Source organism: Clostridium yunnanense (assembly GCF_016595795.1).
Lineage (GTDB): Bacteria > Bacillota > Clostridia > Clostridiales > Clostridiaceae > Clostridium_AR > Clostridium_AR yunnanense.
On record NZ_JAENHN010000051.1, the window covers coordinates 1 to 57,671 of the forward strand.

The following is a 57,671-nucleotide window of genomic DNA, read 5'->3' on the forward strand; positions in this document are numbered from 1 at the left end:
TCTTAACTCCAGGTCATTTCCTATTCTTCTTGCTACCACTTCATTTTCGTTGATATCTCCCATCATAAGTACGTCTATATCTGAACTATAATCATTGGCTGTGGAGTTATTTATTGTATCAACTCCATAGCCTTTCTTAAAGATATAGGTATCTGCTCCATATCCTCCATTTAGGCTATCATTTCCAGCTCCTCCATCCAATACATCATTATTACTTGATCCACCAATGGAGTCTTCATTGTCAGTACCTTTCAAAAATTGACTTGCATTAACGATATTATAAAACGCTGCAGATGTATCCTTAGTTTTTTCTAAAAAGATGTTTAATGCAGTACTTGCCTTACTATCATTCTGGTAGTATTGCTTAAGCTTTCTAAATATAATTGCATAATTAGTACTATTAATATTATCTGAGAACATCTTCTCAAGCATAGCAGTATCACAAGTAAATGTACCACTAGCAACATCATATTTGTATTGTATTAAATCTAGGTATTCACCTAAATAAGTCTGAGAAAGGATGGTTTTAGTAAAGTTACTAATCAAATCTTCAAATATGTTGTTTAGTATGGGCGCTGATGCTGTATTGGGATTGGATCCGTCAACTCCTAGGAACTTTTGTCCTGTAAACATTTCTATGGTTACTAATTTTCTAGCATCTATGTTGGAACCTCTACTGCTTGGGTCAACAGTATAAGAGCCTGTCCATCTATAAAGAATTTCAGTTATCAAGGTTTTATCTTCAGTGTACTGTATGTTATTTATATATTTTATAACTGAGGCTTTAAGATTTTCATCCAAAGTCATCGCCTTTCTAAGTGAATATACGTTTCCTGTAGCATTTATTTCTGGCAATAGTTGTACATCAGCATTTATATCAATTAATTCATTATCTTTTGAATTCATATAATCAGCATTAAATAACAATTGGCTTAACTCAATTGTTTTATTTTCGCTATTAGTAAAACTACCAATAACTTGTTTGGTAGCATTAGATACGCTCTGAGTACTTAGTACTCCACTAGCAAGATTTATTGATGTTATACCTGCTTCCTCTAAAGTTTTTAATTCTCCTTGTTCAACTTGTCCATCTGAATTTGAATCTTGCCATATTCGTAGTTCTTTATAAACTGAATCATTTATATCAATTTTATTATCCTTATTGGCGTCTATGTCCTTTATGGCTTCTAATCCATCTTTAGCTGTGATTCCACTTGATAATAAGGTTCTGTCTCCGAATAATTCCCTCCCACTATCTATAAGACCGTTGCCATTAAGGTCTCTTGCTAAAAATCCATCATTAGGTCCAATCCATTGAGTTTTTTCTGCTAAGCCTGTGTCATCCAGATTGAAGTTAACTCCTTTTTCAACTGTACTTACACTTATCCCATCTCCATTTAGGTCTAAAACAACCGGGTCATATCTTCTTGCCACAGAAGCATTTTTTAATTGGTCAGTTATTTTCTTTCTAAAGTCTTCTAAAGCACTATCTGATAAAGGAGAATTTTTCTCTCCTGCTATTGCATCATAAGAATTTGAAAAAACTCTAGAAATATAGTCGCTATCTTGACTTATGGAAGCATCATCTTTATAAAATTCTTTAAGATATTTATCAAAGTACTCTTTATAAACAGTATCTCCTGTCTTCCTGTTAAGGTATAAGAAAAATGCTACAGTAACAGTGGCTAATCTCCTTTTTTCGACATCTCCTAGATCATCATTTTTAATACTGTTTAAAACACTTGATAATGAAGATTCAGATTTATCCTTATATATAGATACCAATGGCTGAAATATTTCTAATTCCTTTGGATCAATAAATTCACTTGCCGCACTCATATTACTGCCTATATAATCAATTACATTGATCCCTGCTGGTGAACATAAAATATCTGTAAAGGATTCTACATCTTCTACCTGCCACAGAACATCCATAAGTTGTCCATTATGCCTTCCAAAAATAGCTTTTGCAGCTTCTAATATTTTATCTGCTGCATAAAACTCTCCTTGTATATATAATTTAAGTGGCAGTGGAATTGGCATATCACCTGCAATATCAGCAAGATCACTAAATTTAAATTGTTGTATTCCATCAACATCCGCATAATTATCAATTTTTTCGATTAAATCAAAAACCTTATCAACTTTATCTAATCCTCCAGATAGTTTTTCTATCCATTCTTTTACTGGGGCAACTACTGCTATGGTATTCTTTAGCTTATTATACTGAGCTGAATCAACATTTTCGAAGTACTCATTTACTTTGGTAACTACATTGCCTAGTCCAAACTTCTTTGTCTCAACCCCAAAATCTATTTCTACTAAATCAAACAGTATTGTAGAAATCTTATCCTTTACTTCTATTGCATCTGATACACCTGCTAAAGCATAACCTAATGTATTTCCATACCCGTCAGATATTTTTACAACTCCATTGAAGAATTCAATATTAAATTCTCCATTTTTAAGCTTGGTTTGAAATTCAGTATCTTCTTTAATTTCTTCCCAGCTTTCTAATTTAAGTTCATCAAAATTAGTTTTTACAAAGTCGCTTACTGATATTTTTCCATCCTGCACAGCCTGCAGTTTACCCATTATAGAATCAATATTTTCCCATCCCATAGTTATCCTCCCTTAAAAAATAAAACTAATAGACTGTTATCTATTAGTTTTATTTTATCCTTATTTTTACTTTTGTGTCAAACATGTATTTTAATGTAATATTATGTTTGAATTTATAATTAAACCAACGGTTTTTACCCACTAAATGTTTCATCTATGGCCTTTTTAAATGGATCAAGGAAATACTCAATAATTCTTCTTTTTCCAACATTTATATCTACTTGTGCATTCATTCCTGGGAAAAGTTTAAACTCTTTACCTTCACTTTTTATACTTTGCTCCTTTAAAGTTATATTAATTTTATATACATTTCCAAGTGACTTATCTTCGTATGAGTTACTGCTTATCTGCGAAATTTCACCATTTACAACCCCAAAGCTTTGATAAGGATATGGTTCCATTTTTAATATTACTTGCTGCCCTACTCTTACCTTTCCTATATCCTTATTTTGCACAAAAGCTTCTATTATCATTTTTGTGTTTTCCGGAACAACGGTAGCTATAGGTTTGTCCGGCATTATTGATGACCCAACAGTATTATAATTTAGAGTACTAATATACCCATCAACTGGAGCTAGAATTTGGCTGTTTGTTTTTTGATTTTCAAGCACCTTCAATTGATACTCTAGTTCTTTAATTTGTTTTTCCTTACTTATTACCTCACTTAAAGTTTGATCTTTTCTTTGCTTATTTGCAGTATCTACACTTTCCTTGGCATCTTTTAAGCTATCTTTCAAGCCTTCAATTTTTTTAAACTGATTATTATATTCATTTTGTGCATATATTAAGTCAAGTTTTGCATCAGGGTTGTTTTGCACAGAATCAACCTTAGCTTTTAATTCTGCTAATTTACTTTGCTCATCGCTTATCTGTTTATTAATTTTTTCTATTTGTTTATTTCCATTCTGAATATCTCTTTCAGATAGACTTTTCTTGTTATTTTTATAATCATCATAATATTTCTTTATTTCATCACTTGCCTTGCTTAAATCAATACCATCATCAAGCCACTTTCCATCTAAATCATTTTTTATTATAGACAACTCAATTCTGTCGTTAACTAAATCATTTTCAAGTTTAGATATTTGTATTGAATTATCGGTAGAATCTAAATTAACAATTATATCTCCCTGTTTAACCTTTTGGCCCTCATTTACATTTATTTTAGAGATTTTACCTATAGCTGTAGATTGTACTATTTTAACATTGCCTTCTGGTATAACTTTACCACCAGCTTCAACAATCTTGTCTACTTTTACATAATATGTCCACAAAAAAATTATAGTAAAAATAATCCCAACAATAATTATAAAAAAGGAGCCTAAAGGTGACGGAGGAGTTTCAATGATTTCAATTACATCTGGCATAAATTCATAATCAAGATTTTTTCTATTTTTAAATATTTTCTTCATAGAAAATCACCTCCTATTTTGTTGGTTATATAAATGACTGTAAATGCCTTGTTTACTTATTAATTCATCATGGGTCCCAAATTCAGTTAGTATACCTTTATCTATACACATGATTCTGTCTGCATCCTGTAGGGTTGATAATCTATGAGCTATTATTATAACTGTTCTATTTTTACAGATTTCTTTAAGGTTGTCTTGGATAATCCTCTCTGATTCATAATCAAGTGCTGAAGTAGCTTCATCAAAAATCAAAATTTTAGGGTTAGTCAAAAGAGCTCTAGCTATTGCTACTCTTTGTCTTTGTCCGCCTGATAACCCTATACCATTTTCTCCAATACTTGTGTCATACCCATGTGGCAGCTTACATATAAACTCATGAGCACCAGCTATTTTGGATACAGAGACTACTTGCTCCATTGTAGCATTGGTCATATTTATACATATGTTTTCCCTTATTGTTCCACTAAACAGAAAATTTTCTTGTAAGACTGTTCCAATTTGTTGCCTTAACCAAGTTTGATCAATCATGTTTATATCTATATCATCAATAAGTATCCTTCCAGATTCAGCTATATATAATCTTTGAATCAATTTGGATACTGTACTTTTTCCAGATCCACTTCTACCTACAATACCTACAATCTCTCCAGCATTGATCGTAAAATCTATATTTTTTAAAACTGGTGCTTGTTCCATATTATATCTAAAAATAACATCCTCAAATCTTATATTACCATTCAATGTTTTTAGTCTTATCTTTTTACTCTTTATCGAGTCTTCAGTTGGAGTATTAAAAATATCTCCAATCTTTTTTAAGGATATTCCAGTTTGTTGAAAGTCCTGCCACATCTGAACTAGCCTAAGCACTGGATCGCTTACCCTTGATGATAACATTCTAAATGCAACTAATTGCCCTACGCTTATGTGATTTTCCATAGCCAGTCCAGCTCCCACCCACAAAACAACAATGTCAGAAACTTTTTGTATAAACTGTGCTATATTACTTGCATAACTTCCAAGCAATATAGTTTTAAAGCTGGCCTTAGTGTATCTAGATAAATACTCTTCCCACCTCTTTTGAAACTCATTTTCTAAGGCAAAAGCCTTAAGTGTTTGAGATGCATTTATCGATTCAACCAAAAATGATTGTTCCTCAGCTCCTCTATGAAATCTTTCATCTATCCTTTTTTTCAACACAGGCGTAACTACTATTGATAACACAATAAAGAAAGGTAGAGTAATTAGTACTATTAAACTCAATTTCTTACTATAAAAGAACATCAATATGAAGTATACAAATATAAACATAATATCTAATACTGATGTCAAAGGGGCACCTGTTAAAAATCTTCTAATATTATCTACTTCTCTTACTCTTGCAACTGTATCTCCTACTCTTCTTGTTTCAAAATACTTTAACGGCAGCCTAAACAAGTGGTTTACTAGCCTAGCGCCTAAAATCACATCAATTCTACTGGTTGTATGTGTAAAAACATAGGTTCTAGACATATTAAGTACTATATCTAATACGGTTACAATGACTAGTGCACCACACAATACATTTAGAGTAGATAATGTTCTATGCACCAATACCTTATCAATTATAACCTGCATAATCATTGGAAATGCAATTGAGAGTAATTGAATTAATAAAGATGCGAAAATAACCTCAAGTAGAGCCTTCTTGAATTTTAATATACTGGGTAAAAACCACTTTATATTAAACACTTCTTCCTTCAACACGTTATTGTTCTTTTTTAATAATATAATTTCTCCATTCCAAATTGATTTTACAGTCTCTAATGTCAGTTTCTCTATTGTTAGAGATTTAGTATTTAATATCATAATTGTATCATCAACAATTTTTAGCAGGACGTGATAAGAATTCTCCAACTTTAGAATAGCTGGTGTAACAGCTTTCTGCAGTTTATCTATTGAATACTTCTTTTTCTTTGCTTTTATATCATTATCTTTAAAAGCCTTCAATATTTTTACATCATCAAATTGTTCCAGTGGTTTTATATACCTTTGAATAAGATCATTTTTTGACTTTTCAATCCCTAAAAACGAAAAAATTATCATAACACTCTCTAAGCCTGTATCAACAAACCTATTGATCTCTATTTCCTTTTCCTCTATCCCCATCTCGTTCTCTCTTTCGTCTATTTTTTCTAGAATTAATTAAAATTCGTTATATATATAGTCATTACAACTTTTTATAAATCATAATACCAAATAACTGCCTATATATCGACATATTATCATAATATTTACAGAACAGTCAAACCTTTAATTATAAAGTTAGACCTTATTGTAACCCTCACTTATTTGTATAATTTTGATATTTAGCAATAATCGGCTTTTTAGATGTTTCATTTGTAACATATTCATAGCTAGAGTATACTATATGTAAAATATACTTTGAAATCATAGTGACTAGACATTACAAAAGAGAGGATAATGTTCATGGCGAATAAATATAATGATGCACAAAATCAACTTACGAAAGAAAGTATTTTTACTGCACTTATGGTTTTAATGGAACAAAAGAATTTTAAAGATATTTCAATCACTGAGATAACCACAAAAGCTGGTGTGTCAAGGATGGCATTTTATAGAAATTATAATTTTAAAGAAGATATAATTGCTACTTACATTGATGAACTTCTGATGAATTACTCTAATGAAATATTGAATAGAGGAAAAGAAGATCTTTATGAAAATATGCGAATGTATTTTTCTTACTTCAGAGAACATGAAAAATTAATCTCTAATCTTATCCGATCTGATTTGATTAACATGCTTCTAGAAAAGTGTATTGAGTTCCTTCATGCATTATCCAATTCTGTTGATTGCAATAAGGACTATCCAGAAGAGAAGCAGAAGTTTTGGATTGAATATATGGCAGGTGGTTTATTTAATGTGTTAATTAGATGGACCAAAGATGGAATGAAGCAAAGTGATGAAACCATGGCTAAGATCGTGACTGAATTTATAAATGATTAATTAAAAAAACATCAAAATAGTCTGTATGGAACTTAACAGCTCTCTACAGACTATTTATCATACTACTTCAAAAATATTTTATTGTTCACTATATAATTTCAATGTTCTTTTATAACCGAATTGGTATAATAAGGCTATTCCAAGTATTACTAGTACGAAATCATAAACTATAACACTATACCCTCTTGCACTATTGTCAATTATTAAATTGAATAAATATGTTATATTAAAATTAACTACAACATTTAGAGATAATGCTTGAAAAATCACTCCAGTTAATACCACATAAAATGCAGGGAATAAATAAGCCATTACTCTGCTGTCGGTGGCAGTAGTAATCCCTAACATAAAAATCGAAAATGCCACCGCAGATATAGTTAGTACTAATAGAATTATTAATATATACAGTAGTTTTGAGGAGTCATAGATACCTTCAAAAGCTCCATTATACATTCCTTTTTCAGAAGTTTGCTTTAGCCCATAGACAATTATAAAATACAACATCACAATTCCATGACTAAATGCAAAAACTAAAAAAGTCATCAGGCTGTTTATAGCCACTTTTGCTTTAAAATAAGTTTTTATATCTATTATTTTTAATAACTTCTCAAGAAATCCACTTCTTTTGTCCTTAATTATAGAAGTAGAATAAATTAATGCTGTTACTACAGGTGCAATATATCCTACATATGAAACCATTGATGCATTTATATAGAACTGTACTCCATCTAAATTTGGATTTAAATAAGGAAAGCGAATTCCTTTATATGGTATAACAAATTCTTTTAAATAAGGTATTACTAAAAGTGCCATGATTATTAGTGCAGAAATAATAGTTCTCCATGAAAATAATGTTCTTTTTAGCTCAAGCTTAAAATAAGTATTCAACACAGTTCCTCCTTTAATATTTATCAGCAGTAGCCCCAAGGGTAGCTGCCTTTATATAATTCTGATTTTTTAACTTCTTTAAGGAATCTGTGTCTCCACTTACAACTACTCCTATTATCTTTAGATTTTCTTTTTTGATCTCACCTTTACCCTCACTCAACTTATTAAATAATTCTTTATATATTGAGCTTGAATTTTTATCCTTACTGACTATAGTGATTGTATTAATAAAATCTCCTTCAGGGTTATCGATCTTATTTCCTTGTCCATCCAAGGCCTTTATACCGTACACATTATTTTCTTCAAATACTGAATTAATTTCAACACTTTTACCTTTTTCAATAGGAACGTCTTTAGTCAAATCCTTCTCATTATAAGTATCTACCCAATACCAATTTAAAGTAACCTCATTAGGAAACATTTCTTTTACTTTATCTAACGTATACGCTTTATCAAAAGATATTGCCAGCTCAACTAACTTATTACTGCCAACTTTATCAATAGCCACTAAATCATTTGGATATTTATCGTACTTTACTGAAGGATGATAAAACCTCATAACACGCTTTCCATCCTTATTGTAATTTATAGTTTCATCTAAATCTTGTTGTGTTTTATAGTTACTAGCATACAAGTGATTGCTTATATCACCATAAACTCCATTAATTAACGGAACATATTTATAATCTTTTTTATAATTTCCATCAACTACAGGCTTATTGCCTAAAAATCTATATCTTACATAATCTATTTCACCTGTCATAATTTTATCGTCAAACTGTACGTTTCCCATAAAAGCATTTGGTAAACCTATTGTATACCAATTTCTTAAATTCCTCTCTTTTTGGTTCGCTATTTTATTTAACATACTTGCGTTAGTAACTAAAAGTGTAAAGCTTAAAATAATTACTATCATTAGACTCAATATCACTGTTCTTAATATAGAAAAAACTTTAGCCTTCTTTATTGTTTTACCAAAATCAGTTGTTTCTTTAGTATTAAACAACTCATTTAACTTTTCATCATCACTTTTCAAATCTATCCCTCCAAACCTTCTTGAACTGTTCTCTAGCTCTAGACAAATAAGTTTTAACAGTATTCTCATTTATGTCCAAGAGCTCTGCTATCTCTTTATAAGATAAACCCATTTCGTACTTAAACACCAATAGATTCTTATGAATATCACTAATAGAATTCAAAACTTTAAGAATCTCTTCCTTTTGTTCTAAATCTAATATAAAATCCTCAACAAGTTTGCTGTCATGTAAAGTTTCTTTAAAAATATCTTCATCTATGCTCATGTGAATATGCCTATTGTTCTTTCTGCACAAATCATAATATTTATTAATTGCAACCTTGAAAAGCCACGAGGACATCTTATCAGCTTGTATTCCATCAATGTACTTTAGTGCTTTATAGAAGGTATCTTGCACTATATCTTCAGCATTATCTTGGCTGCAGCCAAGCTTTATCAGATACTTATGAATGAGCCTCATTTTTTGCTCAAACATTTCGTTAATTAATCCATAGCTCATTCTGTCCTCCCTCTATAAAGTAAATAGGTTTTACTAGACAACAGGATTACTACAGATATAGTTCTCATCCATATAGTCTTCGTTAAACATATCAATAATTTTATCTCTTTTGTATTGAAGCGCTTCGTAAAATAATGTCCGAATTTAAGCTCTATTAAATAATATCATAAGTTTAATATTTTAAAGCTTAGTATTCATAAGAGTGCTAAATTCGTTCATCTATTATTAAGACGTTTTAAGAATCCATATGTATACAATAATTTTACATAAAAAAATGGGACAATGAAAAAATAAAAATTTATTTTTCATTATCCCTACAATAACTAGTATAGCTTTTCCTATTTCCTGGAAAATATTTCAATTCACTTTGTAATATAGAGTTTTGTTAGAAGTAGTACATCTTTAGATATACCAGTTCGATTCTTTAAAAACTATATCAATAATCTATTTAACTATTATAATCAACTAATTTAATATAGATAAACTACTTCATATTAGAACTTATCCAAATAAAGCTTCGTAGAACCATCGAAAGCTTTATTTGGAGTTTAAGGACTGAAGTAGTTTATCTATAGATACATTTCACTCGGAACTGCTACGTTTTTATATCAATTCCTTCAATTCTTTCGCAGCTAAAGCTATATCATCCTTACCTAAAATATCCGATATTATAGCCACTCCTTCAATGTTTGCAGGTTTTAGAAGAGCTACATTTTTTGATGAAATACCTCCAATAGCTACTACTGGAATAGAAATACTTTCTTTAATTGCTTTAAGTAGTTCTATAGACACTGACTTTGCATCATCCTTTGAAATTGTTGGAAATATAGCTCCAACACCTATGTAATCTGCGCCGTCTTTTTCTGCTTTTTTAGCTTCTTCAATTGTTGAAGTAGATACACCGACGATCTTATCCTGTCCAACTATTTTTCTCACTATTTCACAAGGCATATCACTTTGTCCTACATGAATTCCTTCAGCATCAACCGCTAGTGCAATATCTATTCTATCATTTATTATAAGAGGCACCCCGTAGCTACTAGTAACTTCTTTTACCTTCAAGGCAACCTTATAGAAATCAGAAGTAGTTATATCTTTTTCTCTAAGCTGGACTACAGTCGCTCCACCCTTTATTGCGTCTTCCACGGCAACAGCTATATCTCTTCCTTTTAATATTCCTCTATCTGTAACAAGATAAAGTTTGTAATCTATATTACTCTTCATTTATTCTGCCTCTTTCAATTATTACATTCTCATTTAGATTGTAAATTCCATCTATTATTCTTGATTTTAATGTACCTGTACCTTCATTGTTTTTATCAAGGTTTTCATACGCAACTTCTCCAGCAATACTCATGGAAGTAATACCTGCAAGTGCTGCTATAAGTGCACTGTCTGCTGCTCCTAAGTATGAACCAATTAATGATGTACACATACAACCTGTACCTGTAATTTTAGCCATAATCTTATGTCCATTATGAGCCGTATATAATGTTTCTCCATCTGTTATAATATCCACTGCACCAGTTATAGCAACTACTGTGTTTAACTTCTTTGCAAAGTTTTTTGCTACTTCTTTTGCCATAGTGAACTCATCAGCATTTTCATCTATAGTTTCACCTGAGTCTACCCCTTTAGTTTGAGTTTCTATTCCATATAAAGTCTTTATCTCTGAAAGGTTACCTCTTACAACTGATAACTTAACTTCATCTAATATTCTCTTTGCTATCTCTGTCCTATATGCTGTTGCACCTGCACCAACTGGATCTAAAACTACAGGAATATTTAACTCGTTAGCTCTTTTTCCACCTTCAAGCATTGCTTCAACAGTTCTGCTATTTAAAGTTCCTATATTTATAACAAAAGCGGAAGCTAGTGATACCATGTCACGTACTTCATTTATATCATCAGCCATTACTGGTGATCCACCTATTGCTAACGTTATATTTGCGCAATCATTTACAGTTACATAGTTTGTTATATGATGTACTAAAGGAGTTTTCTCCCTTACACTGTTTAATGCTTCTGAAACCTTCTTATTTATTTCCATTTGTTAATCTACCTCCAGATTTATCTTAGTTTAATAAAATACAAATAGTTCACATTTAAAATATAAATTTTCAAAGAATCAAAGATTCGCTAAAGCGATCTTCTTTAGTGGATTTTTTGCGCATCTGCCTTTTCTGAACATATGTGAAGAAATTCTGGCAGGCGACATATTCTTGTTTTTTTATTCTTTAACTTACACTATGTCTTAAATCTGTTCGCATAATTATACTCAGATATAATTGATGCATAAAATCCTAAAGAATAAAAAAGCACAAATCCATAGGATTTGTGCTTAAATTAACATTTCAAATAAACAACTTCCTACGCTGGCATTACCCAGTTCAGGTTTTAGGGTCAAAGAATTGTGGTTCTTAATCTCAGTTGGCCTATATCCAACACCCCTGTGTTAAAACATACTACCTCAGCAAAAAAATATATTCTTAAAAACTTTCTATATAATATCATCAAAAAGTAAAATATTTATTCTATGTAGCAGTATATTCAAATATTCTTTTTTACAATTTCATGATATCATTATCTTCTCTTATAGTAAATAGTAAAATAGCCTAGCTCCATAAAATTATAATTACTAGAGTTAGGCTTTTAGATTTATTTAGTTGTTTTCTTTTCAGCTGCTTCTGCACTTGCTTTAGTCAAATGTACTGTTCCTTTCGGATGTTGAGGAGGTGCATAAATGGAATATAATTTAAGAGGTACGTTTCCTGTATTAATTACATTGTGCCATGTGCCAGCAGGTATCATTATTGCAAATTCATCTGCCACATTTGCTTGAAAATCCATCTTCTCTTTAGTTTTTCCCATTCTAACAATCCCTTGTCCTTGTTCAATTCTTAAAAACTGATCGACACTAGGGTGAATTTCAAGCCCTATACTATCGCCAACATTAATGCTCATTAAAGTAACTTGAAGATGTCTTCCTGTCCATAGAGCAGTACGGAAAGTATTATTTTGCTTTGTAGCTTCATTGATATTTACAGTATAAGGTTGTGGGCCATAGTCTTTTAGTACAACCTGGCTTCCACCTCCAATTGTTGTTGGTTGTGGTGTGTCAGCTCTAAAACCATATACTTCTTCATCAGCGAAAGGAGCATAATATGACTCAAACTCTCTATTTTGCTGATTGTGATATGGATTATGGTATTGATTTTGATATTGGTTATAATGTTGATGGTGATACATTGGTGTATTATATAGATAATTATTAGGATAGTTGTAATAACCATAGTACATATTGTATGGATTATACATTGGTATGTTATTATAGTAAGGATTTGGATAGGTCCAATAGTTATTATACATGTTATTCCTTCTTTTTATAATTTCACACAATTATATTATGTTATAATTCTGCAGATGTGCTTGTATACGTCATAAACATCACATGTCTTATCAATCTAGCTTATTCTAGACTTTTTCTGTAATTAAACTTTTATCCTATATAATAAAAATAAGAAGAACCCAAAAGCTATTGGACTCTTCTTATTTTATAAGTTATTTCTATAATCAATCTATTTTATTGCTTAAAATTCCTATTCTCTTTTTAAAAACCATAGTTGTCTTCAAGTAAATCCTTAAGACCATCAATTTCTTCTTTACTTTCTTCACCATCTGTATCTAAATCAATAATAACACTTCTTTTCTTATTTCTAGATAATTTTCTTTTGTTCTTGTCTTCTAAAGCCATCTTGATTAATTTTATAGATTCTGTAGGAGTTTCACAACCTCCAAGTACTACTATATTATTTTTGTTATTGTATGTTATATAGGTACTTCTATAAACTTCAAATAACTTAGAAACTTCATATGGATCATATCCATCAATTTTTAGGTTGATTCCTAGGTAATCACAGTCATATGTATCTGGTTGAACAAACACGCTATTTTGTATAGCTAAATCAACAGCAGTTTTAGCATCCTTCAAACCATCATATAGTTTTAATACTAAACCTGATCCCTCTGCAGTATTTATTCTAAAGGAATCTTTGTTATCTATGCTTCCATCAGCATGAATTCCTATTATGTTGTATGCTAGGTCTAAACTTTCAATAACTTCATTATTAATTTCTTTGTAGGTATTTCTCTTATTATTATCTACAAATTTAACATCATTAATTGAGTCCATTATACTATTTATATCATTCCAACATTCTAAAGTATTCTTAAATGCTAGCTCATCTTCCTTTAAACTAGGTAAAATAGCAACTACATTCACCTTAGCATTTGGTAGCACTTTCTTTACTATTTGAATAAAGGTTTTTATTGCCCCAGAACCTGTTCCACCAGCCATTGTTGTAAATACAACAACTACTTCCGTTAAAGGATATTTGCTTAGTAATGTTCCTATTGGATTAATATTATCCTTTATCATTTCTTTAGATTTATTTCTATCTCTTCCTGAGCCATCTGTTCCTGGATATACATATACATTCTTAGACATATCCGCATTTTTTAATGGTTTGACATCAAACAAGCTGCTATTTAAAAACAATCCATTATATCTAGAATTTCTACTTAACAATCCATCTACTATATTTCCAGCCCCTTGTCCTAATGACACTAATAACATTTTTCCTTTTTCCATAATAACTCTCCTTACCATGTTCTATACATATATTATCGGAGAAAATTGTTCCAACATTAGATATTTAATGTTTTTTTAAAAATAATTAAACATTTTGCTTAAGCTTACCTATTATTTGCTCGAAAAATAAATAGGGGGATTGATTACTATGGATAATAAAGCTAAATATATAGATGCGCAAAAATTTGATTATAAAATTCAAAACAAGAAAAGAGGCGAAATATTATACTATTCTATTGACCAGGTTGCTGATTTATTGAACGAAGATATTGGTAACATTAAATATTATACAAATATATTTGATGATATTTTAAAAATAGAAATAGTTCACAAAGAATTACGCTATACAAATAATGATGTTGACAAATTAGAGCTTCTTATAAAATTAAAAAACAGAGGTATGACGCTTAAAGAAATCGAAGATTATTATAGTAAATTACCTTTAGATGATACCGAAGTTAGATATTCAGAAAGCAATCTAATATCAGTTGAGGATCTCGTTGATTCAATTAAACGAGAACAGCAAATTCAACTTGATAATTTTAAGACTGAATTCATTAAAGATATACAAAATACCAACTCACTAATTCTTCAAAATATTACTTCATCAATCATTGATGCTCAAACTAAAAGTCTTAATGAATTTAAACAAAACCTCCAAACGGAGATTGAAGAATATCTTGATTCAAAGTTCGAGAAATTTAGTGAGGTTAACAGAGAGTTACAAAACAATCTTCTTACAAATATTTCAGATGTTATTTCTGAAAAGATTCACCTTAAAAATAATGAGTTAAAACTTCATTTGCAAAGCAACTTTGATAAATTTTCTAAATCCTCTTTGGATGGTAATGAGAGTTTAATAAAAGAAGTTAAGGATTTTAAAAGAGTAATGCAAGACGCATATTATACTCAATATGAAATAGAAATGACTGAAAATAACGAAACAGGTTTTTTAGGAAAATTACTTCAGTCAATTAAGGCTAAATGAAATTTCAAGAAGTAAATTAATGTTCACCCTATAGAATTAGCTCTTACTAATAGCTTTAGTAAGAGCTAATTTAATATATGTATTAAAAATATTATATTGCTATTCAATGTTTTCTATTTTTGTACTATAGAATTTATTAATTTATATAGTTCTTGCTTATTTTTAGGTATGCTCTCAGAAGAATTCATTTTCCCCGACTTACATAAGTTTTGATAAATTTCAAAAATCATAGGCTTTTCCAAATAACATTCATCTATTAATTTATCATCTGAAAAAATTTCAGCTGGTTTTCCTTCTTTAACTATTTGTCCATCCTTCATTACAAAAATATAATCCGACCAAGAATATGCAAGTTCCACATCATGAGTTGATAAAATAACTGTTATTCCTTTTTCATTTAATTCATCAAATATTTTTACAATCTGCTTTGAATGCTTAGGGTCAAGGCTTGAAGTAGGTTCATCAAAAACTATTATTTGTGGTTCCATTACAAGTATATCTGCAATGGATACTCTTTTCTTCTGTCCATAGCTTAAAAAATGTACAGCCTTATCCTTATAATCATACATTCCAACATTTTTTAGAGCCTTATCTACTCTATTCTTTACTTCTGCTTTATCCAATTTTAAATTCATAGCGCCAAAAGAAACCTCTTGATATACACTGGCTGAAAACAGTTGATTCTCAGGATCTTGAAATACAATTCCTACATTTTTTCTTAGTTCCATCAAGGAATTTCTATTATATTTAATCTCTTTTTTGTCGTATATTAGGTTTCCTTCCGTAGGCTTTAATACACCATTAAAATTCAAAAATAAAGTTGATTTACCTGATCCATTAACGCCAAGAAAGGATATTTTCTTGCCCTTCTCTATTTTTAAATTTATATTATTCAAAGCCTTAGTCCCATCAGGATATTTAAAACTTAAGTTTTTAGTTTCAAGTATGTATTCACTCACTCTACATTTCCTCCTATAATCTTAGTTGCACAACATATTCGCCATAAGCTATCAGTACCAGTGTTATTTCAGTAATAATTATTAATAGAATTCTTTTAGAGGAGCTTGGGTAACTTTCTTCAAGCAAATTAATATCACCATCATAACATCTTGATTCCATAGCTGTATAAATATCCTGCGAACGTTTATATGAGCTTATAAATAAGGAAGAGATTAATTTAGCTAATGAGTTATAACTAAGTTTAAGTGTTGAATATCCAAGTCTTGAATTTTGAGAAATATAGATCATATTTACTGTGTCTAACAATACAAAAATAAATCTATATATAAGCCCCATTAATTCGATAAATAATTTCGGTACTCTTAACTTTTTTAATACAGATAAAACCTCAAAAACTGGCGTACTTAATGTTAAAAAATATAAACACGAAACTGATGCCAATGATTTAAAGAATAGTCTAGTGGCTGTTTCAAGACTCTCTGTGGTACAACCTAATCTAATGTTTAATATGCTAAATCCAAATATTAAATTATCAGAGCTATGAACCATATTTATTGCTATAGTAATAATTCCAACTATCAAAAAAGCTAAAGGTAATGACATTAACTTAATATAAGTTCCAAATGGAATTTCCCCTTTAAAAACTGTTATTGCTGACATGAGCAGTAATACTGTTATTGAAACAATTGTATTGTTTAGCGCTATACATATAAACATTGTAAATATAGCAAAAATAAATTTTTCCGTAGGATTTACCTTTCTTAACTGAGATATATATGCTAATTTATCAATAGAAAACATATTTATTTTTCTACCTTTCTAGACTTTCCTTTTTGGTATCCAAAATAGTAGCATACCACCCCTGTACCTATTGCTGCTTGCAATGCAAAAAGTAAGCTTTCCACTTCCCCGCTTGGTGGTTCCCATATAGGTGAAAACCAAGGTTTATAATCTTTGTTTATATCAATTATGGCTTTTTCAGCTTGATCGTCAGAACCCGAAAATTCACCATTTTTAATAAATATAAGTGGTGCAACAGCTATTACTATAACTAATAAAGCTAATATTGAGTTTTTTATTAAAAGGCTCTTATTGTTTAACTTCATAACTATTGTTCCTCCCCTGATATTACTTTAAGATCTATTAATTCCTGTTTATTGTAGTTCTTTAATAAATTAAATATAATTACAGTTAATATTCCTTCACTTATGGCAAGAGGTATTTGAGTTACAGCAAAGATTCCTAAAAACTTAGCTGCTGAAACAAAAAAGCCACCCTCTTGATCCGGAAAAGCCAAAGAAAGTTGCATTGCTGTTATAACATATGTCATTAAATCTCCAAGCATAGCAGATAAAAATACAGATATGCTTTGTGTTACTTTAAATTTCTTTAATAACTTGTACAGAAAATATGAAACAAAAGGACCTGCGATAGCCATAGAGAAAGTATTAGCACCTAAGGTTGTAATTCCTCCATGAGCTAAAAGCAAAGCTTGAAATATTAGAACTATCACTCCTAAGGCACTCATCACAGTAGGTCCAAAGAGTATCGCTCCAAGTCCCACACCAGTAGGATGAGAACAACTACCTGTAACCGAAGGTATTTTTAAGGCTGATAATACAAAAGCAAACGCCCCCACCATAGCTATAAGCATTTTAGTTCTAGGATTTTCATTTACTTTTTCTTTTATTGTAAAAAACCCCACTACTACAAATGGAATTGCTAAAACTCCCCAAGCAATACACCACTTTGCTGGCAAGAAGCCCTCCATTATATGCATCGCATATACAGTTCTTGGGATACATAGTAACGCAATAAAAATTCCTAATGCAATTTGATATTTCTTTTTCATATAGACACTCCTATTTTTAGTTTTTTTACACATATACCTTCATAAACAAATTAGAGCAAAATCTGGCAGTACAACAAGTTTTTTTGACTTCCTACTTCATAGCCATAAAAAACTTCTAAATCCATTAAAAGGTTTAGCTAGTTTGAAAACCTTATAGATTCCTATAAAATAAAAAAGTCCTCTTAACAAAAATGTTAAAAGGACACAGAAACAAAACATACTTAATCATATAAAATAAGTAAGCAACTTTTCATTCTACCGCCCCTCTCTATCACTCGTAGAGTTATTGATGTATCACTTCATAATAAAACGTATATTTTTAAATTCTCTCAGCAGAACCCATGAAAGTTTTAAAAATTTGATTTCGGTTCGAAGTGGTACCTCTATAATTGGTGCAAAATATAGGCAGGTCTTCTGACTTAAGAATCATCATTTAAATACGCCTTCCCTGTTTCCAAGTGACATCTTGTATTTAAACTCCTCTAATACAGCTACGGGATAGTTCAGGATTCTTACCTGATTCCCTTTTAATTAATCCATTGGATTAAACCTATATTTTATTATTCGATTCAGACTTAAGTATACTCTCATATGCAATTAATGTAAACTTTAAATATCTATATACTTAAAAATTATACATATTTATTTCCAAGACATTTTCCATAAGTCCATGCTTACTCTTTTTAATAAAATCAAATCCCTCATGCTAATATAATATTTTTTGATGGTTACTATTATTCATAATAAAAGCTACTTCGAGGGATTTATTTACTATAAAATAGTTTGTCCAATTGAGACAAAGATTCTTGAGCACCTGAATTATATCCAACATGTATACACTCAAAATCCAATAAAATCCTATTGTCTACAGGATAGCTGTTTCTAAAGTCAGTATCATCCCACCAAGAGTTATTGGAGTCTTCAGGATATTTTTCAAAGTTTGAAGAATGGAACATTTGGTAATAACCAGTAAAATGAGGTTCCCCGCCTTCAAATATATAAGGAAGATCGTTCCAATTTCCAGTCTTGTAACTTTCCCATTGTTCTTCAATAGTATCAAGCTCTGATTCAAACAACCCCGTATCAACAAAGTGTCTTAAGGCACTCATATGTATTTTCTCTATGTCCGGGGAGTTTTCATTACCTTTTCTAGCTGCAATGAATTCTTCATGAATCTTATTAAGATTTTGTATATTTTTAGTGCAACGATAATCTATATACTTACTTTCTTCTTTGCCAAGTCCCAATCCCCTTCTAGCAATGGGTGAAAAAAGTGACTTTAAGTTTTTTTCTGTTTTCGAAATTTCACTTATAACATCCCTTACGTTTGGTGGTAAAATTATGTCGCAATCCATAAGTAATATCCAATCCTCTTTATTTAAAGCGTTAATTCCTTCATTTATTGCTTTACCTTTTGCGAATTCAGCACCATTTTCATGGATTCTCTCAGAAAAAATATAGTTGATTGAATTTTCATTACAAAGATTTATAGTATCAATATCATTTTTCTCTGTAACTATAATCCAATTGTCAAGATATTTCTTATTATCAAGACAATACTTAAGCACATGTGAATAATTAATACATACGGTAACTGCTTCTATCTTCATCATATATTCTCCTCTTCATTTTATAAACTCCAATATAAGAGTCCATTATTTTCAGCTTCACTTTTGTGATAATTCCCTTTAATATCAATAAGAATGCCATTTCCATCCTTAAACACTTTCTTCAATTTTTCTAAAGGTGTGTCTCTGTATTGCTGATGTGGAACTGCATATATTACAGCATCAATATTATTTGCTTTTTCAAAATCACTTATCTTGAGTCCATACTCTTCAAATACTTCATCTTGGTCTACTATATAGTCTGCAACCTGAATTTCCGCTCCGTACTCCCTTAACTCATTAATGATATCAACTACCTTCGTGTTTCTGATATCAGGAACATCTTCCTTATAAGAAAATCCAACCACTAAGATTTTGCAACCTCTGATTTGCTTCTGTGCTTTTATTAGTTGTTTAATAGTATTTTCTGCAATAAATTTGCTAGTACCATCATTAATCCTTCTACCTGCAAGTATTAGCTGTGGATGATATCCTATTTCCTCTGCCTTATATGCTAAATAATAAGGATCTACACCAATACAATGTCCTCCGACAATCCCAGGATTCATAGATATAAAGTTCCACTTGGTAGCAGCTGCTCTTAACACTGCTTTTGTGTCTATTTCCATCTTATTAAATATTATCGACAATTCATTCATTAACGCAATTATCAAATCTCTTTGTGTGTTTTCTGTCACTTTTGCAGCTTCTGCCACTTTTATACTTTCAGCTCTATAAATATTTTCATCCGCGATAATTATGTTGTAAACCTTAGCGATTAAATCAAGTGCTTCCTCATCAATTCCAGATATAATCTTCACCACGTTAATTATTGAATGGGATTTGTCTCCAGGGGTTATTCTTTCAGGTGAATATCCCACTTTAAAATCTACTCCACACTTAAGACCAGATTCTCTTTCAAGAATCGGTATACATACTTCCTCTACCAAACCTGGATATACAGTTGACTCATAAACTATCACTGAACCCTCATTAAGATTTCTTGCTACTGCCTCAGTTGCAGATTTCATTGGTACTAAATCCGGTGTTTTATCTCTGTTAACCGGTGTCGGTACAGCAACTATATGAAACTTAGCCTTTTGTAAGAGAGTCTCATCATTAGTAAATAATATATTTGCTTTACCTAGATCTTCTTTATGTACTTCATTTGTTGGGTCTATACCTTTTTTGTAATCTTGTATCTTTTTATTGTTTATATCAAAACCAATTACACTAACCTTTTTACCAAATTCAACAGCAAGTTGAATACCAACATAGCCTAATCCAACAACTGATATCTTCTCCTTGCCTGCAATTATATCTTTATATAAATTCATGATTTCCTCCTTTTTAAGTTATTTATATAATTTAAAATCAAGTTTACTAAGCTTAGGTTTAATATTTTTTCATTGCAATAAATATCTCTTATTTTACTTCTTACATCTTTATGGATTGATACAATTTATAATTAAATTATCTACTCAGAAACCAGTGAAGCTTCAAAGATAGATTTAGCTTCTAGGTTATATGTTTTTATAAAATACTGGACTACATTATTTATTATTTCATCAATATCTAAAAAACTATATTCACCTATAATACTTAAGATCTTATCAGCACTAGGAATTCTAACTTTAGGATCCTCAAAATCACTTCCAAAAACCTCTCTTGAAGGAATAAAAGTAATTTCAGATAAACTGTTTGTTATAGCTTTAATTCTGTTTGCTAAATCAATTATTGAAATACTATTACTAGATCCAACATTAAAGATTTCCTTGTTTGTTTCAGTATTCTCAATAATCAAACATAATATATTGACTAAGTCGCTCACATGTGTAAAGGTACGTATCTGGGTTCCATCATCATATACGGTCATCGGTTCATTTCGAAGCGCTTGTCCTACTAACCTAGGCAAAACCATTCCATAATTTCCAACTTGTCTTGGGCCAACAATATTAAAACATCTAATAACAACATAATCTAGGTCCATTTCTTTACCATAAGCGTAACAATAATATTCAGCAACTGCTTTACCAATTGAATAACTCCACCTAAAGGAATTCCCTATTATTCGGTCATCATTTTCTCGTAATTCTGGAGATTTATTTTTTCCATAGATTTCGGATGTAGAGAACACCACTATCCTCTTTTTCAGATCTGCGGCAATTTTAATGATAGAAATGGAACTTAAGATATTTGAATTCAAGCTTTTGACTGGATTGTCCATAATATATTTAACACCGACTGAGGAAGCCAAATGAAAAATAAGATTGCACTTTGAGCATAGGTCATATAATACATCATAATTACAAATATCTTCCTGTACGAAATGGAAATGATTATTTTCTAAATTATGTCTAATATTCTCTAGAGAACCAGTAGATAAGTTATCAATAACATACACTTCATGATCCTCATCCAGCAATTTATCAACTAGATGGGACCCAATAAAACCTGCACCACCTGTAATAAGTATTTTCATAATACCCTCCTAAAAATTCATTTTTTAAAAATAGTTAATCAATAATCAACCTTTTTATCTCATAAGCTTCAGCAGCTTCAACAGATACTTCCTTACCACGATACTTTGCCATACTAATCACTCCGTTCTTACTTACTGCATAATCCTCATCTCCCATTTGAGATTCATACATCCCAAGCATTTCAACTTTTTTATGAAGCTGTTTGGATATATCCACATAAAGATTCGGTTTAAACATTTGTACGTTTGTAATCCAATTTACCTGTGGATACTCATAAACTATGACAATTTCAGGCATAAAAAATTTCTTTTTTCTACTACGAAGTGCCGTCATACAACAGTTATAAACTATAGCATGATCTTGATTGAAGGATGGAAAAGGTATGGCAACGACCTGTGGTCTTACTCTTTCAATAACACTCTCTACTTTATTAACAAGCTCAAACATAGGAATAAGATCAAGCTTTAAGTGATACTGGTCATCATATAGTATTTCAAAGTTTTCTATCTGGCAAAGCTCCATTATTTTTTCAAATTCTTTTTTCCTTACATCACTGCCAATAGTAAATTCTACTATGTGCACATTGGTGCTTTTCAGCTTACTTATTAACCCACCACAGCCCAAAGTCTCATCATCAGCATGTGGTGAAAGAACTAATAATTTTTCATTCTCATCAAATATTTTATACATAATAACACCTCATCAATTCTTTATTTAGAGCTAAGGTTCCCATCTAACTTTCTCCTTTAAAATCCTTGCTGGATTCCCACCAATTATGATATTATCACCTTTGATTTCATTATTTATAAAAGAGTTTGCTCCCACTATACAGGAGTTTCCAACCTTAGCACCTTTAATAAAAGTGCTTCTACAACCAATCCAGACTTTATCTCCAAAAATTATTTCTTTTGGCTCATTTATGATTTCATCAGTTTCCAAACTATAAATTTTATGATAATCAGTATCTAGAAACAAATTTTCCCATGATACTATACACCCATCGCCAAATTTTATTTTTTTACAGCATATAATGGTCGAACCTCCACCACAGCTAAAATTGCTTCCTATATGAAGTTCTCCTTCACCATTTACGTCCACAACTGAGCCTGCTCCTATGTACACATTTTCTCCAAACACAACCTTACCAGTTACATTCCATCGAGAGATATCTTGAGGCAGTGCACTTATATATGGAAATCCTATTGCTACTGAACGAAATTTAGGTTTTGACGTTAGAACTATGCTTCCCTCGGTATCACATAATTTAACTTTATAATGTATATGAACCGGAAACTTTATTGCATCACGAAATTTGAAATAATTGAAATTAAAGTACACAGTTTTGGGAATACTCAAGGAAATATTTTTCAGCATAAAAATGAACCATCTTATATTATCTATATGCTTTTTTAACATTCTCTCCCTCCTCGATATAGCCTGTACAGCTTTAATAGTTAAGATTTAGGTTTTTGAATGATATGAATTTGTTTTACTACCACTCACAAATTTTACCATGTACTCCTTTACACCGCAACAATATACTTCAAATTTTGATCATAAATACAATTTTTACTCTTGTTTTTGTGACTAAAAACAAAATAAAACGTCGATTTATTCCTTTTATTATAAATAAAGTATTTCTATATTGATCTATTAGTTTATACTATAAAATTGCGGATTGCTTGTCTAAACTTACATAATACTGGGAAACACTAATAAAGTAGTGCTATAATTAAAGCTGAAACTACTTTTAAACGTTGGGGTGGAGGCTTCAGACTGGGAATGTCTAAGTACTTTGTATGCGAAGCAGATGAATTCAATAATAATTTCTTACATTACAGCCCTTCAATTGCTTTAATAAATAATATAGAAATGGATCATCCTGAATTTTTTAAGGATATATCTGATGTTAAGAATTCTTCTAAAAATTTTATAAAAAAACTTACTGGTCCTAAAATTCTAATTATTAATGAAGATAGTACTGCTATTAGAGAAATATTAAGTGATTTAAAAGACTGGTTAAAGGAAGAAAATGTGAAAGTTATTGGTTATTATATAGATAATAAGCTTGATTTTCCTTTTGACATGGAGTATAAAGCAGAATTAATCTCAAATACCCCAGATTATTCATCCTTTAAACTAATAAATGGAGCTAAAGAAAACATCTTCAAGCTTGGACTTATAGGTAAACATAATGTTATGAATTCTTTAGGAGTATTACTTACTGCCTTGGAGTTAGGTGTCGATGTGAATTCAATAAAGAATTCCTTTGAAAATTTTAAGGTTATAGGAAGAAGACTAGAATTGATAGCAGACATTGAAGATATTAAGATTTTTGATGATTTTGCTCACCATCCTACAGCAGTGGCAACTACTTTAGACTCAATTAACCTCAGTTATCCGGGTAAAAAGGTTTTTGCTATTTTCGAACCTCATCAACTTTCTAGAGCAAAACTATTTTTTAATGAGTTCGCTATAGCATTAAAGAAAGCAGATAGAGTTATTATTACCAAACCTTTTTTGGGACGAGAAGCAAAGAGTGGAGATTTAATAATAGTTTTTGGAGCTGGTGACTCATACAAGTTATCTAGAAAAATTCTCAACGCCTTAAGTGACAAGTCTATTTCTACATAATGTAATTCATCACTGCCTAAAAAATCTTCACCACACTAGATATTATTTTTACTTTGGATTTAAAAAGTTAATAAATCTACCGAAACATCTATAGTAGCTCTAGAAAAACTTCCAGAGCTACTATATTTAAAATTTATATAATGAATATCTTTATTTTTTTTATTGTAAAACACCTTAAACTCTTCTAACATTCCATCTTATAAATCCTACTACTGCAATACTAAATATAAAAGTCAGTATCAGTATATTGAACATACTTAAATTAAAATCAATTAATTGTCCATATATTATTTGCCCCGGGGCAATACTTACGGTAGCAACAGCTGTAGAAAATGCACTAACTTTTCCCAGCATATCTCCTCTAACTTCTTGTTGTATATATGTTAAAGAAATAATATTTGACAATGCTAGTGATAGCATTATGCCAAGCCCCCCTATCGAATAAAGCCCTAGAATTACAAACTTGTTTTCTGTACTTATAGCAGCAGAAACTGCCATAATTAACATAGCTATTATCATAGGATACATTGTTTTATGTAATATGTTCATTTTAAACAAGTTAGGTCTTAATGTTATTAACATCCCACCTATTATCATTCCTAAAACAAATACTGCTTCTATGTATCCATAAATACTTGAAGGCATGCTCAGTTTTACGTTTATAAAATATGGAGATACAACACTTAACACTGGAACTACAAAAATATTAGTGAGTGCATATGAAAATATAATTCCTAATACAATATTCTTTTTTTCTTTTAAGTATAGAAAACTCTTTTTCATTTCTCTAATAGATTGTAACAGTGGATTTTTAAACTTTTCTTTTACTTCTAAGTCAGGAATATCTAAAAACAATTCTAATATCGCTGCAGCTAAAAAACTAACGGCGTTTAATACCACTACCGTCTTCATTCCCATAAACCCATACATTAATCCTGCAACAATTGGCCCAGCTAAATTAACCACATAACCAATCTGCTGAATTATACTATTGGCTGAAGCAAGTTTTTCTTTTTCAACAATTTGTGGAATACAAGCTGTGACAGCTGGACTATATAAGGTATAAATGGTAGAAAGCATAAACATTACAATTGCTATTATTATGGTGTTATCTTTACCACTAAATACTATAATTGAGTACACTCCCATTAAAACTGCACTTATAAAATCAAGATAAATCATTATCTTTTTCCTGTTTACCGTATCTGCTAAAAAGCCTGCAATTGGTGCAAACAATATATACGGAATAGTTGAAATTGCTAGAATTACTGAAAAAGTCCCTGCGCTTCCTGTTAAATTCAAGATATATAGTGACATACAAAATCTCTGAATAGCATTGCCAAACAAAGAAATTATTTGTCCAATGACTACAATAATAAAGTTTTTATTTTTCATTTTCATTTCTACCTTTGCAATAATCTTTTGTTTTATATGATATTAATTCTCAACAAAGGTAAGTGTACATAAGATTAGCTTTTATTTCAACTGATACACCTTATTTAATTATTTTTACACCTAGTATGATTATTTTCATGTATAATTTGTTATAATCTAACTTATATACTTTTTAACAAACTAAGATTTCAAACTTTATTTCAAGTTAACACACTAATGAAGGAGATTGTTTTATGAAAGTGACTTCAAGTGAAGAATTTAAAGCAGCTGTTCTAAAAAAATTAGATTTTAGTAAATTCGAAAATAAAAACTATATCTTGTATACAAACAAGAACAAACCTTCCCTCGGCTATCTGATTAGCTATTCAAGGGAAGGTTATTATGATTTAGATATGGCAGACTATACTATACCTAATGATTTTTCCTTATATTTTGACAACACTGAACTCTTAATGCGTTTTGGAATAGTTTATAAGGGAGTTACAGAATTTAAAATTGCAGATAATCCTGTAGATTCTTTTTCTCCTTCCTCCTTCTTTGTTATTGAAAAAGATCTAAAGGGACATCAAAATTGGAAGAAAGGTCAGCATTATCACGGAACTGAAATAACTATATATGAAAAATACTTCACAGAGATAATTAAGCCTAACTTCCCAAATATAATAGATTTACAAACTTTTATTACAAACTACACTTATATTTATCTACCTATAGAAATTGTAAGAATTATAAACCAGCTACAAAGCTTAGCAAATGAAGATTCTTTAAATAGCATTTACTTGGAAGCTAAAGTGTTAGAGTGCATTGGTATTTTAATTAACGAGGTTACTAAATCTCCTGAAAATGCCTTTACTAATCAAATTGACTACGGAAATATTAATATTGGAAGTGATAGACTGATAAAACTTACCTCTTCAGATATTCGAGCTATTCAAAAAGCCCATGATATTTTATCAGAAGGATATAATAATCCTCCTAGTATAGAAGCTTTAAGTAAGATGGTATTTTTAAATGAACAAAAGCTAAAGGCAGGATTTTCAAAACAATATCATATGTCCATTGGGGAGTATACAAATCATCTTAGAATGAATACAGCTGCAAATCTATTATCTACAACTGATTTAACTATCAAAGATATAGCAAAGAAAGTTGGCTACAATTATTCCGCAAATTTCTCTAAGATGTTTAAAAAGACTTATGGAAAAACTCCTCTGCAATTTAGAAAAACAAAATAGAGGCTTTTTAAAAGCCTCTATCATTCCTATAGCTTATAAGGATTTTCATTCATCAGATAAGCTAATAACATAGATTTATTTTCACTTTCATCTATCCATTTTTTTGTCTGCTTTAGCCTTTCATAATCCTCAGCACCAAACTTATTTGTATAATGCTTTTCTAAGAATTCTCTTCTTTCATCTTCTCTAATCTTTTTTTGCCATTCTTCAGTAAAAAAGTTTTGAATTTTATGATGTAAATCAATGCTCTTAATTGACTCCCATTCGTTCTTATCAAACCATATTCCATTGCATAACCCACAATGCTCTAGCATAAAATCAAATTTACTCGATACTTTATATGGAGTAAGTATAGTTTCACAATCAGGACAAAACTTAGGATTTGTGGAGTCTTTAACAGATATGTATTTATCCTCTAGTACAGGTTCGCTCTGATTTTTATTGCTATTGTGCCAAGTAAAATAGTCTCCAAAACGCATCCATTTTCCTTCACACTCCTTACAAGTATAAACCCTTAACCCATTTTCTAAATACTGCTCTTCTAATTCGTTTGTTTTACATACTAAGCATCTCATATTTTTCTCCCCTTACAAGCTATATTAATTCATAACTAAAGATGAAATACTTCAATCATAAACCTATTTTCAAAACTCCTCTGAATTCTGAGAGGAGAGTTTGAAAATATAAATTTAAGTATGAAGTGGTTCATCTATAGATAAACTAGTTCCAAATAGAATCTATCTTTTATAAACCTATTACTATTAATAGTTAACATAAGTATCAATTAGTTTTATTAAATGGAACTGGATTATCTATTCCGCTGAACTGATAAACTACTTCAGTCATTAAACACCAAATAAAGATTTCGATGGTTATGCGAATCTTTATTTGGATAAGTTCTAATATGAAGTAGTTTATCTATAAAACCTAACATAATTATAACGTTTTCACCATATTTTGTATATAAACATTAATACTTGAAAAACCTTTTATCTCTTATTATGCTTTGTTCATCTTATATTTTTATACATAACTATTGATTATACTAATTCACTTTAAAATTTTCGTATTTTATTTTTTAGGTATATATTAAAATAATTCTTTGTAAACTCATACATTTTTCTTAAATCCATTCTTAAATTTCAATAATACTCTTAAACAAAGACCAAAATAAAAACAGACAAGTATACACCTGTCTGCCTCACTTTTACCCTTTTAGTCCATTGGCCTGTCTCTCCATATTTTCTATAACAACATCATGAATATCACCTAAAGAAGCACAATATTCAAGAACCTTCCATGGAGTATTAGTGTGGAAATGTATTTTTATAAGTTCATCATCTCCAACTGCAAGTAAGCAATCGCCTTCAATGTTCTTTGTTATATATTCATTTATTTCATCTTCTGAAAGATTTTCTCCCTCAATTAATAACTGTGTATCAAATCTGTATTCAATCATAATTACGCTCCCTTTATACTTTACAAATTCCTATTTATATTATTATGTTAAAATTAACAAAATAGTTTTTTTCTCATTATAATTCAAGTTTTTTGTAAAAGCAACAGAAGCATATTACATTATTTGGTTGTTAGATATATTTTCTATTTATATTTAAGGACTGCTATCCCCTGATATTTTTCAAGATTTTCTTTATTAAGTTCTAACTCCGAATAGTTCATCGACTTAATTCCTGAAGTATCAATAAACTTATCTACTTTAGCAAAAGCCAAGCCCATTGGTCCTAATGCTTTTGTCCTGTAGTGCATAGGTATAATAACTGTAGGTTTCAACTGCTCTACAACTTCTAAAGCATCTGTAGCGTCAATTGTGAATCCTCCCCCTACAGGTATTAGGAGCACATCTACATTTCCTATTTCCTCTATCTGCTTTGAATCTAGTATATGTCCCAGGTCACCACAATGGCAAATATTTACACCATCAACTTTAAAATTGTATATAGTGTTTCTTCCCTTTTTAGCTCCTGAAAGCTTATCATGAAAGGTGTCAACACCTTTTATTTCTATTCCATGCTCCAAAAACATGCCTAATCCACTTATATGTTGAAAATTCCCTTTAACTGCATCTATATTATTATGATCCTTGTGCTCATGGCTAGTTGTCACTATGTTAGCTTCAAGTTCTGGTAGCATATATCCTAACATATTTACATAAGGATCTATTAATATTTTAGTACCTATTTCAGAAGTTATCATAAAACACGAATGCCCAAACCATTTAATTTTCATTGTAATTCTCCAATCTTTTAATATTTATCTTACTATGCACGAAATCAGTAATATATAATTATTTATATAATATTTTGCCAAATTATATCCTATCAAGTTTTCTATATACTTTATAATAAACCCACACTGCATTTAGAAGCAATAATGTGCTTGTAACAAAGAATACATAACTAATACCAAACCTACCGGCTATTTGCCCACCTAAAACCGACCCTCCAAACACACCTAAATACCCTGCTGATATAGTAAATCCAAAAATTCTACCTGTAATACAATTGGGGGTAATTTTTTTTACTAAGGTATTTATTGAAGGATTTAATCCACCAAATGTAAGTCCTAATAAAAAACGTAATCCCATTAGCTGCCAAGGATTTTTTACAAATGCTTGAGGTATATAAATGAGGCCAGATGCTAAAAGCGCCACTAATATAATCTTATGTGCTCCTATTTTATCGGAGAGCTTACCTAATCTTGGAGCAGCAATTACATTAGCTAGTCCAGAAGCTGAAAAAGCTAATCCTGACACTAGAGCAACATGACTGGTATCACTGCTTAATTGTGTAACATATACTGTTATAATTGGTTCAATAGTATATAATGCTAAAGTTATGATAAGAAGAGTCACAGATAAAGTAATAGTTAAACTTTTTTCAGGCACACTATCCCATACTTCTTTTGCACTTAGTGTCTTTTTATCACTACGTACAAACTCTTCTTTTACAAATAAAAGTGTGGCTATAAAAGCAATTAGTATCAACGCCCCAGTTATAAAAAAAACTGGCTGTAATCCAAAGGCATCCCCTACTAAACCTCCTATGGTTGGCCCGATAAGTGATCCTGCTATACTAGCAGTTGAAAGCGTTCCTAATGCATACCCTGCATTTTCCTTATCTGTCTGAGTAGCTATAAGTGTAGTGCAAGCTGTACTATACCCTGTTATTGCCCCTTGTAACAATCTTAGCCCAATAAGTACATATACATTTGGTGCAAATCCCATCAAAGATATTATCACAGCCATTCCAAGACTAGCCCTTAAAAGCATAGGCTTTCTACCATACTTATCTGCAGCATTCCCCCAAATAGGTGAAAAAATAGCTGAAATTATAAAAGTTATTCCAAAAGCTATTCCTGAAAGCTTTGCAATTGAAGAACCATCAGAAATTCCAAGATGCTTTATATACATAGGCATCACTGGTGCTATTTGACTCATTCCTATCCCTGTTACAAACATCCCAAACCAGCAAACAATTAAATTCTTTTTCCACAGTTTCATAAGCGCACCTCATTTTTAAGAATTTTACATTTTCTTCTACAGTAAAAATCATCTAGATTATTATAACTTTTAATGACTCAATTACTTAATTACTTAATTACTTAATTGCTTTCTGCTATTTATCACTTCATAATAAAATCTATATTTTTAAAATGTACAGTAATAACATGTATGCTATTTCGCATTAACTTTCATATGATAATTATAAACTTCATTTTAAAGTTTGTAAATTACACTTTAAAGTTTATAAGCTTTATTGTGTAGTTTACAACCATGTTTTATAATGGTAAACTATCTTTAGAAAGTAGAAATATAAGGAGTGATATCCAATGCAAAAAAGGAATTTAACCAAAGAAAAAATAATTGAGGTAGCTTTCTCATTGGCTGATGAAATAGGACTTTACCAAGTTACTTTTCAAAAAATAGCTGAAAAACTAGATATTAAATATCAGTCTTTATATAACCATTTTGATAATATGGATGATCTTAAATCCAAAATGACGGTACACCTCTTTAGTGAATTAAATTCTAAGTTAATGAATAAATTAATCGGAAAAAGCTCTGAGGTGGCTATTAGAGAGTTTGCTTTTGTATATAAAGATTTTGCTTTCGAAAATAGAACTGCTTACGAACTTTTTATTACTATTCCAACTTTAGCTAATGAAGAAGCAGACCGTTTAGCTAAGGAAACAAACAACATCATTCGCCAAGTTTTATATGCTTATACAAGTGACGAAACACAGGTTATACATAAAAGCAGGGAATTAAGAAGTATTTTACATGGTTTTGTTTCCATGGTCTTTCTTGGATACTTCCATGGTGATGCAAATATAGACGACAGCTTTGATTTAATGATAGATGATTTTATATTGTCCTTTTCAAGATGATTTTCATAAATCGTTGAATACTATAGATATCTTTTAATTATATAAAAATCCTATGTTCTTAGAGTTACTTTTCAAAGCTTCACTAAAAGCATAGGATTTTAAATGTGTTAAATCATTAGTGCTCATTCATAACTTCTTTTATTGATTTTATTCCCTCTTCAAACTGGTTTTTCCCTCCCTGTGCAGGGTGCCTTACTTTTATTGAGTTAATCCCTAGTTTACTTAGACTTTCCTCTGCTTTGTTTCCCATAGCAACTACCTGATCTATATTAAACATTTCAATAATTTTTACAAGAGCCTTCTCGCCTATTTGCAATTCTCTTTTTATGGGAGTCCTATTACTTTCCTCATTCCCTGCTTTATAAGGATGGAACGGAAAAGCATTCCATGCTAACATAACTAGATCATATTTTACAAGTGTACTCCATATTATTGTTGCTGTTGCTTCCTTAAGCAATTTATCCTTTTCTGATAATAATCTATATCCTTTTTCCTTTCCAAATAGATCCAACCCCTTCATATTATTAACAAGTAAATCTTCACTAGTAAAAGGTACTCCTGTAAGACGGCTACCTCTGTAACCTACCGCTTCTCCGACAAGTATTATTTTAGGTTTTATTTTACTCATCTGTTGTAAATATATTGATAGGTTATCTCTTCTTATAGCGCTTTCTTTAAAAGCATATGAATATTGATTGTATACATTTGGTGTAACTTCAGTGTTTGCTAACTCTTCAACAAAGTCTCTCAATTTATCTATCATTTCTTCAATCCTTCTTTTTATTAAAAATACTATATGTCATTTATAGTATTTCTCATTGTAAAGTATTTACGTGTACTTTTTCACATTTTTACGCGCAGTAAGTTCTAAGCTTATTCTTATACTCTTTTGGTTTGACAAAAAAATCTTTTGTTATTGCCTTAAGCATATAAAGTTAGATAGAATATATAGTATGTAAATGGAAATAAGGAGCGGTTTAAACATGATAGATCTACATATTCACACCACAACATCAGATGGCTCAGATGAACCTAAAGATATACTTATTAAAGCACAACAATTAGGATTAAAATACATATCTATTACAGACCATGATTCGATAGGCGCTTATAACAAACTCAGAGAAATCAATATTCATGATTACTATGATGGTAATCTTATTCCAGGATGCGAATTTTCAGCTGTACATAATGGGAAACCCATAGAAATATTAGGTTATGGCATAGATTTTGATGTAATAAATTCAACAGGAATTGTTTCAGATGATAAATTTTTCGAAAGAGAAAATACTTATCTAAAAAAGATGATGGAGGTATGCCGAAACCTTAATCTTAAATTTAGTGCTGATTTATCAATTAAAGGAAAATACTTTGCAACTCAGATAATGCACGCAGATCTAAAGAAATATACTGAAAACGAAAAACTTGTAGATAAAGCTGTATGGGAAAGTCTAAATTCATTTTATAGAACTTGCGTAAATAATCCTGATAGTCCATTTTTCCTAGACCAAATGAAAGATTATCTCACTGTTCCAGAGGCTGCTGCTCTAATTAAAAAGGCTGGTGGTAAATCATTTCTCGCACACCTTTACGGATATTTTGTAGAAGATCATGAAGTTTTTTTAGATTCCATAGTATCCTTAAATGTCTTGGATGGTATTGAGTGTTATCACTCACTACATTCAATTGAAAGAACAGAAGCTTTGCTCGATTATTGTAAAAATAACAATATTTACTCCTCCGGTGGTAGCGACTACCACGGGAAACTGAAGCCTAATGTTAAGCTTGGGGAAAGTATATCCGGCGTAGAAATCCCTTATGATATCTTAAAACCTTGGCTTCCAAGTAATGTGCTTTAGAGAAAGTTTCAAAACAATAAATTCTAATATGAAGTAGTTTATCTATAGATGTACCACTTCGTAATAAAATTTATTATTCTTTACTATGTCATTAAGTTAATCTTCACAGGATTTTCATAGTAAAAGTGGCACTTATCCTCTAAGAAGAATATTATACACTAAAGTAATTATACTAAGAGGAACTCGTGGATTTTAATGGATGGAGCAACTTCGAAGATTTTGCAAGAGCTTGTGGCTATACTTCCTCAAGCAATGGTGGAAATAATAGCTCAAGTAACAATGGTACAACAAATGAATCTAATAGTTGGGCATGCCATGACATTCCAAATGGATTTCAAGGTTTAGATCCTCAACTATTCGTTACAATCGGAACAATACTTGGAGAAATAATGGCAGGCAATATGCCTTTTAATGTTCAAAATGCACTAGGAAATTGGTTTGAATTACTTGGTCAAGTGATATTAACATATAATGCCCAACAGCAGTATTTTCAAGGAGGTCCAGGATTGTATTACAATCCTAAAAATTATAATATAAATAATCAATATTGTCCTACATCACAGAGCAATTCTTCAAATACGACGAATCAAGGCTTGTAAGTGGTCTTATTTTTATCTCTAACCACACCAGTTATAAAGAACTAAATCATTTAAAAAAACAAATGCGCCATAAGTTTTTAACTTATGGCGCATTTGTTTTTTTATATTTTTATATGCCTACGGAATTTTTACTAATTTATTCCAAGTTCAAACTTTGGCAAAAAATACATTTATTTCTACAAAGACTTCTAGCTATAGGATAACACAAGGAAAATTATAAGTCTAGTAAATTATTGAAGTAATGTTAAAATATTAATTAACTCGCGAGGTTATTCAATATTACGTGATATCTAAGATACATTCACAAATTAAATAAATGGTTTCTAAAATAAGACCTCATCTATAAAAATAACTATGCATAATAAGGAGAGACAAAATGAACGAAATAATCTCAGTAAAGAATGTAAGTAAAGTCTATGATATTTTAAAGAAAGATCCAGGACTATTTGGTAGCATTAAAACCTTGATTGCAAGAAAATATGTAAAAAAAATTGCTGTGGATAACATAAGCTTTTCTATCGATGAAGGAGACTTTATTGGTTTTATTGGTCCAAACGGAGCAGGCAAGACAACCACTATAAAGATGTTGTCTGGAATAATTCATCCCTCAGCTGGAGATATAAAGGTTATGGGATTCACTCCAAAAAAATTACAGAATTCATTTAAGAAACAATTTGCTATTACAATGGGACAAAAGAATCAGCTATGGTGGGACATTCCTGCTCTAGACTCCTTTCATTTATTAAAAGAAATATATGAAATCTCTGACCAAGACTTTAATAATATACTGGAGGAGCTAATAGATTTGCTAGATGCTAAACATATATTAAATGTCCCCCTTCGTAATTTATCTCTTGGTGAAAGAATGAAAATGGAGTTAATAGGCTCCTTACTTCATAGCCCCAGAGTATTATTTTTAGACGAACCTACTATTGGACTTGATGCACCATCAAGACGTAAAATACGTGAATTCCTCAAATATATAAATAATGATAAAAAAATAACTATAATACTTACTAGTCATTACCTTGAAGATATAGAAGCACTGTGTAACAAAATCATTGCTATTAATAAAGGAAGAGTCATTTATAATGGTGCATTAAAAGCAATACCTACTGACGCATTAAACTATAAGCAAGTTTCAGTTTCTTTTGATAATAAAAATGCTATTAAAACCTTGGAGAGTTATGGAAAATGTATAGAAGAAACGAGTAGCAGTGCAAAATTCTTAATCAATAAGGATGATTTAAAAAACTTTGGCAAGGAAGTATTTACAAGTAATAATTTTTATGACATAAATATCGAGGAAGTACCGATAGATGACACCTTTGAAAATTTATTTAGAAATGAAAGGAGTTAGGCATGAGGAAATACGCTGAAGTAATGAAGATGACCATTCAAATTTCGTTAGCTTATAAGTGGAATTTGATATTATCATCATTAATGGATATTTTCCGCATTGTAGCTGAAGTAGCATTCTGGAAGATATTATTTGAAACAACCTCAGGTGATGCAATTAGTGGATATGATTTTAACTCAATGATAACTTATTATATTTTTATGTTTATTATAGGCACTTCAATGAATGTCAGTAATATAGGCAATAAAATTGCAAATGATATTAAGAATGGTACAATGAATAATTTAATAATAAGACCTATCAATTATATAGGATATTATTTCTCAGAAGCCCTCTCTGAAAAATTTATTCAAGCTTTGATTGTGTTACTTACCTTTTTTCCTATATTCATAATAGACTCCTCAAATATAACTCTAAATATAAACTTAGAACAATTATTACTTTTCCCTATAATACTTGTATTGTCTTTCCTTCTGAACTTTTTAATAAATATAATTATTAGCTTGCTAGTATTTTGGATCACTGAAGTGACCTCTTTCTTTTTCCTAAAGGATATCTTTCTTGATTTCTTATCAGGAAGGGTCTTCCCTATGGATCTATTACCTAAATTCATACTAAATACTTTTGGAATATTACCATTTATGTATTGTACATTCTTTCCCATAACTATATTAACCAAAGGTATTTCGAATGAAAGCTTTTTTAAAGGCTTCTTTATGCAGCTAATTTGGCTTGCATTATTATACTTCACATTTAAAATTCTTTGGAGGATAGGAATAAAGAAATACTCAGGGACTGGAGCTTAATGAACCATTATAAATAAAAAGGAGTTTTTTTATATGAGATATATCAGACTATATAGAGAGTTTTTAAAACAAAGTCTTATGAAATTAATGACATATAGAGTGAATTTTTTTCTTATCTTCATCACAAACTTTGCTTACTTTGCTGTTCAAATTGTATTTCTCCAAGTGATTTTTTCTAATGTAACCTCATTGGCAGGTTGGACAAAATATGAAATGATCTTTTATATAGGAACCTTTAATATAATTGACTCCTTGTGGGTTTTTGGCCCATATTTTAATCTACTTAGTCTTCCTGAACTTATTCGAAATGGAATGCTCGATTATTATATTACTAAGCCAGTGAATTCTCAATTTTTCATAAGCCTTAGAAATGTAGAAATTGGATCATTAATTAGTGTGCTAGCAGGGGGTGCTATAACCTTATATGCCCTAGCAGCAGGAAACATTTCAATTACTTTTGCTAAAGTTATCTTATATATTATTGCTATTTTTCATGCACTATTAGTTGAGTATGCGGTATATTTCATAATGACTTGTTTATCATTTTGGACAATTAAAACTGATTTTGTAGAAAAGATTCATGGTATCGTATGCTACTTTTCCACTAGGCCAGTAGATATTTACAAGGGCTTTATACGATTTATTCTCTGTTATATATTGCCTTATGGATTTGTTATGACAATAGCATCTAAGTCTGCAGTAAAAAGTATTAATGCAGATGTGTATATTACCTTTATAATATTAAGTTGGTGCTTTTTCGGTGCTTCAATATTGTTTTGGAGATTTTCATTAAGAAGGTATAGTTCAGCAAGTTCATAACTTCCATGAGACCTTACCAGTTAGATTGCACCCATGCTGTATGCATGCAAAAAACCCCTCGAATAGATATCTATTCAAGGGGTGAATTATACACTTATTAAATTACTCTAATTTAGATAGAAGTAATATTTTCTGCTTGAGGTCCTTTAGGTCCTTTAGCAACATCAAAAGAAACCTTTTGACCTTCTTCAAGTGACTTATAACCTTCTGATTTTATTTGAGAAAAATGTGCAAAAACATCTTTTCCATCTTCTCCTGTAATAAATCCAAAACCTTTTTCTGAATTAAACCATTTTACTGTACCAGTCATCTAACTGTACCTCCGAAATTTTATTATTCTTAAACTCATTGTATTAATTCACTAATAAAATTTCTGTATCACCATACTATACTTAGAAAGTACTAACTGAAACATATTTTGTTGAATTTTAACTATCAATTTAAGTTCTTACTAAGAATAACATAGTCTACTAATTAAAGCAAATTATATTTCTAAATTAAATTATTTTTATAAATCAATAGTATAATACTTTAAAGTAGTATATGATTAAAGGATATGGCAGCCAGAAAGTTCTAATTGAGCTTCCATTGAGAGGAAGAAACAATATGAAACTAATTCAGCCAATAAAGGATACTAAGTTAATTGATACACTAAAATCAGAACTACTTAAGGTCGGATATAAAAATTACTTGCTATTTGATATAGCAATAAATACAGGCTTAAAGATTATAGATATAATAAATCTTACAGTTTGGGATGTAAAGAACAAATCTCAAATTGAAGTAAAGGAAGTTAAAACCGGCAAGAGGTTAAAATATGCCGTGTCTCCTGAAATTAACAAAGAAATTCAGGAATTTATACTTGGAATGTCTCCAGGGCAACTTCTTTTTCCAAATAAAAAAGGTGGAAAAAATCCTATAACTAACAAGTACGCTCATAATTGTCTCAATGAAATAAGCGAAAAACTTGGTCTAGATAATATAGGCACCCATACACTGAGAAAAACCTTTGGTTATCATCATTATATAAAGCATAACGATATCACCTTGCTGCAGAACTTATTTAATCACTCTACCCCTGATATGACACTTAGATATATAGGTATTACTGATATTGAAGCCATCAACATTGAAGACTTTTTTCAGTAATAAATAATATAGCTTTTTGCATAAATATTAAGTATCAGCTCAATTACATTAATATTAACATTTCTATATTGCTTTCTTTTGGTAGTTTTGTTCCCCATTGAATGATTTCATTTATTTTACTTTCAACAATTCTTTTGATATCTTCAATGTTTCCACATACTATTTCATTGTGCATCAATGTACTCCTATAAATATGAGAGCCTTGCTATTATTTCATAGCTACAAGAATTAAGCTAATAATTAAACCTGCAAGTATAAAATAACTTCCACTAATAACACCATATAAAATTGGGCGAGGCATATTAGGGTTTATTGCAGTATTGACCGTTGTTGAAGCCAATAAGCCAACTCCAACAATCCCTCCAAAGATAATTGCATCACTCAGTGATTCAATGTTGAAAGCGTAAATCAAAATAGCCATAGCCACTGTTGTTATTAAACCACACACCAAAGGACCAAAAATAAATATTGGAGCTGGTTTTTCACTTTTACCTCTCTCTTTTCCTAGTGCACTAAAATAAGCCTTCCCCCAAATTGCCGTAAACCAAAATCCACCTAGCAATGAGTTCGCTATTGTAGCTAGCAAAACTGCAATCCAATTAATTTCACTTATCATATTAAACATAATTTTTCCTCCTATTTTTTAGATTTTTTACTTGCTTACCTTAGTTAATAAGGCGACCATTATCATTCCATGAACCATACATCTTGTTTTGTTTGGTATTCTTTATAAACTTATCTAACCTCTTCATAAATAATTCTTGTTGATCTTTCACCTGTTGGATTGTATCTATTCGTACTCTCCTATACAACTCAGGAAAATTCATAAAGTTTTCATACACCAAACTATCTTCTTTTAACCTGTTCTCTATAAATTCATCAATTGTAAAAGAATTACTACTCATATCAGGTAGCACTTTTCTTCCTTCATCAGTCATAAGTCCAAGCTTTTCAAGACGTCGTACACGTTCTTTATTAAGTTCGGTCCATGAACTTTTCTTATTCCTAGGGGATAGTCGCTGAACAAGCTGGTTTTCTGAATCTTTCTTTTTAACGCCATCAATCCACCCAAAACACAAAGCCTCTTCAACTACGTCCAGATATAATAATGTATCGGCTTTCGGTACAATACTTATCACTACCCAGCAACATTTCTCAATAGCGCAGTTAGCTTGTAACCAACTCCGTAACTCTTCCCTTGTTGTTACATTAAGTAAATTTTGGGTATCTATACTTAATTCACACCTTTCCTAGTTATTAATCGCAGTTATTTTCATTAATTAATTCCGCGACTTGATTACTTATTGTTAGTATATCAGTGAAACCCTGTCACCTAATGTCATGATTTAAAATTAATCTCTTCATGCCTATCTTTTTTTGGTATAATGCTTATAATGCCAAAATATGAGGTGAAATTTATGAAATCAAATAGACTATTTGAAATATTAATGCTATTACTTGATAAAAGAAAAGTAACTTCAACGGAATTAGCAAAAAAGTTTGAAGTATCCGTTCGTACTATTTATAGAGATGTTGAAGCACTGTCAAGTGCAGGTATCCCAATCTATACCACTACAGGAAAAAATGGTGGTATTCATTTGATGGATAACTATGTATTAGATAAATCCGTAATTTCAAATCAAGAACAAGACGATATTCTCTTTGCTATACAATCTTTAGGTACTGTTCCAAATCTAAGTAGAAATGATATCTATAATAAGCTATCTGTTTTATTTAGTCCAAATATAAAAAATCAAGAAAGTAATTGGCTAGAAGTTGATTTTTCTGGATGGCATAGTTCATCTAATAAAGAAACGGAATTATTTCTTCAATTGAAAAAGGCAATAACCACCCAAAGGGTAATTCAGCTCCAATATATCAGTGACATTGGGGTTGAAAGCACACGTACTGTTGATCCACTTAGGTTGCTATTTAAATACAAGGATTGGTATTTGTACGGCTATTGCAAAATCAGACGTGATTTTAGATTATTTAAGTTGTTTAGAATAAATCACTGTGAAATTCTACCACAAAAAGCAGATAGCTATAATCGTATTCCTAAACCTTACATAAATGATTATATTAATCAAGAGGCTTTGATACACATGGAATTGTTGTTTAATATACGTGCAGCTGGTAAAGTCTATGAAAACTTCAACCATCAACTTATTTATCGGGAAGATGAAAATCAGTTAAGAGTTTCTGGAAAACTTGAGAAGAATCATTGGTTTTTAAGTTTATTATTATCTTTTGGTCCAGATGTATTTGTTGAAAAACCACTAAGTATTAGAGAAGATTTGATTAAGCTTCATATGAAAGCTATCAATCATTTTTTGGATTAATGGACTCTTTGGTCCATCTGCATCATACAAAACTCAAATTAATACCCAAAAATATAGTGTTTGTACCTTGAACCATACGTAGTATTTACCAAAAAAATAGTAGCTATCCTAAATTAGATAACTACTATTTTATAAATAATAAAATCAAATACTTGCATCAGTAAAAAGCCCTATGCTTACAACTGCTTACTAACTATAAAGGTCATTTCCTTTAAATTGTGAATACCATCGTGAGAAGTGCCAGGATAATGCATAGGCATTTCCCCTGTTCTGGTTATAATGCTTACACCTAACATGGACATCTTTTCAATAAACTCCTGATTTGATCCACTATACCCCATTGTCTGTAGATATTGCTTAAGATTATTTTCAACATATTCAAGTACCTCATTCTTATCGCTATATGGACAAATAAATACAAATCTATTGAAACACCTGTCTATATCCTCCTTGTCAGGCATCCTATTATTTAAGATAACAGTGTAATCTGCATTATATGAAGAATGAACTTCTATATTTTGCTTTTCCTTAACTCCATACTTAAACATGCAGTATTGTCTATCCTGCAACATCCTTATAGAACTCAAAGGATTTAAATATGATTTAGGTAACAATAAAGTGAGTCTTTCAATTTGCTCTGCAACACTTTTAGCAAATAAATTAGTATCTATTTTACTATTTACAAAAACTATTCTAGGTGATAAGCAGGCCTTTTGCTCCCAACAGATAACATCTTTTGCCACACCTTCACAAATCTCATTAATATCTTCCAATTCATCTATAACTTCAAAACTAATTTTAGCTCCATGCATTATTAAGTGTTTATTGTACTTAGCGCAAAGTTCTCCCATTATTCTACCTGAATATTCTCCTCCCCAATGTATAACAGAATCTGTCTTTTTTACTATAGTCTCATATATATCTGAGCGTTCACTATTAAAATATACTATTGATAGCCTTTCCTTTATATCTGGATCAATCATGCACAAACTATCATAAAATACACGAGCAAAATATGGCTCATCAGCGGACACCTTAACTAAATTACAGTTCTTTGATAAAAGCCCCATTGAAATACTCATAGGAACTACTACAAAAGCATTTCCTGAGATATTATGGAATATAACCCCTCTTGGTTGTCTATGAACCTGTCCATAGCTTGTCTCAATCCAATTATCTAATACATCAATATGCTGAAGCTCTTCTTGAATTGTTTTTTCAAGATTTTCTCTCAAAAGCATATGCATAGAATTCTCAAGTTCATAAGTTATGAGTTCTTCGCTTTGATTTAATATATGAGCTAATACCTCTATATGTTTTTTAGAATAATCCCTATTAAGCCATAACCTTCCACACTTATCTAAAATTTCTATTGTATCTTCCACAGACATATCGTGGACCTTACTTTTATTTGCATTAAGTTTATCTATTACACTAACAATCTGATCAATATCAGAAGAAACCAGTTCAAGGTTAATATCATTAACATTTCTAGATACTACAGTATTTCCACATGTATATTCGATTTTCATTATTGTTCACTCCTTACATTAAGCGTAGCTCCACAGCCTTTTGCTTCCGCACCTTTTACTCTACCCACAATCCTTATTGTCATAAGTTTTTCTTTGCAATCAGGACATTCGTCTATTGAAACTATTTCTCCAATATCATCTACCATTATTGATGCTCCAGCAAAAGCAGAAGTTCCATATGCATTTAACATCTGCATAAAACCTCTATCTCCAGGATTACATAGTGGCTCTAAAGTTTTAATATCCCTAATTATAACCTTTCCCCAGCTTGGTATATGAAATAGATAATCTTTATATTCTTTTGAATAATGTCCGATAATAAAAAAAGTGTTTTCTGTGAAGGAATAAGAGTCAAGGAAGTTTTCTTCTGGTACTCCAAGGAAGCTTGCAACAGTTTCAACAAACTCCTGCTTACTAATCGCTGTTCCATTACTTATAGTTCCTTTTTTTCCATCCCAACCTCCTCCTCCAGTTTGAATTAATACATTCTTTCCAAGATTAAATGGAGGTATTTTTTCTTTTAGTTCATTTATTGTGTTATAAAGTAAAAGTGCAGAACCTCTTATGGAAATATGTTTATCTAAGTTATTATTGTTCTCTAAAAACTTTATAAACTCCTCAACTTCAACAACTAAGCTATCTCCTTCTTGCTTTATAAGAAATATAGTATTATCTTTAAAATCAAATACATCTAAAATATTTCCAATATATGACTCTGTTCTCTTTCCGTATACCATTTCACTTTTATAGTTTTTCATAGTATCAGGGTCAGGATAAAAAACACATTCTTGCTCAGTATCTGGCCTTAAGGTTCCAATTGAAAGTTTGTTAAACTCCTTTATTTGCATAATATCACTCATAGTTCTTCCTACCATACTTGGATCTCCACTTGTACTACTTGATACAGTCCACTTATCGATTGTGCTTACAGGTACCTTAAGTAAGTTAGTAAATATCTCAGCTGACTTTTTGAACACTGTAGTTGTTATGAACGGAACCTTCTCCACGTCTTTTTCAGTGTTTAGATCTATAGCAGGATTAAAGCCTTGATTATCACATAATAGTTTATACGCCGGACATTTAAGATACTGATCAACTAAATTTATCTTTAAGTCTTCATAAAATTTTTTCATATTCTTGTTCCCTCTATTCTTTCATTTTACTGACCGGTCAGTATAGTTATACACTTGTATTTTAACTTTTTCAAAATTTATATATATCCATTAACGCTTCTATGGACGTCTTACTGTGATGTTATTTAACCTTTTCTTCCATCTACTTACTTTTACACAAGATAGCTTTATATGTTACATATAGTATCATTTTTAGATTTTTTCTTGACTTTCTTCAGTGAGCTTTTTTTAATCATCTGCCTTCCCTATTAGCAGGCGAATAAGTTTTATTTCTTACTGTATAACTATAAAAGACTTCTACAGCCATTGAAATATCTAGGTTTAGCTTACTCAAAATTTTCATACTTCCCTTTACAGTAAAAAAGCTGTCTCCAATGCAAGCTATGCATTATGAGACAGCTACCTTTTTTAACTATATACTAATTGTATCTATTTATTGTGCTTGCCATAAAGCAGGTACAGCACTTGGTTCCCAACCTACTAATGAGGTGTGAGCCTGAATACATTTATAATTTTTACCATTGTAAGTTACAATATCTCCAACACTATACGCATGATTCGCAACCCATGCATTGCTAGTTGAGGTATCTGGTACAACTACTGTAATCTTATTTGAAGTTACTGAACTTGTACTATCGTTTAAAACCACAGTGTAGTCATAGCTTCCTTTAGCCTTATTAGTAACATTATATAAAATATTTACTTGGCTTGATCCTGGAGTTAAAGTTCCAGTTGAAATAACTGTTGTTCCTTCATAAATCTTATATCCTGTTGCAGTGTTGTTAGCTGGTACTGTAGCAGTTAATGTATAAGCTCCATTATTTACAGAACTAGCAGATAATGTTGCTGCTTGTAATGTATTAGTTCCTGCCTTTGGTACTGTAACTGATACTTGATTTGAAGTAACTGTTGCACTTCCATCACTTAATTCAGCTTTGTAGGTATATGTGCCTGCAGCCTTTGAAGCTACATTATAATTAATTGTCTTAGCTGGCTGTCCAGCTGTTAAGCTTCCTGAGGATACTACAGTTGTTCCTTCGTAAATCTTATAAGAAGTTGCTGTATTATAAGCTGGAACTACTGCAGATACTGTATAACTTCCATTAGTAACTGCTGAAGCACTTACTGTTGCAGCAGCAAGCTTATTTACTGGTGGAGTTAATCTGTTAAAATAGTTTCTAAAATAATTTGACCAATCATAGTTTGCATATTTGTCCCAATTTATTGACCAAGTCATTAGACCTCTTAGATTTGGATATTTGTTTTTAACAGTATAACCTCCAACTGTTCCTCCATTAATTAAACCATCTAAAGCCTTTTGCACTTCAGCATTAGAAACATAGCCGTTTCCAGCATTATTGCAGCTTGGAACTCCTATAACCACTTGGTCCTGTCTTAGTGCTGGGAAGAAGTAATTTGAATCATTATTTACAGTAAAGCCTGTTAAAAGCATATCAGCTAGAGATGCATAAAACTCGCCACTTCCCATAGATTGAGCCTTACCATTTATATCATTGATTGAACCTGAATTGTAATATTGAACTTGAAGCCAGTTTAGTTGATCTCTAAGTCCATATATTACTGGCAAAAATGATCCTGCTCTACTATCAACATAGGAATTTAATCCACCATAGTATGTGTGTCCCAATTGAACAAAGAAGGTTTCTGGTGCCATTGTTAACACAAAATTACTTCCATACTTAGTCTTTAATTGTTTTAAAGCACTTATTGTATTAACTATAACAGGAGTAGTTGGATTCTTAAAATCTTTATCTCCTTGATTCAAGTAAAGAGAATGGCCTTCAAAATCTACATCTAGTCCATCCAAGCCATACTTGTCAATAATTGTACTAACAGAATTAACGAAAGTGGTTACAGCAGCACTAGTTGTGAGTTGAACCTCCCCATTTTGCCCACCAATAGATAAAAGAACTTTCTTTCCTTTGCTTTGAAGATACTGAACATCGCTTTTAAACTCAGTGTCTGTAGCATTATATGGAGTGAACCTTATATCCCCTGAAGTAACAGAGGTTGGCTCTCCAAATGAAAGATTAACCACATCAAAGTTTGATGAAGCATCCCTTAGTTTAATGTCTCCTGATCCATTGTTGAAATTATGCCAGTATCCTACTAATACATGACTTGGGATACTATTGGTGGTTACAGCTGATGCACTATTTGATTTACTTAATGCTATTCCTGTAACCAAAACGCTTGTCATAGCCATGACTGAAACTAATTTTTTAAAAAACTTGTTTTTAAACATTACTTTCTCTCCTTTTTAATTTTTTTGCTGAATCACTCAGTATAAAAACAATAAATAAAAGCTCTCTCATCAGAGTATGTGAGAGTTTTAAATGTAGCTTTAGAACTTAAGTGTTCATATTTATTAGTTTTAGGGAATTTTTATAGATTACTTTTTCACCTCCAATACCTACATACTTTGAGCTCAGTAAATAAATATTTTAGTTTAACTTGTTGTACTTAGGAATTTTTTAATTGGTACTTAGAAATATAAGAAAATAAGAATTACTTAAAATTATAAGTATAGAAGTCTAGACATTACGCTATATGAAATCTGAAATTTATTTAATTTTTTATATTTTACTATAAGGATAAAAAGCAAGAACTCTATCTAAAATAATTTAAAATTAGATTAAAATTTAGCAAAGAAGATATATTCATAGAAATGTTGTGTCTGTTTTTATATATAATGTTGAGATTTTGGTATGTTTTATTTAAGATATAATGTAATTGAATTATATTATTCTATACACATTTACATTTTCCTCCTTATATTTGTGTTTTTATTATAAAAAAGTTTTCTTTTAAATTTCACCATTGTTACTTTAACTATTTAATGCATACTCTAATCTTCATAATATTTATAAATCTAAAAAAGAAACCAGATGAAATCAAAAGACTTTAGTTGCTGATTTAAATACTGTATTAGAAAAGTTACTATCAAATAAATAAAATCTTAGTTAAATAAAAATAAGAGAACTCTTAAAGGATTCCTAACTTAAGTTTCGGTATAGGAATCCTTTAGTACAGTTCTCTTAAAAATTATCTATTATCAACACTGTTCTTAGATACAGTTTAATCTATTTAAAAATCTTTAACTTATCCGAAATCACTAGTATTATCTTGATAATGAGTATTCCAAATAATAACCCAACATTTCTCAATGCCTTCTCTTTTCATAGCTTCCATTCTATGATTCCCATCGTTTACCTTGAGGTCTTTTCCTTCATGTTGTGCTATCAAAGGTGGCATATTCCAGCCATCTTTAATAAGCCTCCTAAATTTATTAATTTCAACTTCCCATTCTTCCGATGGATTGAAATACTCCATATTAGCTTCTGGCCCGCAACATCTTCTTAGTTTATCAAGACTTATAAGTAAAGGACCTGTCCAATACCTTTTCTCTAACTTTAAGCCCACTGAAAAAGGAACATTATCTCCTACAGAATTTAAAAATAAATGAACCCAGTCTTCAATCCTACCTTCTTTTGAAAACTCTATTGCTTCTTCCACTGTAAATATCATATCGTTCATATTGATCCTCCTTAAAATTATGTTATTGTAGTATCATATTTATTTAAAATCATTAAAATATTATCTAGAATAGACTTATATGTATCCTCTCTTCCTAACCTTGCCCAAAATCTCATTCCATCTAATGAATTGCAAATAGCTGCGCAAAGAAATCTCTCTTTAAAATTAGATGTATCAAAGTTACGTTCTTTATAGAAAGTATAAAATTCTTCTAAAAAATTATAATTTGGAAATTCTAAGATAAGCGTTGCAATATCAAAAATGTAATCACAATAACTTACTTTTCCCCAGTCAATTATTCCTGCAATCTTCGAATTATTAATAATGATATTATTATAATGAAAGTCTGAGTGTATTAAATATTTTCGTCCTTCACAGTATTTTGCTAGTTCAATCATTTTTCCGTATAATTCATTAAAAACATTATAATCTACAAAGCTTTCCTTAAAAAGTTCATACCATCCCTTCCAAAATCCTTCTTGATCTTTTGAAAAGAAGCTTTGCAAAAATTCAGTGAATGTATTAAAAGTTCCTTTCATGTTATAATCCATCCAGCCATAACCTTCATAAGCTTTTATGTCTACTGAATGAAGCTTGATTAGATTGTCCATAACGCTTGGCATGGAAGCCTTCAATTCTTCTTCCTTTAATTTATGAATTGGCTTTCCTTCAACCTTTTCAGAAATAGCATAGTAAAAGCTATTGTATACTCCACTATACAGAAACTTGGGTAAAGGAAATTTTTCACCTCTCAACGTTTCCTTCAAATACTTTTCAATTTTAAACTCCATATCATTATCCGAAAAACGAATTACATACCACTTATCGTTGTATTGAAAGAAATAGACTTTCTTTACTTTGCCCGTAGTGGCTTCTTCTATCTTCTCAACTGGATCTTCAAAAATCCCTTTTAGAAGTTTTATCACTTCGTCACTCTTCACTTGTGGCTTAACTAGTACCTCTACCATTCTCAACACCTCCATGCAAACTTTCCACCCTATGCCTTATTTTACTTGAGGTTTCGAGCAATTTATATGCATTTTTCATCTATAATCATTTAATACATAAAAGCTGTTCAAGAAATTTTTCTTTTTCCTGAACAGCTTTTTATCACTTTTTATATACAATTTTTTTAATGGTTTCAATCGCAAGACAATACTCTTCTGCCAATTGATCAATTTTAAGTCCTCTTGAGAACTTCTCTTTAATCTCACAATTTCTTAGTCGTATTTCTTCCTTTACTCCAGATACTTCTCCCCATTCCTTACGCATATTTTTCACCTGTGGAATGTAAACCAAACTGCCACTAATGTATTTTTGTATCTCAGCTATTAATTCCTGAGGAAGTACCTCTATACCATTTCTATAATCCATTCTAATCCGCTCCTTAAAATTAAAGATTAATCTAAGGATGCAATATCTGCCTATAACTTAATTCTGTTCTTATTAGAATGAACCTGGTGACTATATTATTATATAAAGATATCACCCTGCGTTATCTTACAGACATTGCATGGAGTGATGGTTTTGCAGTGGTAATTAAGAATAAGTTTCTCATTTATAAATATCCCCCTAATCCCTTTAATACATTTTAAATAAAGACTTATATGCCTTATTCATTATCATACCATATTTAACCATACATAAATATCCTTAATACGTTATTTTTTTATAATGTATAAATATCTAACTCATGATCATGCTTATGTTTTTACTTTCCTCAACAAGCGATTTTATACGTGAAATATACCCGTATGATTCATTTGGAGCAAATTCTATTGAAGCCAAGAAAACTGCTAACTCAAAATCAAATAAAAACGCAGTAGCATCAAATTCTTCCTTTGTAATCGCATATTTTTTCATTATATCCACTGAATTAAAATTCCAACCGCCATATTCTCTTACCCCATATTCAAAATAATAGAAAGGCACTGACAAAGAAAGACCAAAATCAATTATTGCACCAACTTTATTCACCCCATCTGAATCAACTGCAATTACATTATGTTTTCCCAAATCTCTATGATCAAAAGAAGCTTTAATATTTGTAGAAAGCTTTGAAGAGCAAAATTCAATAACATCCGAAATAAGTACAAGATCCTCTTCAGTAAGAATATTAAGCTTACTAGCATCTTCAATTAATATTTTACCTATTGATAAATATGCTTCTCTCCAAGTAGTATGTGTACCTATGATTCCATTTTCATAAACCTCTCCATAGTATGGAAGATTTATATTTCTCATCTTCTCAACGATTTCCTCTATCTCGTTAGATATATGTTGCTTTTCATTTATAGCTAAACCATCCCATATTTCATAGAGGAGCTTTCCTTCAATAAATTCTTCCAATACATATCTTGTACCTATCTCTTGTTTAGTAGAATCATATTGTATTAGGTTTTTGCAAGGTATTCCTGCCTTGTGCATCAATTTAATGCTTTCTACTTCACGTTCTATTTGACCACTTCGTGTTCTTGGTATTATATTATCATTCTCACATTTTAAGAAAAACTTATTGTCAGGATTTTTAGTGACAATATAATAACAGGTATTATGTGCACCTCCGCCACAAGGTTCTATAACTTCCAAAGTACATTTCTCCCCTTGTGATTTTTTAAGCATCTGTTCAACTCTGTTTGTAAATTCTTTTGATATAGTTAAACTCATAAAACAACTCCTTATAACAAATTTAATAATTATATATTAATTCATTTATTTCAGTAAAATTTGACAATTATTGCTGTGTTTTATAAAATTAATAATATCAATTTTGTAAAATAGAAAATAAATAAAGGATGAACTAAGTGAGTATAGCAAAGCAATTAATTGAACAATCCCTTAATTACATTGAGGACAATATTAAGAATAACTTTACCTTAGATGATATTTCTGAAAATATAGGAATATCAAAATTTCACCTTCATAGATTATTCAAATCCCTTACGGGAACTAATTTAATGAATTACGTTACTACAAGAAAAATATCATCAAGCATAGATGATTTAATAAATTCAAACTTAAGAATAATTGATATAGCCCTTGAATACGGTTTCGAATACGAAGAAACCTATATACGTTCCTTTAAAAGGGTACTCGGTAAGACTCCTTTAAAGGTTAGAAAGTCTGGTGATTCAATTCCTATAGTAGAAATGATAAATGTGGACGATATAATTGAAGCGGGCGAAGCTGCAGTCTATAAACCCTTTTTTATGATAAAACCTAAATTTCAGATAACAGGAATAGAACATACTATATCTTTTACTGAGAATAACTTTGTAGCTAATGAATATGCTAAACAATTTCTTTACACAGAAAATAAACTTACAACTAATTCTCTACATAATAATATTTATATTGGATATACAAATTGGAAAGATGCCCTAAGGGGTTACACTCTATATATGCCATCAATGATAACGGATAAAAGCAAAAATCCCCCCTCAGGAATGGTATCTTTAACTATTCCCAGTCATAAGTATGTTGTTTTTCGATTTGCAGGTTTTTTTAATCTTGAGGAAGTAAATACAACTCATCTACTTCCAGTCCTTGAGTACATGTTTACAAAGTGGATATTTAAAGGCGGTTATGAATTTGCGGATACATTTAGATTTGAATATGTAAATCTAAATATTTCCAATAGTTCCTATTGTGAGATTGATTTATATCAACCAATAAAAAGAAAATAGTGCTTTTATGGTTGAATATGCTAAGTACACATCTAATAGACTTATTTCTAAGAATCTATTAGATGCTACATTTATAGTTTAATTCTAATTATAACCTAGAATGTAATCTTAAATAAGATAAGCAATACCTATTCAGAATGATTTATCTACAAATAAATCTATGAACATAAAACAAAGAAACGATTATTCATATTGAACAATCGTTTCTTTGTTTATAATATCTTGTTGTTATTACACAAGATACTTATTTCAATATATAGAAGAATAACGATATCGCCATCCTATACTTGTTAAGTATTCCTCATTAGTAGTTATAGTATGGATAATAAGGATATGGTGGTGCAATGTAATGATAAGGTAATAAGGCTAATGCAGCTAAAGCATTAAGTGGAAAGGCTCTGCGTCTAAAGCGTCTATATCTTCTTCTAGGACGGCCATAATTGTAATATTGTCGTTGCTGATCATACTGGTTTTCATCGTCTTGCTCCATTACATCCTCACCAATCAGCACACTGACGCGATTCATATCTACATCTTCAATCATTCCATCAAAGGTACTTCCATCTGTCATTGTAAAAACAGCATGAAAATACATGGACTTTTTGCATTGATCATGTAGAGACTGCAAGTCTCTGTAGTACTCATTTCCTTCTAAATTCATTTTTTAAATCATCTCCTTTTCAGTACCATGATATTCATTTATAAAGGATATCGTACCAGCCTTAATGGATAATTAAGGCTAAACATCTCGACAACAAATCTAAATTACATGCTTTATTTCTACCCTGCAATCTCCGCGGAACTAAACTCCCCATTAATATTTCCATTGACTATAATACAATGTCCCCAAAACATATCTCCATCGAAGTAAAATATCTCAAATTCACCATCAGGGTGTACACATATGCTGTCTATTCCCATAGTTTCAGTAAATATTTCTCTTGTAATCTCATCTATTTCAGCCTCGTCATTATCCTTGAGCCAGTCATTTGCAAGTTCTAATAATTCATCAGCCGCGTAATTTTTAATTCTTTGACTCCACTGGTCTTGATTCTTAACAAGCTCCTGTGCAGTCTGCACTGAAGACTTCATATTTTTTTCTTCATCTAAATCAAAACTCAAATGTGCTACTTCACCTGCCCAAGATACACTTCTTTCAAAGCTATTAAACCTCTTATCAAGTTCGAACTGTCCAAGTAGCTGATCGTCGTAAAAAACTGGTTTCATAGCTTCAGTCAAAATATCTTGAAGCTCATCATCTTTGTATTCTGAATCAAGAACCTTAATAAGCATCATTGAATAGTCTCTTTTCATGCGAACCTGTAACCGTACAAGCATATTAGCCTTTAATATCTCATACCAATTTTTCAGTTCTTCATCGTCAGCTAACCACATAAGCCTTGTCACTATCTTCACTACATCCTCATTAGAATCTAACTTCTTCCATGCAACCAAATTAATCGATGCTCCCCATAATTCTTCTTTTGGCGCTTTACCAGCACCTACACCAGAAGCCCCTGTAATCGCTGCTATTTCAAACACTTCGTCTTCAAATCTGTTCGCAAAACTATTTATTTCACTTGATCTACTCATTTTTTCCTCCCATTATACACCATTTAATAATGAAACTTTTATTTTATAATCCTCTCACTAGACCTCATAAGAGTTTTGAGGATCTATTTTAAACTTAACTTGTTCTATTATTATACCATTAAAATACAATTATAATATATTTAGACATCATCAATCTACCATTCTATTATCAATACAAAGAACTAAAGTACAATAATCTTCTTAATATCCCATATACCTCAGAAATTGAAGATAAATAAAAAAGCTACAACCTTTTTAGATTATAGCTTTCTAATCAACTAACTAGATTCATATTCTTATCTATAACAACAAGCTTTTTTTAATCTCTAATAAGTAATTTTTTCTTATAATAACGAAGTAAATAATTTGAGCAATCAACATAGTTCCTATCACCTGTAAAGCCGGTACAGTTATCTTAATGTCAAAAGCGTATTTCAAAGAACTAATGGCAAAGGAAAAATGTATCACTGCAACTACATACGGAAGTAAAAATAATACACCTATCTCAATATTCAATACTTTTTTTATTTCTGAATAGGTCAATCCAATTTTATTTAACTGTTTATATTTCTTTTTATCCTCAATAACATCCATGTAACACTTGTTATATAGAAAACTTCCTGTTGTTACAAAGAAAATAAGTCCAATAAAAATCGCACTAAACAATATTACCCCATAAGCAAATTTAGTACTTTCTAGTATATTTGCTTTTAAAAAATTCCTATAGTATTTATTTCCGTCATCTAAAGTAAATGCATTATTATAACTTTTACATATGCTTAAAGTACCTTTATAATTTTTGACATTTAAAGCTCCAAAATAGATATTTACCCCCTGTATTCTTTCATAAACTGCATCTTTAACTACATACACAGCTTCAAAGACTGCTGGAAGTACTTTTTTTTCACTCTTTTCTGTAACCTTTAATTGTATATTATTAAAACTAATACTTTTTCTTTTGTCTCCAATTAAAGATACGTCTTTTAATGCCTCGTTTTCATTAAAGGAATTAACATCTAAAGCTAGTGTTGATGCTAACTTTTTGTAATTATCTTCACTGATTATAACTACTTCATCTTTTCCATCATCAGGCATAACAAATTTCAGTTCACCACTAACTTTATTGAAGTGTATATTTTCATTTTTTAATAACTTTTCTATAAAATCAGTTTTCATATCTACCTTAGCTTTATTATCATAAACATTGGAATAAAAGAAGGCTTGTGGAAAAGAGCTGTCCACCTGACTCTCCTTGTCTCTCCAGTAAGCATATACAGATCCTACGGCTGATAGAGCAACGGTTGAAGTTATGGTGATTAAGAAAAACATTCTTGTATTGTCTTTTATTCTATATAGCAAGTTTGATACCCATAAAATTGTAGTTTTCTTCATATATAAGCTTCTATTTTTCTTTAGTAACTTAATTATAAATACACTTAATTGAGAAAATAGCAGATAAGTTGCTACCACAACCATCATTGTTACAGGAATTATCCTATATGTGATCGTCTTTTCACTGCATGTAATTGATAAGAAATATCCTACCGTCAATAATGCTATACAAATAGTTACAAGAATAACTGAAGCTTTTGGTTCAGGCCTTGGCTTCTTAGTTCCCTTAAGTAAACTTAAAACCTTATCTTCCTTTATAATGAAAGAGCAAGATGCTGAAATTACTATTCCTATAATTATGAAAGCAGCGAAAGTAATAGCCATAGCCTTCCCTGGAATGTAAAATCCTAATGCATCATATCCTAAAAGCTTTCCACTAGCAGCTAGTAGTATTTTTGAAAAAATCACCCCAAGCAATATACCAGCCACTGCTGATGAGGAAATTATGAGCATATTTTCAACACGTATCATATTTTGTACTTGCCTTTTTGAAGAACCTAGAATATAAAGTATACCAAATTCTTTATACCTGCTTTTAAGAAAAACACTTATAGAATAAAAAACAAAGAAACTTAAGAATAAGTATGCAATTATAGTTGTCATGTACAGTGAGTTTTTCAGATACTTAGGCAGTATACTTACTTTAAAACTTGGATGTAGTATAATCATGGTAAAAGAAAATAGCAAAGCCGCCGATATGGTACTGCTTAAAAAATAGGCAAAATATGCTTTTGCATTTCTCTGAACATTTTTAGTGGCAAATTCTCTGAAATTCACTAATTTCCACCTCCAAGTAATGCAAGCACGTCAATGATTTCTTGATAGAACTGCGGTCTACTGTCTCCTCTATAAATTTCATTATATATAGTTCCGTCTTTTATAAATAAAATTCTACTGCAATAGCTAGCAGACAAAGCATCATGAGTTACCATAATAGTAGTCACTTTTTCCTGTTGATTTATCTTTTCAAATAACTCCATTACAGCTTTGGCTGCCTTAGAATCTAGATTACCAGTGGGTTCGTCTGCTAGCAGTAAAGTAGGTTTATGTACTAATGCTCTAGCAATAGCTGTCCTTTGAGCTTGCCCACCGGATATCTCAAAGGTTCTTTTGTTTATCAAATCCTCTATTCCAAGGATTTTTGATATTCTATTTAGTTCATCATCTTGAAGCTTAACTGCTACTCCATCCAAAGTAAGAGGAAGTACAATGTTTTCCCCCACTGTTAAAGTATCTAATAAATTGAAATCTTGAAACACAAAGCCTAGTTCTCTTCTTCTAAATAAGGCAAGTTCCTCACCCTTAAGCTTTAAAGGATTTTTATCTCTTATTTTTATTTCGCCTGAGGTAGGTTTATCTATTGTTGAGATTACATTGAGCAGAGTGGTTTTACCACTTCCTGATGGTCCCATAATTCCTACAAATTCACCTTCTTCTATAGTAAAACTTACTTTTTTCAAGGCACTAAATAATACTTTATTGCCGTATATCTTACTTAAATTACTTACCTCTAAAATGCCCATCCTACTCACCTCTATTATGTTAAACTTATAACCTTAGTTACTACTAATACTCCAAGTAAAATACCAACCACAACTCTATATACTGCAAAGACCTTTAACGGCTTCTGTTTTAGATAATACACAAATTTTTTCATGACAACTAAAGCCACTAAGAAAGCCACAATAAATCCTGCTATCAATGAAATCCACAAAGTTTTTGTCATTATAGAATAATCAAATTCAAATAAATCTTTGCCGGAGGATCCTAACATTGCTGGTATTGCTATAAAAAACGAGAATTCTGCTGCTATTGGTGTCGATAATCCTGCAATCCATCCCCCCATTATGGTAGAAGCACTTCTTGACATTCCTGGCCAAACAGCAAGAAGTTGTAATACCCCCACCATAAATGCTTGTAATGGTGTTATCTTGTCAATGTTTTCTACTTTATGCCCCTTATTTCTATAGAACTTTTCTAATATTATTAATAATATTCCTCCTACAATAAACCCAACTATAACTGCTTCAGGCATAAACTTTGATTTTATTTTATCGTAAAATAATACTCCCGCAATCCCCATTGGAATTGATGCTGCAATAACATTTATCCCAAATCTAAAGCCTATCAAGCCTTCCCTTCCTCTAGTAAATATGTATTTAAAGAATTCAATTATGCTTTCTTTTATCTTCTTCCAATACAAAACTACAACTGCCAGTATAGCTCCCAGTTGAATTACAACTTCAAACATCTTTGCAAATTCCCCGTTAAAGCCAATTGCCCATCCAACTAATATCATATGACCAGTAGATGATACTGGAATAAATTCAGTTATCCCTTCTACTATAGCAATCATGACAGCCTTCAATATAAATATTATATCCATCTCTTATCGCTCCTTAATGATTAATGTTTTACTGTAAACAGCTTATAATAACATTACATATATTGCTATCTGGAAACCTTACGTAAATGTGACATGCATGTAAGGTTTAGCTATCGTAACATTTTATACTTTCCTTGTACAGTAAAAATAGCAAATAAATAGTTATACTATCCATTTGCTATTAATCAGCTCTGATTGTTAAATTTTATGGTCACTTTTGTTCCTACATTAGCAAAAGATTCTATCTCTACTTCATGGCCTAAATTTTTGCACACCTCTTTGGTTATATATAATCCCATGCCAGTAGATTCACCATATTTACGTCCATTTTCACCGGTAAAGAAAGAATCAAATACCCTTTTTATATCCTTTGTAGGAATTCCTATTCCTTCATCAAGTATATCTAATTTAATTTCTTTTTCATCTTCATAAGCTTTTATAACTAATTCTTTTCCCTTGCCTTGTGAATATTTTACCCCATTAATAATGACTTGAGTTAATATAAACTTTAGCCACTTAGCATCGCTATAAACTTCAATACTTTCATCTATCTCAATCTTAGGAATTATTTTATTTTTTATAAAAAGCTTTTTTTCTTCATTCACTGTATCCCTAGCTAGCTTCTTTAAAGAAACTTTTTCTACCAAAAAATCTTTTTCAAAGGAATCTAACCTTGCAAAATGCATTGCCATATTTAGACCTTCCTTTAGCTTATTAACCTCTTCCTGCATATTATCGTACTCTTCTTCTCCCTCATACTGCTGGAGCTGAAGCTGCATTACTGAAAGTGGTGTTTTCATTTGATGCACCCATTGATTAATAAACCTAAAATGCTCTTTATGAAGCTTATCAGCTTTTAGGATTTCAGCTTTATATAAGTTATGTAATTCTTTCAATACCTTAGAAACATTTTCACTTAATTCTCCACTGCCAAGTTCTAAAAAAACTTCCTTTAGATCAGTAAATCCACTCATGAAAAGTCCATATAGTTTCCTATTTTGATAGTATCTAAAGGCTAGAAAAATAAGCAATATAAATGTATTAAACATAACTATATAAACATTCTCACTTAGTTCTATAAATCCATTAAGATTACAGTACATTAAGGTAAGTGCTAAACTAAAAAAATACGTGATGATATATCCTTTATTATCCTTTAAAAACAATTTCATATTATATCCTTTTACCAGGTTTTGTTTAACCTATAACCCGTTCCCCTTATAGTTTCTATCCCTTTATCTATCCCTACAATCTGAAGTCTCTTTCGCACCCTGCTTATATTTACGCTTAAAGTATTTTCCTCCACAAACTCTAGATCATCCCATATTTTCTCCAAAAGCAAATCTCTAGTAACAACTTTAGGATACTTTTTCATAAGACACTCAAGAAGTATCCCTTCCCTCTTAGTTATAATCAGCTTTTCACCTTTAAACTCAATCTCATATCTTTCAGGATAAAACTTAAGTCCTTCGAGCTCAACTATTCTTTCCTCTCCTTTAGCTGCGTAGTCACCAAAGGCTCTTCTTATTTGACTTTTTATCTTAGCAATGGCTACATCGTAATAAAAGGGTTTAGTTATATAATCATCAGCACCACTTTCTAAGGCCATCACTTGATCCATTCCACTATCTCTTGCTGATATGAATATTATAGGAAGCTTCGATTTTTGTCTTATCTTTTTACACCAATAAAATCCATCAAATTTAGGCAGATTAACATCTAGGAGCACTAAGTCTGGATTGTACTCATTAAAATCTATCATTATATCCTCAAAGTTTTCAG

55 protein-coding genes, 1 pseudogene and 2 riboswitches (1 of these 58 running past the window's edge) are annotated in these 57,671 nt (G+C 30.7%); of the genes and pseudogenes, 13 read left to right on the top strand and 43 right to left on the bottom strand.

What is annotated here, in order from left to right:
• The 3 genes and pseudogenes from JHL18_RS18975 to JHL18_RS18985 all read right to left on the bottom strand — a co-directional run.
• A pseudogene (locus JHL18_RS18975) lies at positions 1–2,622 on the bottom strand (hypothetical protein); the annotation flags it as partial.
• Between the two features lie 134 nt (positions 2,623–2,756).
• Positions 2,757–4,034, bottom strand: a complete 1,278-nt coding sequence (locus tag JHL18_RS18980; protein ID WP_200272146.1) for a beta-barrel domain-containing protein — start codon at positions 4,032–4,034, stop codon at positions 2,757–2,759.
• A 6-nt stretch (positions 4,035–4,040) separates the two neighbouring features.
• Positions 4,041–6,179, bottom strand: a complete 2,139-nt coding sequence (locus JHL18_RS18985; RefSeq protein WP_200272148.1) for a type I secretion system permease/ATPase — start codon at positions 6,177–6,179, stop codon at positions 4,041–4,043.
• 321 nt (positions 6,180–6,500) lie between these two features.
• On the opposite strand from JHL18_RS18985, the gene JHL18_RS18990 reads away from it, so the two are divergent.
• Positions 6,501–7,040, top strand: coding sequence for a TetR/AcrR family transcriptional regulator (locus tag JHL18_RS18990; RefSeq protein ID WP_200272150.1), 540 nt, complete (start codon positions 6,501–6,503; stop codon positions 7,038–7,040).
• Positions 7,041–7,118: 78 nt separating this feature from the next.
• Here the strand turns inward: JHL18_RS18990 and JHL18_RS18995 are convergent, their stop codons facing one another.
• From JHL18_RS18995 to JHL18_RS19025, 7 genes are all read right to left on the bottom strand, one after another.
• Positions 7,119–7,931 carry a hypothetical protein gene (locus tag JHL18_RS18995; RefSeq protein WP_420839233.1) on the bottom strand — a complete coding sequence of 271 codons (813 nt, stop codon included), beginning with the start codon at positions 7,929–7,931 and terminating at the stop codon, positions 7,119–7,121.
• Between the two features lie 10 nt (positions 7,932–7,941).
• Entirely contained in the window at positions 7,942–8,964 is a 1,023-nt protein-coding gene (locus JHL18_RS19000; RefSeq protein WP_243277988.1) for an anti sigma factor C-terminal domain-containing protein, read from the bottom strand.
• Positions 8,954–9,463, bottom strand: a complete 510-nt coding sequence (locus tag JHL18_RS19005; RefSeq protein WP_200272154.1) for an RNA polymerase sigma factor — start codon at positions 9,461–9,463, stop codon at positions 8,954–8,956. The genes JHL18_RS19000 and JHL18_RS19005 overlap by 11 nt, the downstream gene beginning before the upstream one ends.
• A gap of 603 nt (positions 9,464–10,066) precedes the next feature.
• Entirely contained in the window at positions 10,067–10,687 is a 621-nt protein-coding gene (gene thiE / locus JHL18_RS19010; protein WP_200272156.1) for a thiamine phosphate synthase, read from the bottom strand.
• Positions 10,677–11,513 (bottom strand): hydroxyethylthiazole kinase, encoded by an 837-nt coding sequence (gene thiM, locus JHL18_RS19015; RefSeq protein ID WP_200272158.1) that lies wholly within the window; start codon positions 11,511–11,513, stop codon positions 10,677–10,679. The genes thiE and thiM overlap by 11 nt, the downstream gene beginning before the upstream one ends.
• A gap of 299 nt (positions 11,514–11,812) precedes the next feature.
• Positions 11,813–11,925: riboswitch (TPP riboswitch) on the bottom strand.
• A 196-nt stretch (positions 11,926–12,121) separates the two neighbouring features.
• The gene (locus JHL18_RS19020) at positions 12,122–12,832 is read right to left on the bottom strand and encodes a cupin domain-containing protein (protein WP_200272160.1); all 711 of its coding nucleotides are present in this window, start codon (positions 12,830–12,832) and stop codon (positions 12,122–12,124) included.
• Between the two features lie 241 nt (positions 12,833–13,073).
• Positions 13,074–14,114 carry an FtsZ/tubulin family protein gene (locus tag JHL18_RS19025; RefSeq protein ID WP_200272162.1) on the bottom strand — a complete coding sequence of 347 codons (1,041 nt, stop codon included), beginning with the start codon at positions 14,112–14,114 and terminating at the stop codon, positions 13,074–13,076.
• 148 nt (positions 14,115–14,262) lie between these two features.
• Here JHL18_RS19025 and JHL18_RS19030 point away from each other — a divergent pair, with 148 nt between their 5' ends.
• Positions 14,263–15,102 (top strand): helix-turn-helix domain-containing protein, encoded by an 840-nt coding sequence (locus JHL18_RS19030; RefSeq protein ID WP_200272164.1) that lies wholly within the window; start codon positions 14,263–14,265, stop codon positions 15,100–15,102.
• A gap of 113 nt (positions 15,103–15,215) precedes the next feature.
• On the opposite strand, the gene JHL18_RS19035 is transcribed toward JHL18_RS19030, so the two are convergent.
• From JHL18_RS19035 to JHL18_RS19075, 9 genes are all read right to left on the bottom strand, one after another.
• On the bottom strand, positions 15,216–16,061 hold the full coding sequence (locus JHL18_RS19035) for an ATP-binding cassette domain-containing protein (protein ID WP_200272166.1): 846 nt from the start codon (positions 16,059–16,061) through the stop codon (positions 15,216–15,218).
• Between the two features lie 13 nt (positions 16,062–16,074).
• Positions 16,075–16,863, bottom strand: a complete 789-nt coding sequence (gene cbiQ, locus JHL18_RS19040) for a cobalt ECF transporter T component CbiQ (protein WP_200272168.1) — start codon at positions 16,861–16,863, stop codon at positions 16,075–16,077.
• A gap of 2 nt (positions 16,864–16,865) precedes the next feature.
• A complete protein-coding gene (locus JHL18_RS19045) occupies positions 16,866–17,168 on the bottom strand; it encodes an energy-coupling factor ABC transporter substrate-binding protein (RefSeq protein WP_200272169.1) in 303 nt (100 codons plus the stop codon).
• A 2-nt stretch (positions 17,169–17,170) separates the two neighbouring features.
• Complete coding sequence (locus JHL18_RS19050) at positions 17,171–17,914, bottom strand: energy-coupling factor ABC transporter permease (protein WP_200272171.1); 744 nt, start codon at positions 17,912–17,914, stop codon at positions 17,171–17,173.
• A 387-nt stretch (positions 17,915–18,301) separates the two neighbouring features.
• Positions 18,302–18,483, bottom strand: a riboswitch (cobalamin riboswitch).
• Positions 18,484–18,678: 195 nt separating this feature from the next.
• Positions 18,679–19,527 (bottom strand): glycosyltransferase family 2 protein, encoded by an 849-nt coding sequence (locus JHL18_RS19055; protein ID WP_200272173.1) that lies wholly within the window; start codon positions 19,525–19,527, stop codon positions 18,679–18,681.
• Between the two features lie 17 nt (positions 19,528–19,544).
• Positions 19,545–20,858, bottom strand: a complete 1,314-nt coding sequence (locus tag JHL18_RS19060; protein WP_200272176.1) for a nucleotide sugar dehydrogenase — start codon at positions 20,856–20,858, stop codon at positions 19,545–19,547.
• Positions 20,859–20,998: 140 nt separating this feature from the next.
• Positions 20,999–22,003, bottom strand: a complete 1,005-nt coding sequence (locus JHL18_RS19065; protein WP_200272178.1) for an NAD-dependent epimerase/dehydratase family protein — start codon at positions 22,001–22,003, stop codon at positions 20,999–21,001.
• A gap of 34 nt (positions 22,004–22,037) precedes the next feature.
• Positions 22,038–22,694, bottom strand: a complete 657-nt coding sequence (locus tag JHL18_RS19070) for a PIG-L deacetylase family protein (RefSeq protein WP_200272180.1) — start codon at positions 22,692–22,694, stop codon at positions 22,038–22,040.
• Between the two features lie 30 nt (positions 22,695–22,724).
• On the bottom strand, positions 22,725–23,420 hold the full coding sequence (locus tag JHL18_RS19075; protein ID WP_200272182.1) for an acyltransferase: 696 nt from the start codon (positions 23,418–23,420) through the stop codon (positions 22,725–22,727).
• Positions 23,421–23,786: 366 nt separating this feature from the next.
• Between JHL18_RS19075 and JHL18_RS19080 the strand changes: the two genes are divergently transcribed.
• Positions 23,787–24,638 carry a Mur ligase family protein gene (locus JHL18_RS19080; RefSeq protein WP_200272184.1) on the top strand — a complete coding sequence of 284 codons (852 nt, stop codon included), beginning with the start codon at positions 23,787–23,789 and terminating at the stop codon, positions 24,636–24,638.
• Positions 24,639–24,812: 174 nt separating this feature from the next.
• On the opposite strand, the gene JHL18_RS19085 is transcribed toward JHL18_RS19080, so the two are convergent.
• Positions 24,813–26,033, bottom strand: coding sequence for an MFS transporter (locus tag JHL18_RS19085; protein ID WP_243277989.1), 1,221 nt, complete (start codon positions 26,031–26,033; stop codon positions 24,813–24,815).
• A gap of 233 nt (positions 26,034–26,266) precedes the next feature.
• On the opposite strand from JHL18_RS19085, the gene JHL18_RS19090 reads away from it, so the two are divergent.
• Positions 26,267–27,268, top strand: coding sequence for a helix-turn-helix domain-containing protein (locus JHL18_RS19090; RefSeq protein WP_200272188.1), 1,002 nt, complete (start codon positions 26,267–26,269; stop codon positions 27,266–27,268).
• 26 nt (positions 27,269–27,294) lie between these two features.
• On the opposite strand, the gene JHL18_RS19095 is transcribed toward JHL18_RS19090, so the two are convergent.
• The 4 genes from JHL18_RS19095 to JHL18_RS19110 form a co-directional block, all read right to left on the bottom strand.
• A complete protein-coding gene (locus JHL18_RS19095; protein ID WP_200272190.1) occupies positions 27,295–27,843 on the bottom strand; it encodes a zf-TFIIB domain-containing protein in 549 nt (182 codons plus the stop codon).
• Positions 27,844–28,475: 632 nt separating this feature from the next.
• Complete coding sequence (locus JHL18_RS19100) at positions 28,476–28,727, bottom strand: kinase to dihydroxyacetone kinase (protein WP_200272192.1); 252 nt, start codon at positions 28,725–28,727, stop codon at positions 28,476–28,478.
• 143 nt (positions 28,728–28,870) lie between these two features.
• Positions 28,871–29,515, bottom strand: coding sequence for an MBL fold metallo-hydrolase (locus tag JHL18_RS19105; RefSeq protein WP_200272194.1), 645 nt, complete (start codon positions 29,513–29,515; stop codon positions 28,871–28,873).
• 82 nt (positions 29,516–29,597) lie between these two features.
• Complete coding sequence (locus JHL18_RS19110) at positions 29,598–30,788, bottom strand: multidrug efflux MFS transporter (protein ID WP_200272196.1); 1,191 nt, start codon at positions 30,786–30,788, stop codon at positions 29,598–29,600.
• Positions 30,789–31,117: 329 nt separating this feature from the next.
• Here JHL18_RS19110 and JHL18_RS19115 point away from each other — a divergent pair, with 329 nt between their 5' ends.
• Positions 31,118–31,675, top strand: a complete 558-nt coding sequence (locus JHL18_RS19115) for a TetR/AcrR family transcriptional regulator (RefSeq protein ID WP_200272198.1) — start codon at positions 31,118–31,120, stop codon at positions 31,673–31,675.
• A 115-nt stretch (positions 31,676–31,790) separates the two neighbouring features.
• On the opposite strand, the gene JHL18_RS19120 is transcribed toward JHL18_RS19115, so the two are convergent.
• Positions 31,791–32,438 carry a uracil-DNA glycosylase gene (locus JHL18_RS19120; RefSeq protein ID WP_200272200.1) on the bottom strand — a complete coding sequence of 216 codons (648 nt, stop codon included), beginning with the start codon at positions 32,436–32,438 and terminating at the stop codon, positions 31,791–31,793.
• A gap of 220 nt (positions 32,439–32,658) precedes the next feature.
• On the opposite strand from JHL18_RS19120, the gene JHL18_RS19125 reads away from it, so the two are divergent.
• The 5 genes from JHL18_RS19125 (at position 32,659) to JHL18_RS19145 (ending at position 37,118) form a co-directional block, all read left to right on the top strand.
• Positions 32,659–33,534, top strand: a complete 876-nt coding sequence (locus tag JHL18_RS19125) for a PHP domain-containing protein (RefSeq protein WP_200272202.1) — start codon at positions 32,659–32,661, stop codon at positions 33,532–33,534.
• 185 nt (positions 33,535–33,719) lie between these two features.
• A complete protein-coding gene (locus JHL18_RS19130; RefSeq protein WP_200272203.1) occupies positions 33,720–34,133 on the top strand; it encodes a hypothetical protein in 414 nt (137 codons plus the stop codon).
• A 376-nt stretch (positions 34,134–34,509) separates the two neighbouring features.
• Positions 34,510–35,493, top strand: a complete 984-nt coding sequence (locus JHL18_RS19135; protein ID WP_243277997.1) for an ABC transporter ATP-binding protein — start codon at positions 34,510–34,512, stop codon at positions 35,491–35,493.
• A gap of 2 nt (positions 35,494–35,495) precedes the next feature.
• Positions 35,496–36,299: an ABC transporter permease gene (locus JHL18_RS19140; RefSeq protein ID WP_200272206.1), complete on the top strand. Its 804-nt coding sequence runs from the start codon at positions 35,496–35,498 to the stop codon at positions 36,297–36,299.
• Between the two features lie 33 nt (positions 36,300–36,332).
• Entirely contained in the window at positions 36,333–37,118 is a 786-nt protein-coding gene (locus JHL18_RS19145; protein ID WP_200272208.1) for an ABC transporter permease, read from the top strand.
• A 112-nt stretch (positions 37,119–37,230) separates the two neighbouring features.
• On the opposite strand, the gene JHL18_RS19150 is transcribed toward JHL18_RS19145, so the two are convergent.
• Positions 37,231–37,428, bottom strand: a complete 198-nt coding sequence (locus tag JHL18_RS19150; protein ID WP_200272210.1) for a cold-shock protein — start codon at positions 37,426–37,428, stop codon at positions 37,231–37,233.
• A gap of 296 nt (positions 37,429–37,724) precedes the next feature.
• On the opposite strand from JHL18_RS19150, the gene JHL18_RS19155 reads away from it, so the two are divergent.
• Positions 37,725–38,267 (top strand): tyrosine-type recombinase/integrase, encoded by a 543-nt coding sequence (locus tag JHL18_RS19155; RefSeq protein WP_200272212.1) that lies wholly within the window; start codon positions 37,725–37,727, stop codon positions 38,265–38,267.
• A gap of 43 nt (positions 38,268–38,310) precedes the next feature.
• On the opposite strand, the gene JHL18_RS26355 is transcribed toward JHL18_RS19155, so the two are convergent.
• From JHL18_RS26355 to JHL18_RS19165, 3 genes are read right to left on the bottom strand one after another with little or no spacing between them, the layout of a single operon-like run.
• Positions 38,311–38,442 (bottom strand): hypothetical protein, encoded by a 132-nt coding sequence (locus JHL18_RS26355; RefSeq protein ID WP_274600978.1) that lies wholly within the window; start codon positions 38,440–38,442, stop codon positions 38,311–38,313.
• Positions 38,443–38,475: 33 nt separating this feature from the next.
• Positions 38,476–38,892, bottom strand: coding sequence for a DUF1761 domain-containing protein (locus JHL18_RS19160; RefSeq protein WP_200272214.1), 417 nt, complete (start codon positions 38,890–38,892; stop codon positions 38,476–38,478).
• Positions 38,893–38,932: 40 nt separating this feature from the next.
• Complete coding sequence (locus tag JHL18_RS19165; RefSeq protein ID WP_338025486.1) at positions 38,933–39,406, bottom strand: YdeI/OmpD-associated family protein; 474 nt, start codon at positions 39,404–39,406, stop codon at positions 38,933–38,935.
• 279 nt (positions 39,407–39,685) lie between these two features.
• Between JHL18_RS19165 and JHL18_RS19170 the strand changes: the two genes are divergently transcribed.
• Positions 39,686–40,609 carry a helix-turn-helix transcriptional regulator gene (locus tag JHL18_RS19170; protein ID WP_200272216.1) on the top strand — a complete coding sequence of 308 codons (924 nt, stop codon included), beginning with the start codon at positions 39,686–39,688 and terminating at the stop codon, positions 40,607–40,609.
• Positions 40,610–40,785: 176 nt separating this feature from the next.
• On the opposite strand, the gene JHL18_RS19175 is transcribed toward JHL18_RS19170, so the two are convergent.
• From JHL18_RS19175 to JHL18_RS19205, 7 genes are all read right to left on the bottom strand, one after another.
• Positions 40,786–42,141: an aldehyde dehydrogenase family protein gene (locus JHL18_RS19175; protein WP_200272218.1), complete on the bottom strand. Its 1,356-nt coding sequence runs from the start codon at positions 42,139–42,141 to the stop codon at positions 40,786–40,788.
• Entirely contained in the window at positions 42,141–43,274 is a 1,134-nt protein-coding gene (locus JHL18_RS19180; RefSeq protein WP_200272220.1) for a LuxE/PaaK family acyltransferase, read from the bottom strand. Before JHL18_RS19180 ends, JHL18_RS19175 begins: the two co-directional genes overlap by 1 nt.
• A gap of 433 nt (positions 43,275–43,707) precedes the next feature.
• A complete protein-coding gene (locus JHL18_RS19185) occupies positions 43,708–45,540 on the bottom strand; it encodes a carbohydrate-binding protein (RefSeq protein WP_200272222.1) in 1,833 nt (610 codons plus the stop codon).
• Between the two features lie 857 nt (positions 45,541–46,397).
• Entirely contained in the window at positions 46,398–46,832 is a 435-nt protein-coding gene (locus JHL18_RS19190) for a ParB N-terminal domain-containing protein (RefSeq protein ID WP_200272224.1), read from the bottom strand.
• A 17-nt stretch (positions 46,833–46,849) separates the two neighbouring features.
• Entirely contained in the window at positions 46,850–47,800 is a 951-nt protein-coding gene (locus JHL18_RS19195; protein WP_200272361.1) for a phosphotransferase family protein, read from the bottom strand.
• Between the two features lie 142 nt (positions 47,801–47,942).
• On the bottom strand, positions 47,943–48,206 hold the full coding sequence (locus JHL18_RS19200; RefSeq protein WP_200272226.1) for a CD3324 family protein: 264 nt from the start codon (positions 48,204–48,206) through the stop codon (positions 47,943–47,945).
• Between the two features lie 312 nt (positions 48,207–48,518).
• Positions 48,519–49,499 carry a phosphotransferase gene (locus JHL18_RS19205; RefSeq protein WP_200272228.1) on the bottom strand — a complete coding sequence of 327 codons (981 nt, stop codon included), beginning with the start codon at positions 49,497–49,499 and terminating at the stop codon, positions 48,519–48,521.
• Between the two features lie 137 nt (positions 49,500–49,636).
• Between JHL18_RS19205 and JHL18_RS26505 the strand changes: the two genes are divergently transcribed.
• Positions 49,637–50,518, top strand: coding sequence for a helix-turn-helix domain-containing protein (locus JHL18_RS26505; protein WP_200272231.1), 882 nt, complete (start codon positions 49,637–49,639; stop codon positions 50,516–50,518).
• A gap of 304 nt (positions 50,519–50,822) precedes the next feature.
• On the opposite strand, the gene JHL18_RS19215 is transcribed toward JHL18_RS26505, so the two are convergent.
• From JHL18_RS19215 to JHL18_RS19245, 7 genes are all read right to left on the bottom strand, one after another.
• Positions 50,823–51,113, bottom strand: coding sequence for a hypothetical protein (locus JHL18_RS19215; RefSeq protein ID WP_420839234.1), 291 nt, complete (start codon positions 51,111–51,113; stop codon positions 50,823–50,825).
• Between the two features lie 185 nt (positions 51,114–51,298).
• Positions 51,299–52,111: a DUF2262 domain-containing protein gene (locus tag JHL18_RS19220; RefSeq protein ID WP_200272235.1), complete on the bottom strand. Its 813-nt coding sequence runs from the start codon at positions 52,109–52,111 to the stop codon at positions 51,299–51,301.
• A 300-nt stretch (positions 52,112–52,411) separates the two neighbouring features.
• The gene (locus JHL18_RS19225; protein ID WP_200272237.1) at positions 52,412–54,280 is read right to left on the bottom strand and encodes an FtsX-like permease family protein; all 1,869 of its coding nucleotides are present in this window, start codon (positions 54,278–54,280) and stop codon (positions 52,412–52,414) included.
• Complete coding sequence (locus JHL18_RS19230; protein WP_200272239.1) at positions 54,280–55,026, bottom strand: ABC transporter ATP-binding protein; 747 nt, start codon at positions 55,024–55,026, stop codon at positions 54,280–54,282. The genes JHL18_RS19225 and JHL18_RS19230 overlap by 1 nt, the downstream gene beginning before the upstream one ends.
• Before the next feature lie 14 nt (positions 55,027–55,040).
• Positions 55,041–55,889 (bottom strand): undecaprenyl-diphosphate phosphatase, encoded by an 849-nt coding sequence (locus JHL18_RS19235; RefSeq protein WP_200272241.1) that lies wholly within the window; start codon positions 55,887–55,889, stop codon positions 55,041–55,043.
• A 185-nt stretch (positions 55,890–56,074) separates the two neighbouring features.
• Positions 56,075–57,061, bottom strand: coding sequence for a sensor histidine kinase (locus JHL18_RS19240; protein ID WP_200272243.1), 987 nt, complete (start codon positions 57,059–57,061; stop codon positions 56,075–56,077).
• 11 nt (positions 57,062–57,072) lie between these two features.
• Positions 57,073–57,671: the 3' portion of a response regulator transcription factor gene (locus JHL18_RS19245; protein ID WP_200272245.1), read on the bottom strand. The gene runs 94 nt beyond the window's last position; the window shows 599 of its 693 coding nt (coding positions 95–693); its start codon lies beyond the right edge, outside the window; its stop codon occupies positions 57,073–57,075.

What these genes read in the sequence shown, in the direction of transcription:
- JHL18_RS19020 (WP_200272160.1), bottom strand. Translation starts at nt 12,832, where the DNA reads ATGTATAATAACTATTGGACCTATCCAAATCCTTACTATAATAACATA.
- JHL18_RS19135 (WP_243277997.1), top strand. Translation starts at nt 34,510, where the DNA reads ATGAACGAAATAATCTCAGTAAAGAATGTAAGTAAAGTCTATGATATT.
- JHL18_RS19220 (WP_200272235.1), bottom strand. Translation starts at nt 52,111, where the DNA reads ATGAGTAGATCAAGTGAAATAAATAGTTTTGCGAACAGATTTGAAGAC.
- JHL18_RS19160 (WP_200272214.1), bottom strand. Translation starts at nt 38,892, where the DNA reads ATGTTTAATATGATAAGTGAAATTAATTGGATTGCAGTTTTGCTAGCT.
- JHL18_RS19110 (WP_200272196.1), bottom strand. Translation starts at nt 30,788, where the DNA reads ATGAAACTGTGGAAAAAGAATTTAATTGTTTGCTGGTTTGGGATGTTT.
- JHL18_RS19140 (WP_200272206.1), top strand. Translation starts at nt 35,496, where the DNA reads ATGAGGAAATACGCTGAAGTAATGAAGATGACCATTCAAATTTCGTTA.
- JHL18_RS18990 (WP_200272150.1), top strand. Translation starts at nt 6,501, where the DNA reads ATGGCGAATAAATATAATGATGCACAAAATCAACTTACGAAAGAAAGT.
- JHL18_RS19090 (WP_200272188.1), top strand. Translation starts at nt 26,267, where the DNA reads ATGAAAGTGACTTCAAGTGAAGAATTTAAAGCAGCTGTTCTAAAAAAA.
- JHL18_RS19105 (WP_200272194.1), bottom strand. Translation starts at nt 29,515, where the DNA reads ATGAAAATTAAATGGTTTGGGCATTCGTGTTTTATGATAACTTCTGAA.
- thiE (WP_200272156.1), bottom strand. Translation starts at nt 10,687, where the DNA reads ATGAAGAGTAATATAGATTACAAACTTTATCTTGTTACAGATAGAGGA.
- JHL18_RS19240 (WP_200272243.1), bottom strand. Translation starts at nt 57,061, where the DNA reads ATGAAATTGTTTTTAAAGGATAATAAAGGATATATCATCACGTATTTT.
- JHL18_RS19065 (WP_200272178.1), bottom strand. Translation starts at nt 22,003, where the DNA reads ATGAAAATACTTATTACAGGTGGTGCAGGTTTTATTGGGTCCCATCTA.
- JHL18_RS19030 (WP_200272164.1), top strand. Translation starts at nt 14,263, where the DNA reads ATGGATAATAAAGCTAAATATATAGATGCGCAAAAATTTGATTATAAA.
- JHL18_RS19100 (WP_200272192.1), bottom strand. Translation starts at nt 28,727, where the DNA reads ATGATTGAATACAGATTTGATACACAGTTATTAATTGAGGGAGAAAAT.
- JHL18_RS19060 (WP_200272176.1), bottom strand. Translation starts at nt 20,858, where the DNA reads ATGAATTTATATAAAGATATAATTGCAGGCAAGGAGAAGATATCAGTT.
- cbiQ (WP_200272168.1), bottom strand. Translation starts at nt 16,863, where the DNA reads ATGTTTTCTATTGATAAATTAGCATATATATCTCAGTTAAGAAAGGTA.
- JHL18_RS19205 (WP_200272228.1), bottom strand. Translation starts at nt 49,499, where the DNA reads ATGAGTTTAACTATATCAAAAGAATTTACAAACAGAGTTGAACAGATG.
- JHL18_RS19085 (WP_243277989.1), bottom strand. Translation starts at nt 26,033, where the DNA reads ATGAAAAATAAAAACTTTATTATTGTAGTCATTGGACAAATAATTTCT.
- JHL18_RS19125 (WP_200272202.1), top strand. Translation starts at nt 32,659, where the DNA reads ATGATAGATCTACATATTCACACCACAACATCAGATGGCTCAGATGAA.
- JHL18_RS19075 (WP_200272182.1), bottom strand. Translation starts at nt 23,420, where the DNA reads ATGTTAAAAAAGCATATAGATAATATAAGATGGTTCATTTTTATGCTG.
- JHL18_RS19095 (WP_200272190.1), bottom strand. Translation starts at nt 27,843, where the DNA reads ATGAGATGCTTAGTATGTAAAACAAACGAATTAGAAGAGCAGTATTTA.
- JHL18_RS19185 (WP_200272222.1), bottom strand. Translation starts at nt 45,540, where the DNA reads ATGTTTAAAAACAAGTTTTTTAAAAAATTAGTTTCAGTCATGGCTATG.
- JHL18_RS18985 (WP_200272148.1), bottom strand. Translation starts at nt 6,179, where the DNA reads ATGGGGATAGAGGAAAAGGAAATAGAGATCAATAGGTTTGTTGATACA.
- JHL18_RS19175 (WP_200272218.1), bottom strand. Translation starts at nt 42,141, where the DNA reads ATGAAAATCGAATATACATGTGGAAATACTGTAGTATCTAGAAATGTT.
- JHL18_RS19155 (WP_200272212.1), top strand. Translation starts at nt 37,725, where the DNA reads ATGAAACTAATTCAGCCAATAAAGGATACTAAGTTAATTGATACACTA.
- JHL18_RS19195 (WP_200272361.1), bottom strand. Translation starts at nt 47,800, where the DNA reads ATGGTAGAGGTACTAGTTAAGCCACAAGTGAAGAGTGACGAAGTGATA.
- JHL18_RS19235 (WP_200272241.1), bottom strand. Translation starts at nt 55,889, where the DNA reads ATGGATATAATATTTATATTGAAGGCTGTCATGATTGCTATAGTAGAA.
- JHL18_RS19080 (WP_200272184.1), top strand. Translation starts at nt 23,787, where the DNA reads ATGTCTAAGTACTTTGTATGCGAAGCAGATGAATTCAATAATAATTTC.
- thiM (WP_200272158.1), bottom strand. Translation starts at nt 11,513, where the DNA reads ATGGAAATAAATAAGAAGGTTTCAGAAGCATTAAACAGTGTAAGGGAG.
- JHL18_RS26355 (WP_274600978.1), bottom strand. Translation starts at nt 38,442, where the DNA reads ATGCACAATGAAATAGTATGTGGAAACATTGAAGATATCAAAAGAATT.
- JHL18_RS19215 (WP_420839234.1), bottom strand. Translation starts at nt 51,113, where the DNA reads ATGTATTTTCATGCTGTTTTTACAATGACAGATGGAAGTACCTTTGAT.
- JHL18_RS19230 (WP_200272239.1), bottom strand. Translation starts at nt 55,026, where the DNA reads ATGGGCATTTTAGAGGTAAGTAATTTAAGTAAGATATACGGCAATAAA.
- JHL18_RS19055 (WP_200272173.1), bottom strand. Translation starts at nt 19,527, where the DNA reads ATGATGAAGATAGAAGCAGTTACCGTATGTATTAATTATTCACATGTG.
- JHL18_RS19115 (WP_200272198.1), top strand. Translation starts at nt 31,118, where the DNA reads ATGCAAAAAAGGAATTTAACCAAAGAAAAAATAATTGAGGTAGCTTTC.
- JHL18_RS19005 (WP_200272154.1), bottom strand. Translation starts at nt 9,463, where the DNA reads ATGAGCTATGGATTAATTAACGAAATGTTTGAGCAAAAAATGAGGCTC.
- JHL18_RS19045 (WP_200272169.1), bottom strand. Translation starts at nt 17,168, where the DNA reads ATGAAGTTAAACAATAAGAGCCTTTTAATAAAAAACTCAATATTAGCT.
- JHL18_RS19145 (WP_200272208.1), top strand. Translation starts at nt 36,333, where the DNA reads ATGAGATATATCAGACTATATAGAGAGTTTTTAAAACAAAGTCTTATG.
- JHL18_RS19070 (WP_200272180.1), bottom strand. Translation starts at nt 22,694, where the DNA reads ATGTATAAAATATTTGATGAGAATGAAAAATTATTAGTTCTTTCACCA.
- JHL18_RS19025 (WP_200272162.1), bottom strand. Translation starts at nt 14,114, where the DNA reads ATGGAAAAAGGAAAAATGTTATTAGTGTCATTAGGACAAGGGGCTGGA.
- JHL18_RS19190 (WP_200272224.1), bottom strand. Translation starts at nt 46,832, where the DNA reads ATGAACGATATGATATTTACAGTGGAAGAAGCAATAGAGTTTTCAAAA.
- JHL18_RS18980 (WP_200272146.1), bottom strand. Translation starts at nt 4,034, where the DNA reads ATGAAGAAAATATTTAAAAATAGAAAAAATCTTGATTATGAATTTATG.
- JHL18_RS19150 (WP_200272210.1), bottom strand. Translation starts at nt 37,428, where the DNA reads ATGACTGGTACAGTAAAATGGTTTAATTCAGAAAAAGGTTTTGGATTT.
- JHL18_RS19180 (WP_200272220.1), bottom strand. Translation starts at nt 43,274, where the DNA reads ATGAAAAAATTTTATGAAGACTTAAAGATAAATTTAGTTGATCAGTAT.
- JHL18_RS19120 (WP_200272200.1), bottom strand. Translation starts at nt 32,438, where the DNA reads ATGATAGATAAATTGAGAGACTTTGTTGAAGAGTTAGCAAACACTGAA.
- JHL18_RS19200 (WP_200272226.1), bottom strand. Translation starts at nt 48,206, where the DNA reads ATGGATTATAGAAATGGTATAGAGGTACTTCCTCAGGAATTAATAGCT.
- JHL18_RS19050 (WP_200272171.1), bottom strand. Translation starts at nt 17,914, where the DNA reads ATGAAAAAGAAATATCAAATTGCATTAGGAATTTTTATTGCGTTACTA.
- JHL18_RS19170 (WP_200272216.1), top strand. Translation starts at nt 39,686, where the DNA reads ATGAAATCAAATAGACTATTTGAAATATTAATGCTATTACTTGATAAA.